The sequence below is a fragment of the Bradyrhizobium sp. BWA-3-5 genome (assembly GCF_032917985.1).
Classification (GTDB): Bacteria; Pseudomonadota; Alphaproteobacteria; order Rhizobiales; family Xanthobacteraceae; genus Bradyrhizobium.
This window is the reverse complement of sequence record NZ_CP136626.1, coordinates 7,297,041-7,354,711: the sequence shown is the minus strand read 5'-3', so window position 1 is coordinate 7,354,711 and position 57,671 is coordinate 7,297,041. Positions and strand designations below refer to the sequence as shown.

Here is a 57,671-nt window from a genome sequence, read left to right as displayed (position 1 = left end):
CTTACGCGCGGGACGATGGTCTAGTGTGTGGAAAGGTACGAGCCATGATCCTGATCGGCCAATACGACTCTCCCTTTGTCCGACGTGTTGCCATCGCCATGCGGCTTTACGGCATCGATTTCGAGCACAAACCGTGGTCGACTTTTGGCGATGCCGACAAGATCGCGGCGTACAATCCGCTGCGCCGGGTGCCGACGCTGGTGCTGGATAGCGGCGAAGCGCTGATCGAGAGCGCGATGATTCTGGATTATCTCGACGATCGCGTCGGCGAGGGCAAGGCGATGATTGCGAGGAGCGGCGAGGCGCGCTGGAAGCATCAGCGGATCTGTGCGCTGGCGATGGGGCTCGGCGACAAGGGCGTCAGCCTGCTCTACGAGCGGGTGCTGCGCAAGGACAAGCAGCTCGATCTCTGGGTCGAGCGCTGCAAGATGCAGATCACGGGCGTGCTCGAGGTGCTGGAGAAGGAGCGCGCCCCGGTGAAGACGCCGTACTGGTCGGGTGACAGAATCGGCCATGCTGATATCGCGGTCGGCTGCGTGCTGCGCTTCGTCGGCGAGGCGCATCCCGCGCTGTTCGACGCGCGTTATCCGGCGCTGAAGGCACATTCCGAACGCTGCGAAGCGCTGCGGCCGTTCCAGGAGATCGTCCAGCCGCTGGCGCCGCCGAAGGGGTAATCAGAGGCCAAATCGGGCCGGGTTCCCAGCCCAAACCTACTGTGCATGGGGTTGTTTTCGCGACTTTTGATGGATCGGGTGCGGGAGCCATGTCTCCGGGCGGCCGCCCCCGCTTCATGCCTTCAACCGCATCGCCTCCGGCGTATCCGGCTGCGCCAGCGGATGCGCGTTTGCAAATTCCGGCAGCGCCATCGCGGTCTCGAAGATGCGCTGCACCGTCGGACAGGTCTTCAAGTCGATCTGCTGCGTGATCGCGACGGTGACGTGGCCAACCATGCAGATGTCGGCGAGCGTCGGCGCATCCCCATGGCAGAAGCGACCGGTAGCCTTGTTGTCGGCGAGATGTCCCTCCAGCGCCGCCAGTGTCTCCACGATCCAGTGCCGCCGCCAGGCCACCTGCTGCGTGTCGCGCAGGTTCAGTTCGTGATCGAGATAACGCCGCACCCGCGGCGTGAGCAGCGGATGGCCCTCGCACGCGACCATCAACGCCAGCGCGCGGACGCGGGCGCGGCCGGCGGGGTCAGCGGGCAGCAAAGGCGGGGAGGGATATTTCTCGTCGAGATATTCGAGGATGGCGAGCGACTGGAACAGCGTGGTGCCGTCATCCTCGACCAGCGCCGGCAGCGCCATCTGCGGATTGATCCTCTTGTATTCGGGGGCGCGATGCGCGCTGGCGTCGATGTCGACGAAGATCACTTCAGTCGGAACGTTTTTCAGGTTGAGCGCGATGCGAACCCGAAAGCTCGCCAGCGACCGCCAGAACGAGAAGAATTTCATAGGGCACTCTCCGGCATCATGCCCGGGCGCGATCCGGGCATCCATCACCTTTCGCGAGAGTCTTGTGAAGATGGATCACCGGGTCAAGCCCGGTGACGACGAGGTTTATTGCGGCGGCGGTGCTTCACCCTCCCCTGGAGGGGGAGGGTCGGCTCACATGGAGCGCAGCGAAATGTGAGACGGGGTGGGGTGATCTCTCCACACGGGCACTGTTCGAAATGAAGAGACCGTCACCCCACCTCGGTTCGCATTACATGCGAACCGATCCTCGCCCTCCAGGTGAGGATAAGGAGGGGTCAGCCCGCCCCCACCGCCTTTTTCCGCCAGGCCAGATGCACGGCGCAGGTGCAGCCGGGCGGGTGCGAGGTGACGTCGTTGGCGGAGGTGACGTCGTTGGCGGGCACGATCTCCGCCGCCACCGGGGCCGGCATCGCCTGCTCCTGCGAGGGAATGTAGTTCAGCACCGGGGCCAGCCAGCGCTCGGTCTCAGTGACGCTCATGCCCTTGCGCGCGGCGTAATCCTCGACCTGGTCGCGCTCGATCTTGCCGACGCCGAAATAGAAGCTTTCGGGATGGCTGAAATAGAGCCCCGAGACCGACGAGCCCGGCCACATCGCAAAGCTCTCGGTCAGTTTCACGCCGGCGGTCCTTTCCGCGTCGAGCAGGCGGAACAGCGTCGCCTTCTCGGTGTGGTCGGGCTGCGCGGGATAGCCGGGCGCGGGGCGGATGCCGGCATATTGCTCCAGGATCAACTGGTCGGAGCTCAGCGCCTCGTTCGGGGCATAGCCCCAGAACTCCTTGCGGACGCGCTGGTGCATCCGCTCGGCGAAGGCTTCTGCGAGGCGGTCGGCCAGCGCCTTGCACAGGATCGAGGAGTAGTCGTCATTGGCGTTCTTGAAGCGATCAGCGACCGCATCCTCGCCGATGCCGGCGGTGACGACGAAGCCGCCGATATAGTCAGCCACGCCGGAGGATTGCGGCGCGATGAAGTCGGACAGCGCGGCGTTGAAGCGGCCTTCGCGCTTTTCCAGCTGCTGGCGCAGCGTGTGGAGCGTCGCGATCTTCCTGGCCCGCGTATCGTCGGCATAGACCGCGATATCGTCGCCCTCGGCATTGGCCGGCCAGAAGCCGATGGTGGCGCGCGCGGTAAACCATTTCTCCTTGATGATGCGGTCCAGCATCTTGCGTGCGTCGTCATAGAGCGAACGCGCGACCTCGCCGATCTTGGGATCGTCGAGAATGGCGGGAAAACGCCCGGTCAGCTCCCAGGTCTGGAAGAACGGCGTCCAGTCGATGTATTCGGCGAGCTCCGCCAGATCATAGGCCTCAAAGCTCTTCAGCCCGAGGAACGAAGGCTTCTTCGGCGGCGTCTTGGTAAAGTCGGCCCTGACTGCATTGGCGCGGGCATCGGCGAGCTTCAGGCGCTTTTTGTCGGCCTGGGCGCGCAGGTGCGCCGCCGAAATCTTGGCGTATTCGGCGCGAATCTCGGCGGCATAGCCTTCGCGTTTGTCGGGCGACAGCAGCGAGGACGCGACGCCGACCGCGCGGCTGGCGTCGTTGACGTGCACCACTGGCCCGCCCGGATAGTTCGGATCGATCTTTACAGCGGTATGCACGCGGCTCGTGGTGGCGCCGCCGATCAGCAGCGGCATCTTCATGCCCTGCCGCTCCATCTCGCCGGCCAGAAAGCTCATCTCGTCGAGCGAGGGCGTGATCAGGCCTGATAGCCCGATGATATCGGCGCCTTCCGCCTTGGCGGTCTCGATGATCTTGGTGGCCGGCACCATGACGCCGAGGTCGATCACCTCGAAATTGTTACACTGCAGGACGATGCCGACGATGTTCTTGCCGATGTCGTGGACGTCGCCTTTCACGGTGGCAAGCACGATCTTGCCGGCGGCGCTGCGGCCGTCGCCGGTCACGCCATTGGCAAGGTTGCGCGCCTTCTCTTCTTCCATGAACGGCATCAGATAGGCGACCGCCTGTTTCATCACGCGGGCGGATTTCACGACCTGCGGCAGGAACATCTTGCCGTCTCCGAAGAGGTCGCCGACGATGTTCATGCCGGCCATCAGCGGGCCTTCGATCACGTTCAGCGGCCGCTCGACCGTTTTGCGCGCGGCCTCGGTGTCCTCCTCGATGAATTCGGTGATGCCGTGCACCAGCGCGTGGCTGAGCCGCTTCTCGACCGGCCATTCGCGCCAGGCCAGATCCTGCTCCTTGCTCTGCTTCTCCTTGCCACGGAATTTTTCCGCCAAAGCGAGCAGCCGCTCCGATGCGCCGGGATCGCGGTTGAGGATGACGTCCTCGCACACCTGCCGCAATTCAGGGTCGATGTCGTCATAGACGATCATCTGCCCGGCATTGACGATGCCCATGTCCATGCCAGCGTGAATGGCATGATACAGGAACACCGAATGCATCGCTTCGCGCACCGGCTCGTTGCCGCGGAACGAGAATGAGAGATTGGAGACGCCGCCGGAAACATGCGCGCCCGGCAGGTTCTGCCGGATCCAGCGCGTCGCCTCGATGAAATCGACGCCGTAATTGTTGTGCTCTTCCAGGCCCGTTGCGATCGCGAAGATGTTCGGGTCGAAGATGATGTCCTCAGGCGGGAAGCCGACCTCGCCAACCAGGATGTCGTAGGCGCGCTTGCAGATTTCCGTCTTACGCGCGAATGTATCGGCTTGGCCGACCTCGTCGAACGCCATCACCACGACCGCCGCGCCATGGCGGCGCGCGATGCGGGCCTCGTGGATGAATTTCTCCACGCCCTCCTTCATCGAGATCGAGTTCACGACCGGCTTGCCTTGCACGCATTTCAGGCCGGCCTCGATCACGTTGAACTTCGAGGAGTCCACCATGACAGGCACGCGGGCGATGTCGGGCTCGGCGGCAACGAGGTTGAGGAAGGTGACCATCGCGGCTTCGGAGTCGAGCAAACCCTCGTCCATGTTGACGTCGATAATCTGGGCGCCGTTCTCGACCTGGTCGCGCGCCACCTGCAGCGCTGCGGTATAGTCGCCCGCGGTGATCAGCTTGCGGAATTTCGCCGAGCCGGTGACGTTGGTGCGCTCGCCGACGTTTACGAACGGAATCGCGGGCGTCAGTTCGAACGGCTCGAGGCCCGACAGCCGCAGCCGCGGCTCGATGGTCGGAACGACGCGCGGCTTGTGCGGAGCGACCGCCGCGGCGATCGCGGCGATATGATCCGGCGTGGTGCCGCAGCAGCCGCCGACGATATTGACGAGACCGGCCTCGGCGAACTCGCCGATCAGCCGCGCCATATATTCCGGCGTCTCGTCATACTGGCCGAACTCGTTGGGCAGACCGGCATTTGGATAAGCGCAGACCAGCGTGTCGGCGACGCGGCCGATATCGGCGATATGGGCGCGCAGATCCTCGGCGCCGAGCGCGCAATTGAAGCCGACGGTAACCGGCTTGGCGTGACGGATCGAATTCCAGAACGCTTCCGGCAACTGGCCCGAGAGCAGGCGGCCGGATTTGTCGGTGATGGTGCCTGAGATCATCACGGGCACGTCGATACCGCGTTCTTCCGTAATCTCCGAAATCGCGTAGAGCGCCGCCTTGGCGTTCAGCGTGTCAAAAATGGTTTCGACCAATAGCAGATCGGCGCCACCGTCCAAGAGGCCGTTGACCTGTTCGCCATAGGCCTTGCGCAGATCGTCGAAAGTGACGGCGCGATAGCCGGGGTTGGCGACATCGGGCGAGATTGAAGCCGTGCGGTTGGTTGGACCAAGCGCGCCGGCAACGAACCGCGGCTTGCCATCCTCGGCGCTGACACGCTCGGCGGCAGCGCGCGCGAGTCGCGCGCCGTCGCGGTTCAGCTCATAGGCAAGGTCCGACATGTCGTAGTCGGCCTGTGCAATCGAGGTCGAGGAGAAGGTGTTGGTGGCGACGATGTCGGCGCCAGCGCGCAAGTACGCGGCGTGGATGTCCTCGATCGCCTTCGGCTGCGTCAGGATCAGCAGGTCGTTGTTGCCGCGGACGTCACGGTGGAAGTCTGCAAAGCGCTCGCCGCGAAACGCTGTTTCGTCGAACTGCAGGCCCTGGATCATGGTGCCCATGGCGCCGTCGAGCACCAGGATGCGCTCGCGCGCGGCGGCGAGCAGGGCGGTTCGCTTCGGTGAAACTGTTACGCTCATCGGATCAGGCGGCTTTCTGTGCGCCATTGGGACGGATCCCCAGCAAATGGCTGATCGCGAACACGAGGTCGGCGCGGTTCATGGTGTAGAAGTGGAAGGTGTCGACGCCGTGCTTGGCGAGCTTTTGCACCTGGCCGGCCGCCACGGTGGCGGCGACGAGCTTGCGGGTCTCGGCATCGTTATCGAGACCTTCGAATTTGTCGGCGAGCCAGTCCGGCACCGTGGTGCCGGCGCGGGTCACGAAGCCGCGTGCCTGCTTGAAATTGTGCATCGGCATGATGCCGGGTACGATCGGAATATCGATGCCACGCGCACGGACGCGATCGAGATATCGGAAGTAGAGGTCGTTATCGAAGAACACCTGCGTGATGGCGCGGGCCGCGCCGGCGTCGACCTTGGCCTTCAGCGTGTCGATATCGGTATCGATGGTCCGGCTTTCTGGATGCTTCTCCGGATAGGCCGACACCGAAATTTCGATATCGGGATAGCGCTTCTTGATGCCCTCGATCAGATCAGGTGAGCTCTGATAGCCGTCGGGATGCGCATGATAGGGCGTGCCGATGCCGGTGGTGGGATCGCCGCGCAGCGCCACGATATGGCGGACGCCGATCTCGTGATAGCGCGCCACCACCTCGTCGATCTCACCCTTTGGCGCGCCGACGCAGGTCAGGTGCGCCGCCGGGACCAGGCTGGTCTCCTTGAGGATGCGGGCAATGGTCGAATGAGTCCGCTCGCGGGTCGATCCGCCGGCGCCATAGGTCACCGAGACGAAATTGGGGGCCAGCGGGGCCAGGCGGTTGATGGTCTCCCACAGGCTGCGCTCCATCTCCTCGGTCTTGGGCGGAAAGAACTCGAAAGAAATTTTCGGCGAATGGAGCGCGCGATGGCCGTCGAAAGCAGGGGACGTAATCTCGGTCATGGCACTCACAAGCTCCAAAAGGATGGGCGGGCGTCTGGCGTAGTGGTGAGGAAGCTAAAATAGGCCAAACAGGTCCGTTCAAACAGCCCATTGGGTATGGGAAGTAGCCCAATAGGTGCGAAATATCTGCTGCACTGGTCTTATCGAGATCTGTAGTGGGCCAAGTTCGTGTATATATTTATGTAGTATATTCAATTATATATAGATGATATCAGCCCGAATGGGTGGTCTCTTATGCGGTGGGCAGGTTCGATTGTTCTGAATTTGTCATATTTCGTCCCAAAGTTTGCCGTCCCTTTCCTCACAGGCGCGGGCCTGATCTGCGCAGGTCGGCCCTTTGTCGCTCTCATCGGCCGCATTAGCTTAGGCCGATGATCCCGCTTTCCGTCCTCGACCTCTCCGTCGTCACCACAGGCACCCGTCCGGCCCACGCGCTGCGCAACAGCATCGACCTGGCGCGCCATGTCGATGAGCTCGGCTATGTCCGCTACTGGCTCGCCGAGCACCACAATCTGGCGTCGGTGGCGAGCCCCGCGCCCGACCTGATGATCGGCCAGATCGCGGCGGTGACCAAAAACATCCGCGTCGGCTCCGGCGGCGTGATGCTGCCCAACCATGCGCCGCTGGTGGTGGCCGAGCGCTTCAAGATGTTGGAGGCGCTGTTTCCCGGCCGTATCGATCTCGGCCTTGGCCGCGCGCCCGGCACTGACGGCGCCACCGCGCACGCGCTGCGCAGCCGGCTCGACCGCCGCGACGGCGACGATTTTCTCGAACGGCTCAGCGAACTGGTGCTGTGGGAAACCCGCGGTTTTCCGGAAGGACACCCCTACAACAACGTAGTGGCGATGCCCGACGACACGCCGCTGCCGCCGATCTGGCTGCTCGGCTCGTCCGATTACAGTTCGGAATTGGCAGCGCAGGTCGGCATGGGCTTCGCCTTTGCGCACCATTTCGCGTCCTATGACGCGGTCGCGGCGATGACCAATTACCGCAGTCACTTCAAGTCATCTGGCTGGCGGGACACCCCACACGGTATCCTCGCCGTCGCAGCGGTTGCCGCCGAAACCGACGCGGAGGCCGAGAAGCTCGCATCCTCAATGGACCTCAACCGCCTGCGCCGCGACCGCGGACAATATCTGCCGCTGCCGAGCGTCGAGGAAGCGCTGGCCTATCATTATTCGGATGCCGAGCGCGCTTCGGTGATGCGCAACCGCTCGCGGCTGTTTGTCGGCAGCCCGGCGACCATCATGACAAAGCTGCAGCCGATGATCGCGGCCAGCCAGCCGGATGAACTGATGATCATCACCGCCGTCTACGATCACGACGCGCGCAAGAAGTCGTATAGTCTGCTGGCGGATGCATTCGGGCTGGCGAAGAAGGTAGCGGCATAGCGGCTCTCGTGCCCCGGACGCAGTGCAGCGCGCCGCTATGCGGCGTGATGCGCTGCAGAGCGGGGGCCCAGCCTGCGGCACGATAGGTCCCGGCTCTGCGGAGCAGCGCGAAGCGCTGCGCCGCGTCCGGGACACGAAATCATTCCTGCTTCTCGGAAAACGTCGCGCGGAACGGATGGGCCGGGTAGACGCCGACGATGCGGAATTCGCGCGAGAAGAATTTCAATTCCTCGAGCGCGAAGGCGAGGCCCTTGTCGTCGGGATGGCCGTCGACGTCGGCATAGAACTGCGTCGCGAAGAAATTACCGTCGACCATGTAGCTTTCGAGCTTGGTCATGTTGACGCCGTTGGTGGCAAAGCCGCCGAGCGCCTTGTAAAGCGCGGCGGGCAAATTGCGCACCCGGAAAACAAAAGTCGTGACCAGCGGCCCGGAGCCCTGCTTGGCCCAGTCAGCCTCGCGCGCCAGCACCACGAAGCGCGTGGTGTTGTGGGCCTCGTCCTCGACGTCCTCGGCCAGGATGTCGAGCCCGTAGATCTGCGCTGCCAGGCGAGACGCAATCGCGGCCACCGTCTTGTCCTTGCGCTCGGCAACGTCGCGGGCGCTGCCGGCGGTATCGGCTGCGACGACCGGCTTGATGCCGAGCTTGCGGATGATGCGGCGGCACTGGCCGAGTGCGTGGACGTGGCTTTCCACCGTCTTGATGTCCGAGAGCTTGCTCCCCTTCGGCGCCATCAATTGGTGGCGGACCGGCAGAAACCATTCGCCGACGATGAACAGGCCGGAGGCGGGCAGCAAATGATGGATGTCGGCTACGCGGCCGGCGACCGAATTCTCGATCGGGATCATGCCGAGATCGGCCTCGCCCGAGGAAATGGCCGACAGCGCGTCCTCGAAGGTCGCGCACGGCATCGGTTCGGCGTCGGGATAGGCCTCGACGATGGCGATATGGGAATTGGCGCCAGGCTCGCCCTGGAATGCGATTTTGAGCTTTTTGGTCATGCGGTCTTTCCTGGCGGGCCTTTTAGCAGCGGCTCAGACTTTGGCCAGTATCTTGCGGGCGGTTTCGAGGTCGTCCGGGGTATCGACGCCGAGGGGGACCGAATTGACGATGGCCCCATCGATTCTCATGCCGGCTTCCAGCGCCCGAAGCTGCTCCAGCTTTTCCCGCTTTTCCAGGACGGACGGGGGCAGCTTGACGAAGCGTTCCAGCGCCTCCCGGCGATAGGCATAGAGCCCAATGTGATGATAACGCGGGCCATCGCCGTAAGGCGCCGTGGCGCGGGTAAAATACAGCGCTCGGAGTCGCTGGCCGCTGGTCGGCGACCCGATCAGCTTCACCACGCTGGGATTGGCGTGCTCTTCCTCCCGCCGGATTTCAGCAGCCAGCGTTCCGATGTCGACCTCGGGATCGTCGAGCAGTGCGACCGCGGCGCGGATATCCGCAGGGGGGATGGTCGGCAGATCGCCCTGGACGTTGACCACGACCTCGATTTTGCCGCCGGCGTCGAGCGCCCTCAGCGCCTCGTAGATGCGGTCCGAGCCCGAGGGGTGTTCCGGGCTGGTCATGACCGCCTCGCCGCCATGCGCCGTCACCGCGTCGGCGATCTCGACCGTATCGGTTGCCACCGCCACACGCCCGATATTGGCCTCCTCGGCCCGCCGCAGCACATGCACGATCATCGGGAGGCCCGCGATATCGAGCAGCGGCTTGCCGGGCAGCCGGGTGGCGGCCATCCGAGCCGGAATCAGCACCAAAATACGGGAATCGGTCATCGTCTGAGGGCCCGGTCGGATGAGCGGATTTGATGGGGATGAGGCGGAATTCGGCGCGTTTATACGGGTTGCCAGAGCCCGGGCAAACCGATATCTCAAGCCCTGCTGAGGGTGCGGCGCAAAAGGCTGATTCCTCACGCCCACCCGCGGCCGCCTCACCGGCCTTCAGTCGATCTTCCCGGCCTGGAGCCTGATCCGTTATGGACTCCTTCGAACTCAACAAGATTCTCGGCGCCATCCTGGCTACCTGCATTCTCGTCCTGGTGACGAGCTTTGCCGCCCATGCGATTTTCACCCCCAAGCCGCTGGAGAAGCCGGGCTTCGAGATCGCCGTGAAGGAAGACACTTCGCACGGTGGCGCCAAGGAAGCCGCCGCTCCCGCCGAGCCGATCGAAAAGCTGTTGCAGACCGCCTCGGTCGAGAAGGGCGCTGCCGCGGCCAAAAAGTGCGGCGCCTGCCACACCTTCGAGAAGGGCGGCCCGAACCGCGTCGGCCCTAACCTCTATGGCGTCGTCAACGAGCCAAAGGGCCAAGGCCATGGCGGATTCAATTTCTCGGCGGCCATGAAGAGCAAGGGCGGCAACTGGACCTTTGACGATCTCAACAAGTTCCTCACCAACCCCAAGGCCTTCGTGCCGGGCACGGCCATGGGTTTCGCCGGCATCCCGAAGGATAGCGAGCGCGCAGACGTCATCGCCTATTTGAATTCGCTGTCCGACCATCCGGCGCCGATACCGACCGCGGCGAAGTAGGATATCCGCCAGTCGGTCATGGACCTTGCGGCGACATCACGGCCAGGCATTGCCTGGCCGTTTCGCTTATCGGGGATCACATCATGGCTAGCGGAGTTGTTACCGGGACTTTTCGCCGCAGCGCCGGTGTTCCCAAGCTGCTATCATGAGGAAAAAGCAACGTAATTGGTCGAACCCTTGCCTTATATTGGGTGCTGGCTAGCTTCCCGTAAGCAACAGGATTTCCGCATTTGGCAATTACCCGACGACACCTTCTCCAAGGCACCGCCGCCACCGCGCTGGCCCCGGCACTGGGGCTCACCCCGACGGTCTCCGCCATCACGCCGGCTTATGCGCAGGACGCCCCAGGCGGGCTGAAATGGCGCCACGCCATCTCGACGTTCGGCGACGTAAAGTATCCCGCCGACTTCAAGCGATACGATTACGTCAATCCCAGCGCCCCCAAGGGCGGCGTGGTCCGGTTGTTCGAGTTCGGCACATTCGACAACTTCAATATGGTGATCCAGGGTGTGAAAGGCTCGCTCGCCGGCGGCGTCGGTCAGATCATCGAGACGTTGACCACGCGCTCAATGGACGAACCTTCGACCGCTTACGGCCTGCTTGCGGATGCGGCCGCCTACCCCGACGATTTTTCCTACGTCATCTATCGCCTGAATCCGGCGGCACGCTGGCATGACGGCAAGCCGGTCACTCCCGAGGACGTGATCTTCTCGTTCGATGCGTTCAAGGCCAACAGCCCGATGTACAACGCGTACTACCGGCATATCGTGAAATGCGAGAAGAGCGGCGACCGCGAGGTCAAGTTCGTGTTCGACATGCCCGGCAATCGTGAACTGCCGAGCATCGCCGGCGAGGTTCCGGTGTTGCCCAAGCATTGGTGGGAAGGCACCGATGCGCAGGGACGCAGGCGCGACGTAACCGCGACGACGCTGGAAATTCCGCTGGGGTCCGGGCCCTATCGTATCAAGGAGTTCGTTGCCGCGCGTTCAGTGGTGCTGGAGCGCGTTGCCGACTATTGGGGCAAGGACATCCCGATCAATGTCGGTCAGAACAATTTCGATGAGATCCGCTACGAATTCTTCCGCGACGACTCGGTCGGGCGCGAGGCCTTCAAGGCGGATCAGCTCGACTGGTTTGCCGAGCGAAGCGGCAAACAGTGGTCGACGGCCTATGATTTTCCCGCGGTCACCGAGAAGCGGGTCATCAAGGAGAAGTTCACCAATTCGGCCTCGGGCCGGATGCAGGGTTTTGGCCTCAACCTGCGCCGTCCGTTGTTCGCCGACGTCAGGGTCCGGCGCGCCTTCAACTATGCCTATGACTGGGAAACCTCGGACCGGCTGCTCTCGAACGGCGAGTATCATCGCTGTGGCAGCTATTTCGACGGCATTCCGGAGTTCATGGCCACCGGCGTTCCGGAAGGTGCGGAGCTGAAAATCCTGGAAACAATCCGCGACAAGGTGCCGGCCGAACTGTTCACGGCGCCGTACAAGAATCCGGTTGGCGGCAATGAAGAGGCGAGCCGGGCCAATCTTCGTGAAGCCGCGCGCCTCCTCAAGGAAGCCGGATTTGAAAATCGCGATCGCAAACTTGTCGATCCCTCGGGCAAGCCCGTCAGCGTCGAATTCCTGTGCGGCGATCCGGGCGACGAACGCGGCGTGCTGTTCTACAAGCCTTACCTGGAACGGCTAGGCATGACCGTTTCGATCCGCACCGTCGACAGCGTGCAGTATCAGAACCGGTTGCGCAGTTTCGACTTCGACGTCACCACGACCGTGTGGGGACAGTCGCTGTCGCCGGGCAACGAGCAGCGTGACTTCTTTGGCTCGGATGCAGCGGATCGGCCCGGTTCGCGCAATCGGCCCGGCATCAAAAATCCGGCGGTCGACGCGCTGATCGAACGCATCATCTTTGCCAAGGATCGCGCAGACCTGGTGGCGGCCTGCAAGGCACTGGACCGGGTCTTGCTCTGGAACTGCTATGTCGTTCCACAGTTTGCCGCCGGCTTCGAGCGTGCCGCGCGCTGGGACCGCTTGAGCCGTCCCGATCCGCTGCCGAAATACGGCGTAACGGGCTTTCCGAACCTGTGGTGGTGGGACGCCGAAAAGGCAGCGAAGATCAGCAAGCGCAGCTAAAAGGAAAAGCGCATGGCGCACATCACACGTCGGCACGCGCTGGGGCTCGGCATCGGCGCGCTTTGCGTCGGTCGATTTGATCCCGCAGCCGCCGACAATGGCGGCACCGAGATGCATGGCATGTCGGTGTTCGGCGACCTGAAATACCCCGCCGACTTCAAGCATTTCGACTATGTGAATCCGCAGGCGCCGAAAGGCGGATTGTTCTCTACGATCCCGTCGGTCCGTGCCTACAACCAGTCCTTCCATACGTTCAATTCATTCAACGCCTTCATCCTCAAGGGCGAAGGCGCCAAGGGCATGGAGCTGACCTTCGACTCGCTGATGGCGCGCGCCAGTGATGAGCCGGATGCGATGTATGGCCTTGCCGCCAAGTCGGTATGGATTTCGCCGGACAAGCTGACCTACAAATTCACCATGCGGCCCGAGGCGCGTTTCAACGACGGCTCGAAACTGACGGCGCATGACGTCGCGTTCTCGCTCAACACGCTGAAGGAAAAGGGACACCCGCTGATCCTGGTGCAGCTCCGTGACTTCGTGAAGGCCGAGGCGCTCGACGACGCAACGGTGGCCGTGACCTTCGCTCCCAACCGCGCGCGCGACGTGCCGCTTTACGTCGCGAGCCTGCCGATCTTCTCCAAGACGTGTTACGCGACGCGCCCGTTCGACGAATCGACCACCGACGTCCCGCTCGGCTCCGGGCCATACAAGGTGGGGCGATACGAGATCAACCGCTATGTCGAATTCGACCGGGTGAAGGATTATTGGGCGGCCGATCTTCCCGTCAATCGCGGCAGCTACAATTTCGACACCGTGCGCTACGAGTTCTATCGCGATCGCGACGTGGCGTTCGAGGGCTTTACCGGCAAGAACTATCTCTACCGCGAGGAATTCACCGCGCGGATCTGGGCGACGCGCTATGACTTCCCGGCGATCAAGGACGGCCGCGTCAAGCGCGAGACCTTGCCGGATGAACTGCCGTCGGGCGGGCAGGGCTGGTTCTTCAACACCCGCCGCGACAAGCTCAGGGATCCCAGGGTACGCGAAGCGGTCATCAACGCGTTCGATTTCGAATGGACCAACAAGACCGTGATGTACGGCGCCTATGCGCGCACCGTTTCGCCGTTCCAGAATTCGGACATGGTGGCGACCGGCAAGCCCTCGCCGGAGGAATTGAGGCTGCTGGAGCCGTTCCGCGGCCAGATTCCGGACGAGGTGTTCGGCGAGCCGTTCGTGCCGCCGGTGTCGGACGGGTCGGGCCAGGACCGAGCCTTGCTGCGCAAGGCGCAGCAACTACTTCAGGAGGCCAAGCTGCCGGTCAAGGATGGCAGGCGGCTATTGCAGAACGGCGAGGTCTTCACCATCGAATTCCTGCTCGACGAACCTTCGTTCCAGCCGCACCACGCGACCTTCATCAAGAATCTCGGCCAGCTCGGCATCGAGGCCAGCATCCGCCTGATCGACGCCGTGCAATACCGCGCGCGGGTCGAGGCGTTCGACTTCGACATGACGACGATGCGGCTTTCCATGTCGCCGACGCCGGGCGACAGCCTGCGGCCCTATTTCACTTCGCACGCGGCCGCCACCAAGGGATCGTACAATCTGGCGGGCGTCGCCAATCCTGCGATCGATGCGCTGGTCGACAAGGCCATCGGCGCCGAGACGCGCGCCGATCTGACGATCGCCTGCCGCGCGCTCGATCGCGTGTTCCGCGCCGGCCGCTACTGGGTGCCGCAATGGTATCGCACCAATCACCCGATCGCCTATTGGGACGTGTTCGCCCATCCGGAGAAGTCGGCGCGCTACGCGCAAGGCACCGGCGCGCCTGACTATTGGTGGTATGACGCCGCCAAGGCCGCCAAGCTCGAGCAGACGAAGTAATTCATGTCGGCCTATATCGCCCGCCGCATTCTGCTGATGATTCCGACGCTGCTCGGGATCCTGTTCGTCTCTTTCGTGGTCGTGCAGTTCGCGCCAGGCGGCCCGGTCGAGCGCGTCATCGCCCAGCTTTCCGGCGCCGACACCGGCGGCACGTCACGGGTGTCGGGGGGCGGCGGCGATTTCGGCGCGCGCGGCGGCCAGGTCGGCGCGGCGGCGGATGCCGTCAGCTCGAAATACCGCGGCGCGCAGGGGCTCGATCCTGATTTCATCAAGAAGCTCGAAGCCCAGTTCGGCTTCGACAAGCCGGCGCCGGAACGCTTTGCGCTGATGCTGTGGAATTTCGCCCGCTTCGATTTCGGCAAGAGCTATTTCCGCGACGTCAGCGTGCTTCAGCTCATCAAGGAGAAGCTGCCGGTTTCGATGTCGCTCGGCATCTGGATGACGCTGCTCACCTATCTGATCTCGATCCCGCTCGGCATCCGCAAGGCCGTCGCGGACGGCTCAAAGTTCGATACCTGGACGTCGGCGGCGATCATCATCGGCTTTGCGATCCCGGGCTTTCTGTTTGCGATCCTCCTGATCATCCTGTTCGCCGGCGGCTCGTTCTTCAACCTGTTCCCGCTGCGCGGATTGACCTCCGACGGCTGGGCGCAATTTCCCTGGTACTGGAAGATCATCGATTATTTCTGGCACATCACGCTGCCGCTGGTGTCGATGGCGCTGGGCGCCTTCGCCACCATGACGCTGCTCACCAAGAACTCCTTCCTCGACGAGATCCGCAAGCAGTATGTCATGACCGCGCGCGCCAAGGGCTGCAGCGAACGGCAGGTGCTGTACGGCCACATCTTCCGCAACGCCATGCTGATCGTGATCGCGGGCTTTCCGAGCACGTTCATCCACGCCTTCTTCTCCGGCTCGCTGTTGATCGAAACCATCTTTTCGCTCGACGGCCTCGGCCTGCTCGGTTTCGAGAGCGTGCTCAATCGCGATTACCCCGTGGTTTTCGGAACGCTGTTCATCTTTTCGCTGGTCGGCCTCGTGGTCAATTTGATCTCGGACCTCACCTATATGTGGGTCGATCCGCGGATCGACTTCGAGGCGCGTGAGGTCTGATGACGATCACCGCGCCCCAGCCGATCGAGACCTCGACGCAAGCGCCGCTCGGCGGAGCCGTTCCCGCCACCCGCCACGCCTTCGCGCCATCGCCGCTCAACCGCCGCCGCTGGCAGAACTTCAAGGCCAACCGCAGGGGGTACTGGTCGTTCTGGATCTTCACGATCCTGTTCGTCGTCTCGCTGTTCGCGGAACTGATCGCCAACGACCGGCCGCTCATGATCAAGTATGACGGCCATCTCTACTGGCCGGTCCTGTTCAAATATTCGGAAACCACCTTCGGCGGCGATTTCGAGACGTCGGCCGATTATCGCGATCCGTACCTGCAGAAGCAGATCGCGGCCAAGGGCGGCACCATCGTCTGGCCGATGATCCGCTTCTCCTACGACACCCACAATCTCGACCTGCCGACGCCGGCGCCGTCGCCGCCGACCTGGCGGCTGACCGAGGCGCAGTGCAAGGATGTCGTGCAGAAGAAGGGCCTCAAGAGTTGCAGCGACCTTGAATATAACTGGCTCGGAACCGACGACCAGGGCCGCGACGTGGTCGCGCGGCTGATCTACGGCTTCCGCATCTCGGTGCTGTTCGGACTGACGCTGACGATCGTCTCCTCGGTCATCGGCATCGCGGCCGGCGGCGTGCAGGGCTATTTCGGCGGCTGGATCGATCTGACCTTTCAGCGGCTGATCGAGGTCTGGACCGCGATTCCTTCGCTATATCTGCTGTTGATCCTGTCGTCGGTGCTGGTGCCGGGCTTCTTTGTCCTGCTCGGAATCCTCTTGCTGTTCTCCTGGGTGGCGCTGGTCGGGCTGGTGCGCGCCGAATTCCTGCGCGGGCGAAACTTCGAATACATCCAGGCGGCGAGGGCGCTCGGCGTCCCCAATCCCGTGATCATGTTCCGTCATTTGCTGCCGAACGCGATGGTCGCAACCATGACGTTCCTGCCCTTCATCGTGTCGTCCTCGGTGATGACGCTGACGGCGCTGGATTTCCTCGGCTTCGGCCTGCCGCCGGGCTCGCCCTCGCTTGGCGAATTGCTGTCGCAGGCAAAGGCCAACGTGCAGGCGCCGTGGCTCGGCTTCACCGGCTTCTTCTCGGTCGCGATCATGCTGTCGCTCCTGATCTTCATCGGCGAAGCCGCGCGCGACGCCTTCGACCCGCGCAAGACGTTCCGGTAAGAGGGCTAGCGCATGGACGCCATCAACCAGCCTCTGCTCGATGTGCGCGATCTCTCGGTCGCGTTCGGCAAGACGCTCGCGGTCGACCGCGTCTCGTTCTCGATCAGGCGCGGCGAATGCGTGGCGCTGGTCGGCGAGTCCGGTTCCGGAAAATCCGTCAGCGCGCTGTCGATCCTCAAGCTGTTGCCCTATCCCAGCGCCTCGCATCCTTCCGGCCACATCCGCTTCCGCGGCAGCGATCTGCTGCGGGCGTCGGAAAACGAGATGCGCGAGATCCGCGGCAACGACATCTCGATCATCTTCCAGGAGCCGATGACCTCGCTCAATCCGCTGCACACGATCGAGGCGCAGATCGGCGAGATTCTTTCGCTGCACAACGGTATCAGCGGACAGATGGCGCGGGCGCGCACGCTGGAGCTGCTCACGCAGGTCGGCATCCCCGATCCCGAAACGAGGCTGAAGAGCTATCCGCATCAATTGTCGGGCGGCCAGCGCCAGCGCGTCATGATCGCGATGGCGCTCGCCAACGAGCCGGACCTCCTCATCGCGGACGAGCCGACCACCGCGCTCGACGTCACCGTGCAGGCGCAGATCCTGGCGCTGCTCGCCGACATCCGTCAGCGGCTCGGCATGAGCATGCTGTTCATCACCCATGACCTCGGCATCGTGCGCCGCATCGCCGACGTCGTTTGCGTGATGAATTCGGGAAAGATCGTCGAGCAGGGCCCGGTCGAACAGGTCTTCACCGCGCCGAAGCACGACTATACGCGCGCGCTGCTCGCGGCCGAGCCGAAGCCCGATCCGGCGCCGCCGCGGCCGAACGAGCCGGTGGTGATGTCTGCCGACAATCTGAAGGTCTGGTTTCCAATCAAGCGCGGGCTGTTGCGCTCGACCGTCGGTCACATCAAGGCGGTCGACGGCGTCAGCATCGCGGTGCGCAAGGGCGAGACGCTCGGCGTCGTCGGCGAGTCCGGCTCGGGCAAGACCACGCTGGGGCTGGCGCTGCTGCGGCTGATTTCCTCCAACGGCCCGATCGTGTTCCTCGGCAACGACATTCAGGGCCTGCGCTTCAAGGACATGCTGCCGTTCCGCCGCGACATGCAGATCGTGTTCCAGGATCCGTTCGGCTCGCTCAGTCCCCGCATGTCGGTCGCCGATATCATCGCCGAAGGCCTGACCGTGCATCAGAAGTCGCTATCGTATGAAGAACGCGAGGCTCGCGTCGTCAAGGCGCTGCGGGACGTCGGCCTCGATCCGGAGATGCGCTTCCGCTATCCGCATGAATTCTCCGGCGGCCAGCGCCAGCGCATCTCGATCGCGCGCGCGGTGGTGCTGGAGCCGAACTTCGTCGTGCTGGACGAGCCGACGAGCGCGCTGGACATGCTGTTCCAGGCGCAGATGGTCGATCTCTTGCGAGAGCTGCAGCGCAAGCGCGACCTCACCTATATGTTCATCTCCCACGATTTGCGCGTCGTCGCCTCGCTGGCGAGCCATCTGATCGTGATGCGTCACGGCAAGGTGGTGGAGGAGGGCCCGGCGGCGGAGCTGTTCAAGAATCCGAAGACCGACTACACCCGTGCGTTGTTCGCGGCCGCATTTCGCATCGAAGCGGTGCCGGAGGCGTAATAAAGGCGTTGGCGGAGCCACAATAAAGATCGTCGTACCCCGCGAAGGCGGGGTATCCAGCACGCCGCGGCTTCTCGACTCAATAACAGATGTTTCGGAGTATTGGATCCTCCGCCTGTGCGGAGGATGACGGCGGAGCTTGCGGCGCTACAACCGCTTGATCGCCGTCACGTCGCTTCCCGCGGCCTTGATCCGCGCGATCGCGTCCCGCGTGTTCTCCACCACCGTCGCCATATGATACGCGTTGGCGTGCACGATGGTGTCGGCGGCGCGAACGATCGCGACATGGCCTTTCCAGAAAATCAGGTCGCCGCGCTGCAGCTTCGTCATCTCGTCGGCGCTCAACGCCCGGCCGAGGCCCGTCTGCTGCATGTCGCTGTCGCGCGGGCAGCCGGTGCCGGCGGCGGTGAGCGAAACCTGGACCAGGCCGGAGCAATCGATGCCAAGCGAGCTCTTGCCGCCCCACAGATAGGGCGTGCCGACGAAGCGCTCGGCGACCGCAACGAAGTCGGGCATCTTGGCGTCGCGCGGCCCAAGGTGCTGCCGCGGCAGGAAATAGCCATCGGCAGTGACCGCGAATGGGCCTTCGTCGCGGACGATCGCGACGACGGCACCCATCGGCAGCGTGGCGGCCGGCGGCAGCTTGATCGACGGTCCGGGAAACGCAAAGGTCGAGAGCGCTGTGACCTTGTGCGTCGCCGGCGCCGCGGGCCGCACCAGCGTGCACTCGGGCAGCCAGCCGACATAGCCGTCGCTGCCGAGCTGGCCCCAGGCCCAGCCTTCCCCATTACGATCATAGATCGTGACGCGATCGCCTTTCAGCGCCTGCGTCATCAGTTCGGCATCGGGCGCGGGCTGCTGGCGCAGCGGCGCGATCGCCCCCGTCACCTCGAACACCTCGCCCTCGACGAAGCGCGTGGCCTTGACCTTGCCTTCGAGGTATTTCGCGGCAACTTCCGGCCGGGCCGGCGTCAGGCGCGGATCATCCATAGCGTTGGCTCAACAATTTGTAGATCGCGCGCGCGGCCTGGCATTCGCCGCCTTCGGGACGCGCAGGCTTTGCCGACGGCGTCCAGCCGTAGATATCGACATGCAGCCAGCTCCTGGCGTCGGTGACGAAGCGCTGCAGGAATAGCGCGCAGGTGATCGAGCCGGCAAAGCCGCCGCTTGGCGCGTTGTTGATGTCAGCCACTTTCGAGTCCAGCCAGGAATCATAAGGCGGCCACAGCGGCATTCGCCATAACGGATCGTTCTCCCGCTTCGCATGGAGGGCGACGCTTTCGGCCAGCGTCTCATCCTGGGTATAAAAGGGTGGTAAATCCGGCCCCAGCGCTACCCGCGCCGCGCCGGTCAAGGTGCCGAGGTCGATCAGAAGGTCCGGCTTCTCCTCATCCGCCAGTGCCAGCGCATCTGCCAGCACCAGCCGTCCCTCGGCATCGGTGTTGCCGATCTCGACGTTAAGTCCCTTGCGCGACTTGAAGATGTCGAGCGGGCGGAAGGCGTTGCCGGCCACCGCGTTCTCCACGGCCGGGATCAGAACGCGCAGCCGCACCTTCAATTTCGCATCCATCACCATCTGTGCCAGCGCCAGCACGTTGGCGGCGCCGCCCATGTCCTTCTTCATGATCAGCATGCCGCTGGATGGTTTCAGGTCGAGGCCGCCGGTATCGAAGCAGACGCCCTTGCCGACCAGCGTCACCTTGGGGTGGGAAGCATCGCCCCAGCTCATGTCGATCAGGCGCGGGGCACGGGTCGAGGCCATGCCGACGGCGTGGATCAGCGGAAAGTTCCGTTGCACGAGTTCGTCGCCGCTGATGCAGCCGAAGTCGGCGCCGAAGCGCTCCGCGAGGGTTTTGGCGGCATCTGCGAGTTGCTCCGGCCCCATGTCGTTGGATGGCGTGTTGATCAGGTCCCGCGCCAGCGCGGCCGCTTCCGCCATCCGCGCAATGTCGGCGACGTCGATGTCGTCAGGCGGCACCAGGCGGACGTCGGGCTTGTCCGCCTTGCGGTAACGGCCAAACCGATAGCTGCCGAGCGCAAAGGCGAGCGTCGCGAGGCGCGCATCATGCGGCGCATTGGCGAAGCGGTAGACGCCGGCCGGCAGCAACCCAGGCAGCACGCCGGGCCGGAACAGGTCGCGCGACTTGCTGCTCTCGTCCTCAAGGCCGAACACGACCTGCGCGATCTGCCCGTCGGGCGCGGGCAGCGTCAGGCATTTGCCGGGCTTGGCGGTAAAATCATTGGCCGAGGCAAATTGCCGGGCGTGCTCGGGGAGCTCCTTGGCGATCGCGTCCCAGGTCGTCTTGGTGGCGAAGGTGATGGGGATGGCTGATGTGGCGGGCGCGGTTTCGAACGGGAAGAGCATGCTTGTCTCGCGAAGGACGCAGGTTGAGGCTTGGCATAGCACGGCCGATTAACCGGCCGTTAGGGTTAACAGTCTATTGCTGGCTTGTTCGGCTGCATCCGTCAGCCCTTTTTCGCGAGTTGAAGTTGCCATGCGTCGACCGTCCAGCCATGTCGGGTCTATTTCCCTTGCCCGGTTCCTCGCTTCCGCGGCCGTAACGGCGATTTTGGCCGCTGGCCTTGGCGGCTGCCAAACCATGTCTGATATCACGGGGTCGCTGACCTCATCGTCGTCAAAGGCACAGGCCGCCACCCCCGAGGATCCGCACCGCGCGGCCGAGGTCTATGGCGAGCGGTATCGGGCCAATCCCAAGGATGCCGAAGCAGCGCTGGGCTATGGCCAGGCGCTCCGTGCCAACGGGCAGCGCGCGCAGGCCGTCGCCGTGCTCGAGCAGGCCACCATCGCCCATCCCGGCAACAAGACATTGCTCGCGGCTTACGGCCGTGCGCTCGCCGACAACGGCAATTCGCAGGCCGCCTTCGATGTGCTGAGCCGCGCCCATTCGCCGGCCAATCCCGACTGGCGGATCCTGTCGGCGCAGGGCACCACGCTCGACAAGATGGGCAAGCACGAGGAGGCCCGCCGCTATTATGCGAGCGCGCTGAAGATCGCGCCGGAAGAGCCCTCGGTGCTGTCCAATCTCGGTTTGTCCTACATGCTGACGCGGGAACTGCCGCAAGCCGAGGAGACGCTGCGGCGGGCGTATTCCAATCCGCGGGCCGATGCCAGGGTGCGGCAGAACTTGGCGCTCGTGGTCGGCCTCGAGGGCCGGTTCGCGGAAGCCGAGACCATCGCCAAGGGCGACCTGCCCGCCGATGAGGCGGCCGCCAACGTGGCCTATCTGCGGGAGATGCTCAACCGCAAGGACAAGGACAATTCGCGTCCGCCGGGCAGCCGGGCCACCGTCCCGGTCGCAGCCCTCAACCGCGACTGAGATCGCCAGCCGCCGTCTTCGGCTGCAGCCATCAGCTTTCACAGATCAGCGGTCCGCCGCAGCGCAATGGCTGACGGCGGATCGGGCAGTGCTGTCCGGGATTCATCCAAAGCCTGATCCTGAAAAGTCGGAAGCGATGTTCCGAGAAGATCATGCTCAAGCCAAGAAACGAAGCGCACGATGATCCTTCGTCCCAATCGCATCGCGCTTTAGCCGTCGCCGGCATTGCGCCGGCAGGCGCGACGCGGAAGGTCGAGTGACGCGGCCTTCGCCGCGCCGTTTCGCCCTTAGTTGATTGCTTGGAGCTTGATGTAGGTCGGCCCGAGAATGACGATGAACAGGCATGGCAGGAAGAACAGGATCATCGGCACGGTCAGCTTCGGCGGCAATGCGGCCGCCTTTTTCTCGGCCTCGGTCATTCGCATGTCACGGTTTTCCTGGGCCATCACGCGCAAGCTCTGGCCGAGCGGGGTGCCATAACGTTCCGACTGCATCAGCGCAAGACAGACCGATTTAACGCCTTCGAGGCCGGTGCGCTTGGAGAGGTTCTCATAGGCGACCTTGCGGTCTTGCAGGTAGGAAAGCTCCGCGGTGGTCAGCGCGAACTCCTCCGACAGCGCGACCGACTGCGAGGCGATTTCGGTAGAGACCTTGCGGAACGCGACTTCGACCGACATGCCTGATTCGATGCAGATCAGCAGCAAATCGAGCGCGTCGGGGAAGGCACGCTTGATCGAGAGCTGGCGCTTGCTGATGGCGTTCTTGAGGAACAGCATCGGCGCCTGCAGGCCGAGATAGGCGGCGCCGATGCAGATGCCGAGCTTGACCGTCAACGGCTTGTCCATCTGCGTGATCACGAACACGTAGAGGACGCTGCCGAGAAACAGTGCGATCGGCGTCACTGCGCGGGCGAACAGGAACGTCACATAGGGCGCGTGGCCGCGATAGCCGGCCATGATGAGCTTGTCGCGCGCGGCTTCCTGCGCCAGCCATTTGGTCAGGTTGAAATCTTCCACCACCTTAGAGACGAGCTGCTTCGGGGTCTGCCGCAGCGACACCTTCTCCGATTTGTTGAGGCGTTCGCGTTCGCGCTGCCGCAGCCGCTCGCGTTCACTGGCCACCGCCTTCATGCGCTTGGCAAGGCCTTCGCCGGCGAACAGCGGCATGATCAGGGTATAGGCGGTCGCGCTCGCAGCAACGGCGGCAAGCAGCATGGTCATGAACCGCGCGTCGTGCATCTTGGCGATTAGAAAATCAATCATGGCCGCACCCGTCAGAAATCGAAGTTGATCATTTTTCTCATCACCAGCACGCCGATCGTCATCCAACCGACGCAGCACAGCAGCATGAACTGGCCGAGGTGCGTGCTCCAGAGCAGCGAGATGTAGTCGGGCGTCGAAAGCCAGACCAGGAACATCACCGCTGGCGGCAGCGAGCCGATGATGCCCGCGGACGCCTTGGCCTCCATTGACATCGCCTGAATCTTATCCTTCATCTTCTTGCGGTCGCGCAGCACCTTGGAAAGGTTGCCGAGGGCTTCCGACAGGTTGCCACCGGATTTCTGCTGAATCGCGACCACAATGCCGAAGAAATTTGCCTCCGGCAGCGGCATCCGCTCGTACAGCCGGGCGCACGCTTCGCCGAGCGGCATGCCGATGGTCTGGGTTTCGATGATGGCACTGAACTCGCTCCTGAGCGGTTCTGGAGAGTCGGTGGCCACCACCTTGATCGATTCGAACAGCGGCAGGCCGGCCTTGATGCCGCGCACGATGACGTCGACGGCGTCGGGCAGCGCTTTCAGGAATGCCGCCTCGCGGCGCTTCTTGAGATAGCTCAGCATCCAGCGCGGCAGGCCGAGGCCGGTGCCGAAGCCCATGACGACGGCGCCGAGCAGCGAACCGCCCGCGAAGTAGGCGAGCACGAATCCGACGGCGGCGAAAATGCCTGACATGATCCAGAACTTCTGGGTGGTCCACGATCCCAGGCCGGCCTGCGCAAGACGGGTTGAGAGCGGAACGGCGTTGTCCTTCTTGCGGCGGGCGTCAAGCTCCTTCAGCGATCCCTCGACCTGCTCGCGGCGGGAACGCTGCGTCTTCTCGGCCTGCCGCGCCGGCGCGTCGTTACGGGCGATCGAGGCGCGGCGGGATTCGGCTTTCCGCTCGCCCGACAGCATCGGATAGATGAATACCCAGGCCATGCCGCCGATGGCGGTGGCGGCAAGAAAGGCCAGTGCGAGTGTCTGCATGCTCTGTCGCCCCCTTTTAGACCTTATCGGTGACTTCGGCGGCGTCGAGCGCAGCCGCAAGCCGCTTCTCTTCGTTGTAATACCGCGCCCGCTCCCAGAACCGCGGGCGTCCGATGCCGGTCGAGCGGTGCCGTCCGATGATCTTGCCGTTCGCGTCCTCGCCGATCATGTCGTACAGGAACACGTCCTGGGTGATGATGGTGTCGCCTTCCATGCCCATCACCTCGGTGATGTGGGTGATGCGGCGCGAGCCGTCGCGCAGGCGCGCCGCCTGCACGATGACGTCGATCGAGGCGCAAATCATCTCGCGAATGGTGCGCGAGGGCAGCGAGAAGCCGCCCATGGTGATCATGGATTCGCAGCGTGACAGCGCTTCGCGGGGATTGTTGGCGTGCAACGTTCCCATCGAGCCGTCGTGGCCGGTGTTCATGGCCTGCAAGAGGTCGAACGCCTCGGGTCCGCGGACTTCGCCGACGATGATGCGCTCAGGCCGCATACGCAGGCAGTTGCGGACCAGTTCGCGCATCGTGACCTGGCCTTCGCCTTCGATGTTGGGCGGACGGGTTTCCAGCCGCACCACGTGGGGTTGCTGCAACTGAAGTTCGGCGGCGTCTTCGCAGGTGATGACGCGCTCGTCATGCTCGATGTAGTTGGTCAGGCAGTTCAGCAGCGTGGTCTTGCCGGAGCCGGTACCGCCCGAGATCAGAACGTTGCAGCGAACGCGACCGATAATCTGCAGGATTGTCGCGCCCTCCGGCGAGATCGCACCGAACTTGACCAGCTGGTCGAGGGTGAGCTTGTCCTTCTTGAACTTACGAATCGTGAGCGCGGGCCCGTCGATCGCCAGCGGCGGCACGATGGCGTTGACGCGGCTGCCGTCGGCGAGGCGGGCGTCGCAGATCGGCGAGGATTCGTCGACGCGCCGGCCGACCTGGCTGACGATGCGTTGACAGATGTTGAGCAGCTGCTGGTTGTCGCGAAAGCGGATGCCGGTTTTCTGGATCTTGCCGCCGACTTCGATGAACACCGTGCCGGCGCCATTGACCATGATGTCGGCGATGTCGTCGCGCGACAACAGCGGCTCCAGCGGGCCGTAGCCGAGCACGTCGTTGCAGATGTCATCGAGCAGCTCTTCCTGCTCGGCGATCGACATCACGATGTTCTTGATCGCGATGATCTCGTTGACGATGTCGCGGATTTCCTCGCGCGCCGACTCGCCGTCGAGCTTGGCGAGCTGGGCGAGGTCGATCGCCTCGATCAGCGCGCCGAAGATGGTGGCCTTGACCTGATAGTAATTATCGGACCGCCCGGCGGCGGCCGCAGGGGCCGGCGGCGGCTTGGCGGGGGCGATCGGCGGCGCGGCGACCGTCGGCGCGGCGATCTCGCGCGCCGGCGCTGCGGCGGGAGCCGGCTCCGGCGCCTGGAAGGTGGGCTTCAGAGCCCGAACATCATCATTTCCGCTACGCTTACCGAACACGATGGCACTCCACGCGCGAGCTACTTCTTGGCCCGCAACTTCTCGATCAAAGGCGACAGCAACGAACCCTTCGGCTTCTTGGTCTCGCCGCGGCCGGTGAGCCGCTGCGCGATCTGCAGGAAGATCTCGGTGGTCTTATGGGTCGCGGAGATTTCCGCGATCATCTGGCCATTGTTGGCGGCCGAACCGAAGATCTGCGGCTCGAACGGGATGGTGGCGATCGGGTGATTTTCGATCGCCTTGGCGAACTCGGCGGCCGGAATCTCCGGACGCTTGGGGATGCCGACCTGATTGAGGCAATAGAGCGGGGCGCGATCGTTCGGCCGCGACGACTTCAGAAGATCGAAGATGTTCTTGGTGTTGCGCAGGTTGGCAAGATCGGGCGCGGCGACGATCAGGATGTCGTCGGCCGCGATCAAGGCGCGCTTGGTCCATCCCGACCATTGATGGGGAACGTCGAGCACGATGCAGGGCATCGTGGTGCGAAGCGTATCGAAGATCGAATCGAACGCTTCGACGCCGAAATCGTAGACGCGGTCGAGCGTCGCCGGCGCCGCCAGCAGGCTGAGATGGTCGGTGCACTTCGACAGCAAGCGGTCGAGGAAGGCGGTATCGATCCGGTCGGGCGAGAACACCGCGTCCGCGATGCCTTGCGGCGGGTCCTGGTTGTAGTCGAGGCCGGCGGTGCCGAACGCAAGGTCGAGATCGGCGACCACGGAGTCCAGCGACAGGTCGCGGGCAATCGCCCAGGCGACGTTATGGGCGACGGTAGACGCACCGACGCCGCCCTTGGCGCCGACGACGGCGATGATGCGGCCGACCGCCTTGGCTTCCGGCGACGAGAACAGGTTGCAGACCGAGCGCACCACGTCGATGGCGCCAACCGGGGCGATGACGTAGTCGCTGACGCCGCGCCGGACCAGCTCGCGATAGAGCATGACGTCGTTGATGCGCCCGATCACGATGACACGGGTGCCGGCGTCGCAGACGGTTGCAAGCTGGTCGAGGCCGGCGAGGATGTCATTACGGCCTTCGGTCTCCAGGATGATGACGTTCGGGGTCGGCGCTGAGCGGTAGGCCTCGATGGCCGCGGCCATGCCGCCCATCTGGATCTTGAGATGAGCCTTGCCCAGGCGGCGGTCTTCGCCCGCCGACTGCACGGCGGCGGCGGTCTCCACCGTCTCGCAGAATGCCTGCACCGACACCCGGGGCGCCGGTGCAATATGGTCCTCGGTGGACGGAGCTCCGATTTCCGGCGGCTGCTGCGGATCTGTGTTCTGGCGGGAGTAAGTGATCATTTGCCGATGTCGCTAAGTTTGGCCTTGTCGCTCTCTGAATACGTCGTCGCGGTTGTCGTACCCTTGCGATATTTCTCGAAGGCGATGGCACGGCGCGGCGCGTAGGCCGCGGTTTCGGAACGCGGCTGCACCAAGTCCGACGGGTTGTCGACCATTGCCGCCAGGTTGCGTTGGTTGGAGCAGCCGAAATTGTAGTACTGCTTGTTTTCGAAGTAGCTCTTGTTGTGGATCGAGAGTCCGATGTCCTCCGGCCACAGCCCGCACGGGCCGGCGACCGCCGAAATCTTCGGATAGCTGAGGCGGATAGCGGCCATGTGCCGGGGGTCTTCCGGGCGATATTCGCGGATATTGACCGCGCGCGGCGGCACGCCGGCGGCGGCGAAGGTTGACCGGATCTCGCGCAACGAATCCTCGGCCGCCCGCGCGTTCGGCGTCTTGACGGGGACGTCGACGCTGATGGCACCGGTGCCTTCGCGAAGCCAGCTCTGGGCCAGCGACATCACGTCGGCGCGCTGTGTGGCGGAAAGGCCGCCGCGTCCCCGGCCGACGAAAACCACGATCGAGCGGTCGGTCTCCGTCACCGCGATCGGATGACGCTGTTTATAGTCATCGGGCACGCTCGCCGTCGTCACGACCTCGGTGACGTGCTTGCAGGCGCCGAGCGCCATCGAAAGGCCGAGCAGCGTTCCTGCCAGGCGGAGGGCGCGCCTGACATCGGCGGGCTTGGTTGGGGTTGTCTTGGGTGTCATGTCCCGCCTCAGTCCGTAATAAAGCCGTAGGTGCCGCGATAATTCCGTGCCTTCTCGACCCGGCCCGGAACGCCGTAGATGCGATTGATATTGCCAAGCAGGTCGGCCTGCGGGTCCGAGGCGGCGGCAAAGCCGTCATCGGGGCGCGACAAGTCTTTCTGCGCCACCGCTCGCACCACATACGGCGTGACCAGAACCATCAGTTCGGTTTGGTTGTTGACGTAGTCGCGGCTGCGGAACAGCGTGCCGAGAATCGGCAGTTGCGCCAGTCCCGGCAGGCCGTTGATGGCCTGCTTGGTCTGGTCCGCAATCAAGCCCGCCATCGCCATGGCGCCGCCCGACGGGATCTCCAGCGTGGTTTCCGCGCGGCGGGTCTTGACCGAGGGAATGGTCAGCGAGTTGCTCGAATTGTTGCTCAGCGCCTGCGTTAGCGTGATCGAGTTTTCGTTCGACAGCTCCGACACTTCCGTCATGACGCGAAGGCTGATCCGGCCTTCGGTCATCACGACCGGCGTGAAGTTGAGCGAGATGCCGAACTTCTTGAACGAGATCTGGGTCGTACAGACACGCGTGATCGGGTCGCAGGAATAGCCTGCGGGAACAGGAAATTCGCCGCCTGCGATGAAGGTCGCGGATTCGCCCGAGATCGCCGTCAGGTTCGGCTCAGCCAGCGTGCGGATGACACCGGAGCCCTCCATGGCGCGGAGGGTGGCCGCCACCGACGGCGTGCTGCCGAACGACGTCTGGAACTGGTTGCCCGCGACCAGCGGACGGCCGAGCGCGGTGAACGGATTGGCATTGGTGAAGTTCACGACGGCCGTGCCGTAGTTCAGGTTCGCGGTGAGATCGATGCCGAGCTGCTTGATGATGTTGCGCGAGACTTCGGCGACCGTCACCTTCAGCATCACCTGGTCGCGGCCGCGGACGGCGATCGAATTGACCACCTTGTCGCTGCCGTTCACCAGGCGGGCGGCGATATCGGCGGCCTGCTGCGCCTCGATCGGGGTCGCCGCGGTGCCGGTCAGGACCACGCCATCGCCGACGCCCTCGATCTGGATGTCCGAATTCGGCAGCGACTGTTTCAACGCCGCGCGCACGCCGTTGAGGTCGCGCTTCACCGCGATGTCATAGGCTGCGATCTGCGCGCCCGTGGAATCGAAGAACACGATGTTGGTCTGGCCGACCGCCGCGCCGATGATATAGGCGCGCTGGCTCGAACGGATCACCGCGTTGGCGATCTTCGGATCGGCGACCAGGACGTCCTTGATCTCGCGCGGCAGGTCGATCACCATCGATTTGCCGATCCCGAGCGAAACGAATCGCGCGCTCATCTGGCCATCGGCGGCGACCGGCGCCATGCGATAGTCGCTCGCCACCACCGGCGTCAGCGCCGGATTGAGCGTGAGAGCAGCCACGGCCGAAAACGACAGGGCGCGGACGATGAACGTTCGCATCATCGGCTGAATTTCCCTGCACTTCATATCGCGCGTCCTTTCGGTCACTTCTGCATCATCTGCTGGCTGGCAACGCCGTAACGGATGACGTTGAGGTTTTCGCCGCGCTTGATCTGGGTATCGTCCGGCTTCTCGGTCGCGTTGACGTCGGCGATGCTGCGCAGCGCCAGCGTCAGCGTGCCGCTCTGGCGCGAGCGCGCCAGCGTTTCGGCCTGCTCAGGCTTCAGTTCGAGGGTCACGGTCTTGCCGACCAGCGAGCTGGAGCCTTCCTTCTCCTTCGGCGCCTGGTCGATCGCGAGAACGCGGACGTTGCTGAGAATGATTTCGGAGTTGGGGCTGTCCGGGCCCTTGCCGTCCGGATTTTTGTCGCGCTTGGTGAGAATGACGTCGACGCGGTCGTTCGGCAGGATGAAGCCGCCGGCGCCGGTTTCCGGGGAAATTTCGGTGGAAATGGCCCGGTAGCCCGCGGGCAGGATCGCGGCCATGAAGCCGGAGCCGTCGGCCTTCACCAGCTTCTGGTCGCGGATCGGCTCGCCCGCGATGAACGGCGAGCGGGCGATCGAGCCGGTGATTTCCTTGATCGCCTCGGCCCTGCTGGCGCGGCTGATCAGGTTGCCGCCGGCGCTCGAGGCCGGCCAGGCCTGCCAGTCGATATCGCTCGGCTTGACCGATTGGCCGAGGCCGATATCCGCCTTTGCGATGAGAATATCGACGGTCTGCATCTGCACGACCTGTTGGGCCGGTGCAGGCTTGTCGTCTGACCCGCTGGCGAGATAGGCGGCAATGCCTCCGGCGCCGACGGCGATGGCCAGGACCACGATGCGTGGCTTATTCATACGCTTCACTTTCCACATTACGCCGCGACGCTTCCGTCGCCGTGATGGGAGTTGACCAGCTATTCGTCAAAGCATGGTTAATGAGGCGTGTGTAAATTGCCTTAACGGAAAGTTAGCGGCGCAAAGATCAGCGCATGGCAATGTGCGCGAGGTCGACCGCCTTGATCCACTGGGTTTCCGGATAGACGATCAGCGCGCCGAAGGCGAGCGCGATGCCGTAGGGGATTCCGCTCTTCTCGTGCAGCCGGTTCAGCCAGGTCTGTCTCAAGAGCACGGCCGGCAGCGGCCATTGCCTGAACAGCACCAACAGGATCGTCAGGGCTCCGCCGAGCAGCGAGACATAGATCAGATAATTCAGCAGATGGTCGAAGCCGAGCCAAAGCGCCGCGCAGGCCGCGACCTTGGCGTCGCCGCCGCCAACCTGGCCAATCGCGAAGCAGGCAAAAGCCACCACCAGCACGGCTGCGCCGGCTGCGATGTGCATGAGGATGTCATGCAGGCCCATGCCGCTCAATAGCGCAAGGATCAGGAAGCCGGCCAGCAGCGTCAGCGACACCCAGTTCGAAATCTTCATGGTGAGCAGATCGCTCGCGGCCGCGAAGGCTACCAGGGCGGGAAACAACAGGAGGCGGGCGGTATCGAGGATCATGGCGTAACGGCCCATTGGATTGGAATGTGTTCTTGCGCGTCGGCGCAGCCTATTGACGACAGGTAAACGATCGGAAAATGGCCCTGGGTCATATCAGGGCTTTGGCCGCACGCGGTAGATTTCGAGCGGCTCGGCGGGCTGCTGCGGCAATTTCTCGAGCCAGTCCGGCGGTTCGCTGCGGACCAGTGCGGCGAGCAGGCCGGTGGGTGCCTGTCCGATCACCAGCGCGGTCTCGGCGTTGCCGCGGCAGAGCGCGACAAGCCCAATTCGGTTTTTCTGGATGATGGCGCGCGCCTGCTCGGCCGTGCCGGTAAAGGCGTCGAGCGCGAGCAGGTTGCCAGCGACGTTGCGGTGATACGGCCCAGCCAGCACGCCATGAGGAGAGCGCGCAAGAATCGGCGCCCCGAGGTTGGAAATGGCAAGTACGGTGGCGGGTGGTTGCGCAGCGAGGAAGGCGTAATCGGCGGACCGCTCGCAAGTGCCGGCCGGCAAAGCTGCCGGCTCCGTCTTTCCGAGGGCCGCCGCCGCATGTGCGGCCGCGCTCCAGGTCACGTTCAGGGAAACCAGCCAGACCACCGCCATCCGCGGCATAGCCATCCGGTCCGAGGTCAACGCCGTGCGGTGTCGCCATTCGCCGACCCAGCCTGCGAGCGCGATGGCCGCGAGCGGCAGCGAAAATGTGGCGCCACGCACCTGCCAAAGGCTGACAGCGAAAGCTGAAGTCAGGAATGCCATCAGGATCCAGCCGGCTGCGTCGCTACTACGGCGCAGCCGCAGCCCGAGCATGGTCAGAGCGAGGATGGGCGTGACGTAAAAGCCCGCGGCCTTGGCCCAATTGTCGGAGAGCACGCGCCAGAACGGCTGGGCCTCGCTCACGTGATCCAGCCAGAGCAATTGCAGCTTCGGATCCAGTCCGGCATAGGGATCGGCGAGGCACTGTGGAAACGCGGTCACCGTTACGGCGGCAACGGCGACACCGAGCGCAAGTAGCGTGGCAAGCTTTCTGTGGAAGCTGCGACCCAGCGCGGGAGAAATCGCGGCTATGGTCAGCCCGATTCCGGATATCGCCGCCACCGCGAATTGCGGGATCGAGTAGGCGTCGCAATGCGGGGAAAGCCAGCTACTGGCCGGCACGGTCGCAATGAACGCGGCAATGCCGCCGCCGGCAAGACCAGTCCCGAACCCGGCCGCCCTGGCGGCCTCGGGGCGATCGCCCAGCAGATAGATTACGGCTGCGATCAGCCCGGCAATGGCGACATAGGGTAGCGTTTCCATGCCGATCGCCAGCATCAGAGCGCAGGCGCCGCCTGCGGCGATCCCGGCCTCGTAACCGCGGCCAACCATCAGGGCGGTGATTGCGGCGAGGCAGAGCGTGAGCTGGACGTTGTGGTGATCGATATTGCCGGGCGCGAAGACGCCGCTGAAGTGGAGCGCAGCGGCGCAGATGATGAATGCCGGCATGATCGTCCCATCATCACGGACCGAGCGTGCGATCCGCAGCATGAAAGTCAGTGCGACCGCCATCATCGGGGTCGTCCAGGCGAGCAGCGCCACCTTTTCGCCTGTCGCCTGGCTTCCGGTCAGGGCGGACACGGCAAGAATAAAACACGCAATCGGCACATCGACGAAGCGCGACCAGTGCATGACAAAGCCGCCGGGCGGGCCCATCCTGTACTGGTGCAGGTCGAACCAGGCCTGTCCGCCGATAAGATCGCGAATCTCGACCAACCGAAGCAGACTGTCGTTGTCACCGTTGGCGGCCAGCGTCGGAAAGCCGGCCAACGCGTGCAGGCCGAATGCCAGCAGAGCCCCCGCCAGTCCCAGCATCGCATCGCCGCCCCATGTACTCGGTCGGGCAGCGCTTTGGGGCACGATCGTCTCGTTGACGTTCATTCGAACCTGGATACTCGAGGAGCGGGTAGGCTAGCGGACCGCCTTCAACAAAGCGTAAAGCATGTTTCGCCGCGCTTCGGTTATTCCGCCAATAAGTCAAGGCCATAACGATAAAGGCCCCGGCGAATGCCAGGGCCTTTAAAGAACCAACGTGAGGCTTCGCTTACTTCAACGAGGTCGAGATCGCGTTGAAGTTGCTCGACAGCTTGGTGCCGACGCCCTGAACGGCGGTGATGATCGCGATCGCGATGCCGGCGGCAATCAGGCCGTATTCGATGGCGGTGGCGCCGGACTCATCCTTCACGAAACGCGAAACGAGATTCTTCATAGATGATAACTCCTGTGTACACGTGGCTGGTCGAACTTAAGTTTGGTCTTGCCGGCGTTCTCAGCACCGTGACCATGGTGTCACCCTAGGGTGCGACAATTTCGACGCAGTTAATTCGACCATGCAAAAATGCCTGGAACTTCCTGTTATCGAGCACAGTAAACGTCGCATTAAAGCGTTCGATAAAATGCATCACGCAACTTGGCAGCACGATTTCTGTTTCGCCCGACTCCTTTAGTTCACGGCTCCTTAAGCGCGAGCGGATACGCCTAAACTCTCCGATCGAGCGAGGCCGTCATGTCCAGTCTGCCAATGGAAGTCATCGAAGTCATAGGCCAAACGATGGCGAAGGTCATTCCGGTCACGATCGTGCTCGCCGTCGTGTTCACGGTTCTCTCGCATTTCTGGGCCTGTAATCTGGGCAAGCCCTGGTGGCGCAAGAGCGAGCTCCTCACCGACATCTGCTACTGGTTCTTCGTGCCAGTGTTCGCGCGCATCTTTCGGATCGGGCTGCTGGTGCTCGGCGCCTCGCTTGTCTTCAACATCAATGAGGTCGACGAGCTGATCGCATTCTACGACAACGGCCACGGGCCGCTGGCGCAGCTTCCGCTTTGGCTGCAGGCGCTGCTGTTCCTCGTTGCGTCCGACTTCATGCTGTATTGGCTGCACCGCATGTTTCATGGCGGCGGGTTCTGGAAGTATCACGCCATCCATCACTCCTCGGAGGATCTCGAGTGGATCTCCGCGGCGCGGTTTCATCCCGTCAATCTGTTCATCGGAACGATTTTGGTTGACGTCGTCCTGCTGATGGCCGGCATTTCGCCCAACATCATGCTGTGGGTTGGGCCGTTCACGACCTTCCACTCCGCGTTCGTTCACGCCAACCTGAGTTGGACGTTGGGACCGTTCAAATACGTGCTAGCGACGCCGGTGTTTCACCGATGGCATCACACCTCGCTCGAAGAGGGCGGCAACACCAACTTCGCCGGCACCTTTCCGATCTGGGATATCCTGTTTGGCACGTTCCGCATGCCAGAGAATCGGCTGCCGGAAGGATATGGCGTTGACGATCAAGAGATACCCAACGAGATCGGCGGGCAATTGGCCTATCCGTTCCGCCAGTAGCTCGGTCGGCAATTCGCATGAGCACTGAGACCGGAGCGATCCAGCGGGAAAAAGTCTTCAGCCTTGGCGACGTCCCGGCATGGCTCTGGCTCGGAATCGGCGTCTACGCGTTGGCGTTGATCAACGGCCGGACGCTTCTGGGCGATTCCGATACCTACTGGCACATCGCAGTGGGACAATGGATCCTGGACCACAACGCGTTTCCCACGGTCGATTTCTATTCCTACACCAAGGCCGGCGAGCCGTGGGTTTCGTCGTCGTGGTTGTCCCAGGTGCTGCTTGCGGCGAGCTATAATCTGGCGGGTTGGACGGGACCGATCGTGCTATCCGGAGCCTGCATCGCCGTGACCTTTGCGATGCTGACGAGGATCCTGGGCCAACGCATTCCGGCATCTCTTGCCGTTATCGTCACTTTGCTGGCGCTCCTGCTTTCGGTACAGCATTTGTGGGCGCGCCCGCATGTGCTCGTTCTGCCGGTGATGCTGGCCTGGACATACGGGGTGTTGTCGGCAAGCGAACGGGGAAGCGCGCCTTCATTCTGCTTACTGCTGCTGATTGTGCTGTGGGCAAACCTGCATGGCGGATTCGTCTTCGGCCTCGTGCTGGTCGGCGGGTGTGCGCTCGATGCACTGTGGAACGCGGATCGGCCCCAACGCAAGAGCCTGGCGCTGCGCTGGGCTGGGTTCAGCGTCGCTGCTCTGGCGGCGTGCTGCGTTACGCCCTATGGCTGGGGATCGATCCTCGCGGCGCGCAAGATTCTCGATCTCGGGGAGTTGCTGCACCTCATCTACGAATGGATGCCGGCGGACTTCAGCAGGTTCGGCCTGTTCGAAACGTCGATCCTGGGCCTGATCGCGGGTGCACTTTACGGCCGCGTCAAGCTCACGCCGCCACGGATCGCGCTGGTGCTTGGTCTGCTGCATATGGCGCTTTCGCATGCCAGGAATATCGAGATATTCGCGCTGCTGCTGCCGATCGTGGTGCTGGCGCCGGTGGCGTCGCAACTCGGGTTGCGGCCGGCTTGGGGAGCCCGTGCCGCCGCGCCGACGGTAGTAATGGCGGTGATTATGATCTTGATTGGTGGCTGGACGTGGCTGCTCGCCGCCAACACCACGGTTGCTCCGCCCGAAAGCCATTCGCCGGCCGCGGCCGTCGAAGCGCTGAAGGCGCATAGTCCCAAGCGCGTTCTCAACGACCTTCCATTTGGCGGCTATCTGATCTGGCGACAGATTCCGGTTTTCGTCGACGGGCGCGCCGAGCTCTACGGCGAAGCCTTCGATATGGCCTACTACCGCGCGATGCAGCTCAAGGACATCAATCAGCTTCTCGACATCCTCAAGAGATGGGACATCGATGCCGTGCTGCTGATGCCGCAGACCCCGGCGGCCGGCCTGTTCAGTCATATCGGCGGCTGGCAGAAGGTCTACGCCGACAAGAACGCCGTGCTGCATATCCGCACGGCCAACTGATTTTTGATTCCGGTAGTTACCGGCTCTGCGGCGATTTCCGCGCGGGCTCCGCGTTTATCCTATGACGCTGCTGCTCGGAAGCATCGCAGTTGAGGGCGTCGGCTCCCGCCGCCACCACGGCCCGCTGCGGCGCAAGACCAGACAGCCGATGATCAGCGTAGCGCCGAGGCCACCCGGAATGCCTGCGAAGATGAAGGTCATGATCAGGGGCCACCGCGCCGTCGAGCGCGGGAAGCTCGTGGTTGCGTAAGCCAGACGTCAGTCCGATACGGACCAGGAACGCGACGGGGATCGCCAACACCATCATGTCGTACATGTAGAGAGAAAGTATGCCAGCGCGAAGTTGCAGGCGTTGATGCCGCACAGCACAAAGCACGTCTTGAATAGCGCACCAGGGACGGCGCTTTTGCCCCGGCGGGTTCATCGCAGCTTGTGCCACAGTGGCCATGCGGAGCTCCCGCGCCTTTCCTGGGTTTCAGAATCTCAAGCATTAGGCCGGAGTGAATTGCAGAAATCTTAGACTTTTGAGGTGTGCCGGCCGGATTTCGGCGGCGCTCGATATCAGCGTCAAACTAGTCGGGGCGCTGGAATTCTGATAGGCGAGTGCGCAATCTGGATTCGCTGTTGGATTTGTCACCACTCCGCGGCCCGACGGGAATAAACGGATATGTCCGGGCTACCCACGGAAATCGTCGAGATGCTGGGCCAGACCCTGGCCAAGGTGGTACCGGTCACGATCGCGCTGGCGCTGGTATTCTCGGTGCTGGCGCACTTCTGGTCCTGCAATCCGGGCCGGCCCTGGTGGCGCAAGCGCGAGCTGGTCACCGACATCTGCTACTGGTTTGTGGTGCCGTTGTTCGCGCGGGTGTTCCGCATCGGCCTTCTGGTGCTCGGCGCCGCCCTGCTGTTCGGAATCCGCGACGCCGATGCGCTGATCGCGTTCTACGACAACGGCCACGGCCCGTTGTCGCGGCTGCCTCTGTGGCTGCAGGCAATCCTGTTTCTGGTCGCCGCCGATTTCATGATGTACTGGCTGCACCGCATGTTCCATGGCGGCGGCTTCTGGAAGTACCACGCCATTCACCACTCGTCGGAAGACGTCGACTGGATCTCGGCGGCGCGCTTTCATCCCGTTAACCTGTTGTTAGGCACCATCGGGGTCGACGTCGCGTTGCTCGTCGCTGGCATTTCGCCTGAAGTGATGCTCTGGCTCGGGCCCCTCAACATTTTCCATTCGGCGTTCGTTCACGCCAACCTGAACTGGACCCTCGGGCCGCTGAAATACGTCCTGGCGACGCCGGTATTCCATCGCTGGCACCACACCTCGCCCGCGGAGGGCGGCGACACCAATTTCGCGGGCACCTTTCCGCTCTGGGATATCCTGTTCGGAACCTTCCGGATGCCGCTGGACCGCCTGCCGGAGCAGTACGGCGTGGTCGATCAGGCCTCGTTCCCCGGCGAGATCATCGGCCAGCTGGCCTATCCGTTCCGCAGATCGGACACGGTCCGGCCGCCCGAAGGCCGGTGGTGGCGCAGGGCGCGGACCGACTTGCCTGCAAGATAGAAGCCGCGCACGGCGGATTTCTTGCCGCAATCGCGGACCTATTTGCCCTTTGTTCACGAATTGTCGTCAGATTCACCATTGTCGGGCGCCGGTTCCGCTGCGTATCGCCACTGCCGGCCTGTTGATGCCCCGGGGTAAAGTATGTCGTTCAAGTTCCAGCGTATTCGCGCCCATGCGCGTTTTGGATTGCGTTCTCTCGTGGCAGGTGCCCTGCTGTGGCCAGCCCTCAGCTTGGCTGCGCCCGATCCAGACCGCATCGCGGTCTATGTCGACCAGGCAAAGCTGGTGAAGCTTCCAGCCAAGGTCTCCACCATCGTGGTCGGAAATCCGCTGATCGCGGACGTGACCTTGCAGAGCGGCGGCATCATTGTCGTTACCGGCAAGGGCTATGGTGCGACTAATTTCATCGCCATGGATCGCAACGGCGAGGTGCTGGTCGACCGCCAGATCCAGGTCGAGGGCCCGACCGATCAGATGGTCACAGTGTATCGCGGCGTCGAACGGGAATCCTATAGCTGCATGCCGATCTGCCAGCGCCGCGTCACGCTCGGCGACGGCGACGGCTACTTCAAGACCGCGATCGATCAGGCCGGCTCGCTGAGTGGTCAGGCTGCCAGCGCAGGCGCCAACAAATAAGTACGGTGCACTTCGGTTCTGACCGGATCAGAACCGAAACTGCAGTCGGCCGGCACGCACATCATCGCGTCTGCAAATCGGACCCGCCCGCGAGGCCGATCTGAAGTTGGTTAACGTCGCGTTAGCGGGGCGAGCCGATCTGCTTGGATTCGCCGAAACACTTCCACAATGACTTTCAGTTAGATGTTGCGCGCGGACAAATCGCCGCTGTCTGGGGATTTTCGATGTCGTCACCCGCTGCAACCGTCTCTGTCAAGAACGCATTGCGCCGATTCCGCCGCAACCGGCGAGGCTCGGTCGCCGTTGAATTCGCGCTGGTCGCACCGCTGTTCTTTGCCGTGCTTTTTGCGATTCTCGAAACGGCGATCGTTTTTCTTGCAGGCCAGCTTCTGGAACTGGGAACGGCGGAAAGCGCGCGGCTGATGATGACACATCAGGCCCAGGATAGCGGCATGACCCAGACCGCATTCAAGACGGATCTCTGCAATCGCATCAAGATGATGTTCAATTGCGAGGGCAATCTGGCCAACCTTACCGTGGATGTGAAGGTCTTTACCCCCGGCACCGCGATCACGATTACCGACCCGATCGCCAGTGGAGCCCTGACAGGGCCCTTCTCATATTCTCTGCCGCCAGCGGGCACACCCAATACCATCGTCGTTCGCGCCTTCTATCAATGGCCGCTGTTCGTGACGCGATTCGGCTACAACATTGCAAACCTCAATGGCGGCCAACGGCTGCTCGCGGCGACCGCCGCCTTCCATGTCGAGCCATGATACGATGATGACCCCGATGCAGAAGATGTCGCTTCGTGTGCGCGCTCTGGTGCAGGATTGCCGCGGTCTCGCGGCGGTCGAGTTTGCAATGATCTTTCCGATGATGCTGGTGATGTTCTTCGGAGTGGTGGAGATTTCCTCGGCCATTTCCGTGGATCGCAAGGCCACCTTGGTAGCGCGGACGCTTTCCGATCTGACGTCTCAGATGGCGAGCGTCACGGATGCCGACATCCTCAGTTTTGGTGAGGCGGCAAAGGCGATCATGACGCCTTACCCGGTCTCGCCCTTGATATCCTCGGTTACGGAGGTTTACGTCGATAGCTCGACCGGGGTCGCGAAGGTCCAGTGGAGCAAGGGGCTGACGATCGCTACGACAGGCACTGTCTCGATCGCGGCGACGGCACCGCATAATCCGGGTGACATTGTGGTGTTGCCGCCGGCTCTGGTCGTGGCCAAGGGGACACACGTGGTCTGGAGCGAGGTCAGCTACAAATACGTCCCAGCCGTCGGCTATTTGTTGGCGAAGACCGGCCTCACCTTCAACGATACCGCTTACACGCGTCCGCGCTCGGTGCTGTGCGTTCTATATCCGTCGGCTGGATTCACCGCCTGTCCGTAACGGCTGGAGAGGGCTGGGGTGGGGGTGTCTCCACGGGCGACACTGCCCGAGTGGAGAGAGCCTCCACCCGGCGCTTCGCGCCGACCTAAGAGCGAGCTTCGCTCGTCTCGACCCCGCAAGCGGGAGCGCGCGCTCGCGGCCAACGCGATCTAATCAAAATTCATCGCGCGTTAGTTTCAAGCGCATGATCCGGAGAAGCGGCAACTTTCCCCGGGGACCATCGGCAAGGGTTTGCCGAGATCATGCTCAAACCAAAGACAGCAAATACACCGACCAGATTCAATTCGACCGGCCGGGATCTGACGGGCCCGCCAGCAATCCGCAATCCATCTACTGCCTGTCTGGACGCCACGAACGGACTGCCGCGGTCTCATCGTGGCCGTTCAGGAGCGCGTTGCTGTCTGGAATGGAGCGCTACGTTTGGCTCCGTGCGCCAAGGCTATCGGCAATCGCTTGGCGTAAGAGACGATGGCCGCCGGCCGGATAGCTTCGTTGGAAGGCTGTCGGCCGGCGCTTCTGCCTGTTCAGTACGTAAGATGTGCGGTCTGCAGCGCGTGGTTGAACATGGCGTTCAGCGCCGCTGTGATATCAGCGGGCGTGTTCGCGGTGTAGAAGAAGCCAGGGGACGCGCATTTCTGCAGGCTGGCCGGAATATACTGAATGTTGTTGTTGGCATAGGTGTCTTCATTGCCCGCAAAGCTCGTAACAACGGGTGAGACCGGTTGATAGGGAATATAGAGCACGGAAACGATGACGCCGCGGCTCTTGAGAGTTTCGCATTGGGGAACGGTCGCTAGGGTGTTCTGTTTATCAATCGTGGTGGCCTGGTTGCTACCGTGCCAGCTGCCGTTGGGAACGTCTTTGTATTGGTTGTCTTGTGCGCCGTCGGTGACGAGGAAGACGTAAGGCTGCGGGGTGGTCGGCGTGCTGCCGTCGCCGACGGCGCCGCTGCCGCCGGAGATGAGGTTATTGACCGAACTAAGCGCGGTATCGATATGCGTGCCGCCGGAGCCAAGGTTAGAATCCAAATTTGTGTCAAGCAGCGTGGCAAGGTTTGCCGCGGCGTAGTTGATGGTCGAGGAATTGGTCGGAGAGCCGTTGATGCTGCTAGTCAGAGGAAAATAGGCATAGAGTTTCTGAATGAACGGGTAGAGGCCGATCCTAAACTGGTTGGAAACCTTCATGGAGGCGTTTGCGGTAACGAACAACTGGTTCACGGCGTAGCCGACCGCGTCGAGGCGCAACTGGATGCAGTCGTTGGTGCCATCGGTCGGGCAGGATGAAACCGCCGTCAGGCTGTACGGCAGGCTTTTAGAGTTACCCTTAATCAGCGAATTCGGCGAGCCGGGAGTAACCGTATTATTCAGGTCGGGAAGCATCGCCACCGGCAAGCCGGGGACCTGCTTCTTTACGGCACTGGTCGACGGCTGGTTGATGAGGCTATTGAGCGCGGCCTGTTCGAGGCGCGAATAGATATAGCCCATGCAATAACCATTCGTATTGTATTGCTGGGAATACGAACTGGTAACAGGGGGATTGGCAGCTGGAGCAGCGGGAGGAACGACAGGCGGATCTGTGCACGCGCTGCCTTTCGGCGCAAAATGGCAGGCTAGGGTACAGCTGACGCCGGTGCTGTTGCGGTATTGGACCCAGTTATCCGGGTTGATCTTGCCCAACCGTGCCTGCTCGGCGGGCGTCGACGGCAGGCCCATCGATCCCGAGACGTCCAGTGTCAGATAGAAATCGAGATACGGCGGCAGCGTAGCGGCCGAACTTGAAACGCCCGTTACCGTCAGTTTCTGAAACCCGATCACTTTCAGGAAGCTTACCGGTACGTCGGCAGTGAACGTGACGCTGGCAGCCAGCTTGATTCCGGTCTTCGTAACGGTGCTGCTGCGAACCAGATTTTGGTAGCCTGTAATCCCGTTCATGTTGGCGTCAAAGACGTTGTTGGCATCGGTAACGCCAGCGGAGACTGAGCCGTTGCCTGTCATGACCGAAGCGGCGAGAAAGCCTGGTGACTTCTGCGAAAGCGCGGCAATGCTCGCAGCGTCTGCCGCGGTTTGCAGCTTTGCCTTCATTCGGGTGGCCTGGGAGTAATCCACCGCGCAACCAATGGCCGATATCAGGGGGATGGCCGTGATCGCGAAGATTACCGCGACATTGCCGCGTCGATCGCGACGGAAACGGGAAAGGCTCTGCAGAAGACTGAATGGCACGAGAACGCCCCCTTGGCTGTCCAAAAGCGCGCGATCCTAACTGCAGCCTCCCTAAGTGCGCCTTAATTCGATTGTTGAAAACCAGGCTGATCTCGGATGTGATCGATCTTCAAGACGTCCGTTACGATCTTCTTAACTACATGGGCTGCGTGAAGGCGCAGTGCCTGCGCCCCTCGTCGATAGCCAGATAGCTCGCACTGGCCAAACAAGAAGGGCCGCGCATCAGCACGGCCCTTCTATATTTCGAACTGGATTTCCCGGCCGAGGCCGGAGGAAATCGCTTATCCGGCGGCGCGTAGATTGTCGGCCGAAGATTTGCCAGAGCGGCGATCTGCCACGATTTCGTAGGAGATCTTCTGGCCTTCACGCAACGTTCCGAGGCCGGCACGCTCGACAGCGCTGATGTGCACGAACACGTCATTGCCACCGTCGTCCGGCTGGATGAAGCCATAGCCCTTGGTTGCGTTAAACCACTTCACGGTTCCCATGCTCACTGGGGTAGTCCCTTCTCAGATATACAAGTCGTAGCCCACCCTTCGATGGGCTGGTGAGATCGAATTTTTGGAAGGGTCGTCAGCGTCTAAACCGGCTGTACCGGTGGATAGCTAATGTCGTCCGGCCGAAAATCGATGCTTAATATTATTCGATTGCACAGTCCAAAACAATCCTGACGTGCACAAAAAGTGATTCGGCAGGCCAATGGACCGCGTTCGCGCGCGATAGGGGCCTATCGGGCGCGTTTTCGCAGACGTTAAGGGTTCGTTTACCGACGGCGGAACTGCCCGCCGCGGGGCGGCCCGCCACGTGGCGCGCCGGCAGATGGTGGACGCTCGTCCTTGTGACGGAAGATCAGGCGTCCTTTCTCCAGATCGTAGGGTGACATTTCGACCGTGACCCGATCGCCTGCGAGCGTCTTGATGCGGTTCTTCTTCATCTTGCCCGCGGTATAGGCAACAATCTCGTGTCCGGCATCGAGCTGCACGCGATAGCGCGCATCGGGGAGAATTTCGGTCACCAGTCCTTCGAACTGGATCAGCTCTTCTTTAGCCATGGTGGTCTCCAGGTCGATCGAGGCTAGCGCTGCGGTCGGTGGCTGCGGTTCGGTTGATTATTCGGACGGCTCTCGCGATGCAAGAAGGCGACGCCTTGAATGCCTTCGCTGTGGCCGCCCTGGCCCTTGCCGCCGTGCTGCGCCGGACGCGGCCCTTCATGCCGGTTCGCCTGCGGCGGCGCATTATTACCACCACCGCGGCGCCGTCGGCGAGGGCCTTTTGCGGCCTGCGCCTGTTCGTTGGAGCGGCCGCCATGGGCACGTGCCCCAGGCCGTCCGTTACGGTGCTGGACCGGGTGCGGCGCGGCCGGAGCGGCATCGCGCGCTCCCGGCGTGCGGCGGTCTTCCCGCGGCAGCGTGATGCGGATCAGCCGCTCGATGTCGCGCAGATAGCCCATCTCCTCGGCGCCCGCGATCAGCGAGATCGCAACGCCCTCGGCGCCGGCGCGGGCGGTGCGGCCGATGCGGTGGACATAGGTTTCGGGCACGTTGGGCAGGTCGAAATTCACCACATGGCTGACGCCGTCGACGTCGATGCCGCGGGCGGCAATGTCGGTGGCGACGAGCGTGCGGACCTCGCCGGAGCGGAACGCCGCCAGCACGCGCTCGCGGTGGTTCTGCGACTTGTTGCCGTGGATGGCATTTGCTTCGATGCCGGCCTTGGCCAGCACCTTCACCACCTTGTCGGCGCCATGCTTGGTGCGGGTGAACACCAGCGCGCGGTCGATCGGTTCCTGCTTGAGAAGCTGGGCCAGTACGGCAGGTTTGGCCGCGAAATCGACCTGGATGATGCGCTGGGCGATGCGGTCGGCCGTCGAGGCCACCGGCGTCACCGCCACGCGAGCGGGATCGCGCAGCATCGATTCGGCGAGTTCCGCGATGTCCTGCGGCATGGTGGCCGAGAAGAACAGCGTCTGGCGCTTGATCGGGAGCTTGGCGACGACTTTACGGATGTCATTGATGAAGCCCATGTCGAGCATGCGGTCGGCCTCGTCGAGCACGAGGAACTCGACCTGGTTCAGCTTCAGCCCGTTGCTCTGCACGAGATCGAGCAGGCGGCCGGGGGTCGCCACCATCACCTCGACGCCCTGCATCACCGAGCGGACCTGGCGGCCCATTGGCACGCCGCCGATCGCCAGCGCCGCGGAGAGGCGGATATGGCGGCCATAGGCGTTGAAGCTGTCGAGGATCTGGCCCGACAATTCGCGGGTCGGCGACAGCACCAGCACGCGGCAGCTCTTCGGCTGCGGGCGGATGCGGTTCTCCAGCAGGCGGTGCAGGATCGGCAGCGCGAAGGCCGCGGTCTTGCCGGTTCCGGTCTGGGCGATGCCGACGACGTCGCGGCCGGCCAAGGCAAGGGGGATGGTCTGGGCCTGGATTGGTGTGGGAGTGTGGTAATTTTCTTCCTTGAGTGCACGCGAGATGGGATCGGCGAGGCCGAAATCCTGAAAGGAGGTCAAAAGAGGGGTTCTTTCCATTAAAAAAGGCAGGCGCCCGGCGGTGTCAGCCAGGAGCGCGCGGGTGTGTCTTGAGACACCCGCGTGTTTGGGGCGTCGGTTTTGCTAGCTGAAGGGGGCAAGCCAGAAACCGCTAAAACGGGATCAGAACACGCGGCTCGCAGGGACCTGATGATTCTCTAGGTCACGGCGAACATATGGCGCACGCGGGCGGCGCTTTCAAGACGAATTCCGCCAATCGAGGCAGTGCGGTTAAGGAATCCAATCAACCGGAGGGCGCTGGCTGCCCATCAGAAAACCGAAAGATCAAAATTCGTGCAAGAAATTTAGCCAAATTTCGGCTTTTGCACAAAAAATAGATAGTTTGCCGTCAAAGCATACATTTGCGCCGGCTAAGAAATAGGCAATTTTGCCGCGACGGGTTTCCGCGGACTCCAGATTCTCAAATGATTAGATGGGCTTATGTCATCTTCCGCCGGTGGCATGGTTCTTGCGATTCCCTTAACGCAGGCGGCCGCGGGGGCCGTTTCGCAGCGCATAAACGTCTGCGTCAGGGAGATGACATCTCATGCTTACTCAATTGACTCACGATATAGCGACGATGAGCCGCCGTCGCTGGCTGGCGGCCACCGCCGGCCTGGTTATGGGCCTCGCCGCCTTCTCGCCCGCCAAGGCGCAGGAGACCATCAAGGTCGGCGTGCTGCATTCGCTTTCCGGCACCATGGCCATCAGTGAAACCACGCTGAAGGACACCATCCTCTTTCTGATCGACGAGCAGAACAAGAAGGGCGGCGTTCTCGGCAAGAAGCTCGAAGCCGTCGTGGTCGACCCCGCCTCGAACTGGCCGCTGTTTGCCGAAAAGGCCCGCGAGCTGATCACCAAGGACAAGGTTTCCGTCGTGTTCGGCTGCTGGACCTCAGTGTCGCGCAAGTCCGTGCTCCCCGTGTTCAAGGAGCTGAACTCGATCCTGTTCTACCCCGTGCAGTACGAGGGTGAGGAGTCAGAGCGCAACGTGTTCTACACCGGTGCTGCGCCGAACCAGCAGGCGATTCCGGCGGTCGACTATTTGATGAAGGACGAGAAGGTGAAGCGCTGGGTGCTGGCCGGCACCGACTACGTCTATCCGCGCACCACCAACAAGATCCTCGAAGCCTACTTGAAATCGAAGGGCGTCAAGCAGGAAGACATCATGATCAACTACACGCCGTTCGGTCACTCGGACTGGCAGACGATCGTCGCCGACATCAAGAAGTTCGGCTCGGCCGGCAAGAAGACCGCCGTTGTCTCCACCATCAACGGCGACGCCAACGTTCCCTTCTACAAGGAACTCGGCAACCAGGGCATCAAGGCGACCGACATTCCCGTCGTCGCGTTCTCGGTCGGTGAGGAAGAGCTCGCCGGCATCGACACCAAGCCGCTGCTCGGCCATCTCGCCGCCTGGAACTACTTCCAGTCGATCAAGTCGCCCGAGAACGACAAGTTCATCAAGGCCTGGCAGGCCTACACCAAGAACCCGAAGCGCGTGACCAACGATCCGATGGAAGCGCACGTCATCGGTTTCGAAATGTGGGTCAAGGCGGTCGAGAAGGTGAAGTCGACCGATCCGGACAAGGTGATCGATGCGCTCCCGGGCATCGAAGCCAAGAACCTGACCGGCGGCACCTCCAAGATGCTTCCGAACCATCACATCACCAAGCCGGTGTTCATTGGCGAGATCAAAGCCAACGGCCAGTTCGACGTGGTGTGGAAGACCCCCTCGCTGGTCGCCGGCGATGCCTGGTCGAAGGAGCTGGAGGGCTCCAAGGACCTGATCGGCGACTGGGTCGGCAAAAAGTGCGGCAACTACAACACCAAGACCAACAAATGCGGCGGCCAGGGATCCTAAACGGCTCCTAAGCCCTGCCTGACCTCCAACGAATAACTTCCAAGAGAATGACCAAGAACGGAGAAGGCGGCGATGTCGCCGCCTTCTCCTCACCACTCCTGCCGGGGTCGTATTGTGTCTGCCAATTTCCTCGATCGCCTGCGGGCGTTCCTGCTCGCACTCCTTTTGGCTGTTTCCTTCACGGCGCCGGCGCTGGCGGGTCCGTTCGAGGATGCGGTTGCCAAATTCGCCAACGACGATTTTTCCGACACCGATGAATCGATCGGCGTGGTCGCGGCATCGGGCAATCCGCTGGCCTTCCCGATCATCAGCGCGCTGCAGGACGGCAGGCTCTCCGCCGACCTTGATACCAAGAAGGTTTTCGTCACCGGCAGCGACGGCAAGATCGTCGATGCCTCAACCGGCGCGGCCGTCGACAAGCTGCCCGACAATGCCGCCGTCGTCCGCCTCAACAACCGTCTGCGCCGTGCCGTGGAGGCTGCGCTCGGCAGCCTGACGCTGCTGTCGCCGGATCCCAACAAGCGCATCGCCGCCGCGCAGTCCGTCTTCAAGAGCCACGAGGAGAGCGCGCTCGCAGTGATCGACGACGCGCTTTCCAAGGAAAGCAACAAGGCCGTCAAGGCTGCGTTTGCGGAAGCCCGCGCCGCGATCCTCCTCTACAAGTCCGATGCCAGCGAGGTGGAAAAGCTCGAGGCCGTCGCCGTCGTCAAGGCGCGCGGTGACCAGGAGGCGATGGCGCTCCTGACCGGTCTGCCTGCCGATCAACCCGCCAGCGTCGCCCGCGCGGCGACCAGCGCAATTGCGTCGATCCAGAGCAATCTGGCGATGTGGTCGATGGTGCAGAACGCCTGGTATGGCCTGTCGCTCGGCTCGGTGCTGCTGCTCGCCGCGATCGGGCTGGCGATCACTTTCGGCGTCATGGGCGTCATCAACATGGCCCATGGCGAGATGGTGATGATCGGCGCCTACACCACCTTCGTGGTGCAGGAAGTCATTCGCACTCGCTATCCCGGCCTGTTCGACTATTCGCTGCTGATCGCGGTGCCGCTTGCGTTCCTCGTTGCCGGCGCCATCGGCGTCTTGATCGAGCGCGGCATCATCCGCTTTCTCTACGGCCGCCCGCTGGAGACGCTGCTCGCGACGTGGGGCCTCTCACTGGTATTGCAGCAGGCGGTGCGCACCGCGTTCGGCCCGACCAACCGCGAGGTTGGCAATCCCTCCTGGATGAGCGGGGCGTTCGAGCTCGGCCAGATCACCATCACCTATAACCGGCTCTGGATCCTCTGCTTCACGCTCGCGGTCTTCGTCATCCTGCTGGCCATGCTGCGCTACACCGCGCTCGGGCTGGAGATGCGCGCGGTCACGCAAAATCGACGCATGGCAGCGTCGATGGGCATCGCCACTTCGCGCGTCGATGCGCTGACCTTCGGCCTCGGCTCGGGCATTGCCGGCATTGCCGGCGTCGCGCTGTCGCAGATCGACAATGTCAGCCCCAACCTCGGCCAGAGCTACATCATCGACAGTTTTATGGTGGTGGTGTTCGGCGGCGTCGGTAATCTCTGGGGCACCTTGGTCGGCGCGTTCACGCTCGGCATCGCCAACAAGTTTTTGGAGCCGGTGGCCGGCGCCGTGCTCGGCAAGATCGCCATTCTCGTGCTGATCATCCTGTTCATCCAGAAGCGTCCGCGCGGCCTGTTCGCGCTCAAGGGCCGGGCGGTGGAAGCATGACGCCGCACGTGCTCACCCGCTCGCTCGACCGTTCTGCTGCGATCTTCATCCTGGTCGTCGCCGGGCTCGGCATCCTCATTCCGCTATCGAACCTCTTGCTGCCGGCGGGCTCGATGTTCCAGGTGCCGACCTACCTCGTGGCGCTGTGGGGCAAATATGTCTGCTACGCCATCCTGGCGCTCTCGATCGACCTGATCTGGGGCTATTGCGGCATCCTCTCGCTCGGCCACGGCGCATTCTTCGCGCTCGGCGGCTACGCCATGGGCATGTACCTGATGCGGCAGATCGGCAGCCGCGGCGTCTACGGCAATCCGATCCTGCCCGACTTCATGGTGTTCCTGAACTGGCCGAGCCTACCGTGGTACTGGTACGGCTTCGACATGTTCTGGTTCGCGGCGCTGATGGTGGTGGTCGTGCCGGGCCTGCTGGCGTTTGCCTTCGGCTGGTTCGCCTTCCGCTCCCGCGTTACCGGCGTGTATCTGTCGATCATCACGCAGGCAATGACCTATGCGCTGCTGCTCGGCTTCTTCCGCAACGATTTCGGCTTCGGCGGCAATAACGGCCTGACCGATTTCAAGGACATCCTCGGCTTCAACGTGCAGGCCGAAGGCACGCGCTGTGCGCTGTTCTTCCTGAGCTGCGCCGCGCTGATCGCCGTCTTCCTGATCTGCCGCGCGGTCGTCACCTCCAAGCTCGGCAAGGTGCTGGTCGCGATCCGCGACGCGGAATCGCGCACCCGCTTTCTCGGCTACCGCGTCGAATCCTACAAGCTGTTCGTGTTCACGCTGTCGGCCTGCATGGCGGGCGTAGCCGGCGCGCTCTATGTGCCGCAGGTCGGCATCATCAACCCCTCAGAATTCTCGCCGGGCAACTCGATCGAGGCGGTGATCTGGGTCGCGGTCGGTGGCCGCGGCACGCTGGTCGGCGCAGCGCTCGGCGCCGTCGTCGTCAACTACGCCAAGACGTTCTTCACGTCAGGGCCGCTGGCGCCGTACTGGCTGTTCATGCTGGGCGCGTTGTTCATCCTGGTGACGCTGCTGCTGCCCAAGGGCATCATCGGCACCTTCAATGCGTGGTGGGAGCAGCGCAAGCCCGCCCTTGGCAACGGCGCGGCCGCAAGCGCGGCGCGCGAAGACGGCGTCGCGCCGAAACCGGCGGAGTGAAGCATATGAACGTCATGGACACCCGCCAGACCTCGGCCATCCTCTATCTCGACGGTGTGCACGTCTCGTTCGACGGCTTCCACGCCATCAACAATTTGTCGCTGACGCTCGAGCCCGGCGAGATGCGCGCCATCATCGGCCCGAACGGCGCCGGCAAGACCACGATGATGGACATCATCACCGGCAAGACCAAGCCGGACGAGGGCGTGGTGCTGTTCGACGGCGTCACCGACCTGACGCGCCTCGACGAGACCCGGATCGCCGAACTAGGCATCGGCCGCAAATTCCAGAAGCCGACCGTGTTCGAAAGCCAGACCGTGCAGGACAACCTGCTGCTCGCGCTCAACGTCGATCACAGCGTCAAGGGCACGCTGTTCTGGCGCGGCAACAAGGCCGAGGCCGAGCGCATCGACAAGGTGCTGGAGACCATCCGCCTCACCGATGCACGCCATCGCCTCGCCGGCAGCCTGTCGCATGGCCAGAAGCAATGGCTCGAGATCGGCATGCTGCTGGCGCAGGATCCGAAGGTCTTGCTGGTCGACGAGCCCGTCGCAGGGATGACCGACGTCGAGACGCATCTGACCGCCGAGCTGCTCAAGCAGATCAACCGCAACCACACCGTCATGGTGGTCGAGCACGACATGACCTTCGTGCGCGAGCTTGGCGTCAAGGTGACGTGCCTGCACGAAGGAACGGTGCTGGCCGAAGGGACCATCGATCAGGTCTCGTCGAATGAGCGGGTCATTGAAGTGTATCTGGGGCGCTGATCCATGCTAAAGGTCGACAACATCAGCCTCTACTACGGCGCGGCGCAGGCGCTGCGCGGCGTCTCGCTGACCGCGGAGCCCGGCAAGGTGACCTGTGTGCTTGGCCGCAACGGCGTCGGCAAGACCTCGCTGCTACGCGCGCTGGTCGGGCAGTATCCGATCTCGTCGGGAAGCATCACCTTTGATGGCGAAGACATCAATTCCCTGAAATCCTACGAGCGCGCCCGGCGCGGCATCGGCTTCGTGCCGCAGGGCCGCGAGATCTTTCCGCTGCTCACGGTGGAAGAGAATCTGAAAACCGGTTTCGGGCCCCTGAAGCGCGACCAGCGCAACATTCCCGACGACGTGTTCTCGCTGTTCCCGGTCCTCAACACCATGCTGGGCCGGCGCGGCGGCGACCTCTCCGGCGGCCAGCAACAGCAACTGGCGATCGGCCGCGCTCTGGTGATGCGGCCGAAACTGTTGCTGCTGGACGAGCCGACGGAGGGCATCCAGCCCTCGATCATCAAGGACATCGGCCGCGCCATTTCGTACCTGCGCAACCTCGGCAACATCGCGATCGTGCTGGTCGAACAATATCTCGACTTTGCCTGCGAGCTCGGCGACAATTTCGCGGTCATGGATCGCGGCGCGGTGAAATATGCCTGCGACCGCGCCAGCCTCGATCCCGCGGAGATCAGCCGCCAGATGGCCTTGTAGGCTCGCGGACAGGGTTGATCGTAACGCCGCTTGGGGGGACGGATGCGGACCGAAATTGCGCGCGCGGCGTCAGCCACCTTCGCGGCCAACCGCGCCCAGGGCGCGGTGCGGTTCGGCGTGCATCTGCAGGATGGCGTCACCCGCCGTGGCGATTTGCATGAATCTGGCTCGCTGCGCGTCCGCTTTCCCTCGCCCGAGCAAGAGGGGCTCTCCGGCGTATTCGTCAACACCGCGGGCGGCATTGCCGGCGGGGACCGTTTCGACATTGGCATCACGGCAGGCGAGGGCGCGCGGCTGACGCTGACGACGGCGGCGGCGGAAAAGGTCTATCGCGCGCCCGGTCCCGCCGCGCAGCTCACGATCGCGCTGAGGGCGGAGAGGGGCGCGCATCTTTCCTGGCTGCCGCAGGAGACCATCCTGTTCGACAGGGCGCGGATTATCAGGCGTATCGACATCGGCCTCGCCGAGGACGCCTCGCTTCTGCTCTGCGAAATTGTGGTGTTCGGCCGCGCGGCGATGGGCGAGACAATGCAGCACGGGGAATTCGTAGATCGCTGGCGCTTGCGCCGTGGTGGTCGCCTCGTATTTGCGGAAACGATCCGGCTCGACGGCGACATCGGCGCAAAAATGGCGCGGCTGGCGATCGCAGGTGGCGGCTGCGCCATCGGCACGGCGCTGATCGTGCCCGGCAGCGAGGAGGTCGTGGAAAGGATTCGCGCGGCGTCCGACACCTTCGGCGGAGAGGTCGGCATTTCCTCTTGGAATGGATTTGCAATGGCACGCTTCTGTGCCCAAGATGCGGCCCGGCTGCGCGCCGACATGATGACGGTGCTCGGCAGCGCGTCTCCCACGCCTCTGCCGCGTCTGTGGCTGAACTAGTTCTTCTCAACACCAGAGTGCTCGCATGAATCTTTCTCCCCGCGAAAAAGACAAGCTTCTGATCTCGATGGCCGCGATGGTGGCGCGCCGCCGGCTGGAGCGCGGCGTCAAGCTCAACCATCCCGAGGCGGTCGCCATCATCTCCGATTTCATCGTCGAGGGCGCGCGCGACGGCCGCACGGTGGCCGAGCTGATGCAGGCGGGCGCGCAGGTCATCACCCGCGCGCAATGCATGGACGGCATTCCCGAGATGATCCACGACATCCAGGTCGAAGCGACGTTCCCGGACGGGACGAAGCTCGTCACCGTGCACGAGCCGATCCGGTGAAGTCCAACACAAGCCATCAACACCGTCATGCCCGGGCTTGTCCCGGGCATCCACGTCTTTCTTTTCTGAGGCCGCAAAGACGCGGATGGCCGGGACGAGCCCGGCCACGACAGAGCAGAGCAATACGAGGTACCAGACATGATCCCCGGCGAACTCTTCATCAAGGACGGCGAGATCGAGCTCAATGCCGGCCGCAAGACCGTGACGCTCACGGTCGCCAACACCGGCGACCGCCCGATCCAGGTCGGCTCGCACTACCACTTCTTCGAGACCAACCCGGCGCTTAAATTCGATCGCAAGAAGGCGCGCGGCATGCGCCTCGACATCGCCGCCGGCACCGCCGTCCGCTTCGAGCCCGGCCAGACCCGCGATGTGCAACTCGTCGCGCTGGCGGGCAAGCGCACCATCTACGGCTTCCGCGGCGAGGTGCAGGGGAAGCTGTAGATTCCAGAAACGCGCCGTGACGACTTCCAGTGAGGTGAGCACGCTGGCAGGGCTACCTCCCCCCATGCGGGGGAGGGTTGGGGAGAGGGGTAAGCCGCGAGTCACAATGCCCGTAATGAAGCACCGATCACATCTGAAGGCTGGAGCCTGACATGTCCGTGAAAATCAAACGTAGCGTCTATGCCGACATGTTCGGTCCCACCACCGGCGACAAGGTTCGGCTGGCGGACACCGATCTCATCATCGAGGTGGAAAAGGATTTCACCACTTACGGCGAGGAGGTGAAGTTCGGCGGCGGCAAGGTGATCCGCGACGGCATGGGGCAGTCGCAGGCGACCAACAAGCAGGGCGCGGCCGATACCGTCATCACCAATGCGCTGATCGTCGATCACTGGGGCATCGTCAAGGCCGACGTTGCGATCAAGGAAGGCATGATCGCGGCGATCGGCAAGGCCGGCAATCCGGACATTCAGCCCGGCGTCACCATCGTGATCGGCCCCGGCACCGACGTGATCGCGGGCGAGGGCAAGATCCTTACCGCAGGCGGATTCGACAGCCACATCCATTTCATCTGCCCGCAGCAGATCGAGCATGCGCTGATGTCTGGCGTCACCTCGATGCTCGGCGGCGGCACCGGTCCATCGCACGGCACCTTCGCGACCACCTGCACGCCCGGGCCGTGGCACATGGGACGTATGATCCAGTCGTTCGATGCCTTCCCGGTCAATCTCGGCATTTCCGGGAAGGGCAACGCCGCGCGCCCGACCGCGCTTGTCGAGATGATCAAGGCCGGCGCCTGTGCGCTGAAGCTGCATGAGGACTGGGGCACCACGCCGGCCGCGATCGACAATTGCCTCGATGTCGCCGACGATTACGACGTCCAGGTGATGCTGCATTCGGACACGCTGAACGAGTCGGGCTTCGTCGAGGACACCGTGAAGGCGTTCAAGGGCCGCACCATCCATGCCTTCCACACCGAAGGTGCCGGCGGCGGCCATGCGCCTGACATCATCAAGATTGCCGGATTGAAGAACGTGCTGCCGTCCTCCACCAACCCGACGCGACCGTTCACGCGCAATACCATCGACGAGCATCTGGACATGCTGATGGTATGCCATCATCTCGATCCGTCGATCGCCGAAGACCTCGCCTTTGCCGAAAGCCGCATCCGCAAGGAGACCATCGCGGCTGAGGATATCCTGCACGATCTCGGTGCGCTCTCGATGATGTCCTCGGACTCGCAGGCGATGGGCCGGTTAGGGGAAGTCATCATTCGCACCTGGCAGACCGCCGACAAGATGAAGAAGCAGCGCGGCGCACTGCCGGAGGACAAGGGCAACGACAACGACAATTTCCGCGTCAAGCGCTACATCGCCAAATACACCATCAACCCCGCGATCGCGCACGGTGTGTCAAAGCTGATCGGCTCGGTGGAGAAGGGCAAACTTGCCGACCTCGTGCTGTGGTCGCCGGCGTTCTTCGGCGTCAAGCCGGATTGCATCATCAAAGGCGGCTCGATCGTGGCGGCGCCGATGGGCGATCCGAACGCCTCCATCCCGACGCCGCAGCCGGTGCATTACCAGCCGATGTTCGCCGCCTTCGGAAAATCGCTGACGGCGTCCTCGGTGGTGTTCACGTCGAAGGCCGCCATCACGGGCGGGCTGGCGCGCAAGCTCGGCATCAGCAAAACGCTCTATCCGGTGAAAAACACCCGCGGCGGCATCTCCAAGAAGAGCATGATCCACAACGGCGCCACCCCTGATATCGAGGTCGATGCCGAGACCTATGAGGTGCGCGCAGACGGCGAGCTTCTGACATGCGCGCCGGCGGAGGTGCTGCCGCTGGCACAGCGCTATTTCATGTTCTAAGGTCCCACCCGGAATTGTATCAAGAACAAGAGTCCGGGAGGATTGAGTGATTTACGTTGTCGCAACGCTGACCATCAAGCCGGAGACGCGCGCCGATTTCATCGCCGCCGCTACCGCCTGCATCAAGGAAACCCGCAAAGAGCCGGGCAACATCGCCTACGACCTGCACGAAAGCGTCACCGATCCCGCCAAGATGGTGTTCGTCGAGCAGTGGGAGAACATGGAAGCGCTGGGCCCGCACCGGACCGCGGAGCACATGAAGGCGTTCGGCCGCGTAGCCGTCAAATGCATGACGGCGCCGCCGAGGATCGAGTACATCACGCCCGCCAAGGTCGAAACCCGCTAACAAGAAAAGCCAACGGGAGAGAGTCTCATGATCTACGTGATCGCCACCACGCCGATGAAGCCGGAAAACAAGGACGACTTCATCAAAGGTCATAAGGCCTGCACCACTGAGACGCTGAAGGAGAAGGGCTGCATCTCCTATGACGGCCATGTCAGCGTGAGCAACCCCAATCTCTATGTGGTGGTGGAACGCTGGGAGACCCGCGAGGACCTTAACGCGCATGGCCGCGCGCCCCATATGAAGGTGTGGCGGGAATATTCCTCGCAGATGAAGACGGCGCCGACGGTGATCGAGATCATCAGCGACGGCAAGGTGGAGAAATTCTAGCATAGCCTTTTCAAGCGAAGTGGAAACCGGTTCGCGTGAAGAAAACGCGTCAAAATATAAGGCTCTCATGATCCGCGCGACCAACGTTCTGGGCCAGCATCGCTGGACGCAATCAGCCGCCGATACCGTCGTGCTCGATTTCGACGACCGGCACCGGCGGCGGATGGCGATGACCGGCACGCGCGGGCTTGAATTCCTGCTTGACCTCGAAAATGCCGTCGCGCTGCGCGGCGGCGACGCGCTGGTGCTGGAAGATGGGAGGCTGATCGAGGTGGTGGCGGCGGCCGAGCCGCTGATCGAAATCCGCGGCGCTGATCCCTTGCATCTGGTACGTATCGCCTGGCACCTCGGCAACCGCCATTTGCCGACCCAGATCATGCCGAAGGGCCTGCGCATCCGCCGGGATCACGTTATCGAGGCGATGGTGAAGGGGCTGGGCGCACGCATCATCGAGATCGAGGCGCCGTTCGATCCCGAGGGCGGCGCCTATGCGCAGGCGTCGCATGACCACGCCGCGCATCATCACGGCCATGATCGTGAGCACGATCATCATCACCACCACCACGGTGATCACGGTCACGCGGACCACGACCATCATCACCACGACGAGCATTGCGACCACGATCACCATCACCACGATCACTCCCATGCTCATGGCCGCAAATGAGCCCGTGCCGGTCGATGGCGACCGGCGCGACATGCCGGATGCCGAGGCGGCGGCGCTGTACCGGCTGATGACCTGGCTGTCGCCGTCCTTTCCGGTCGGCGCGTTCTCCTATTCCAGCGGCATCGAATGGGCGGTGGAGGCGGGCGACATCGCCGATGCCGCCGCGCTGCGGGACTGGCTGGGCGCCATGCTCGGCGATGGCCCCGGCTTCTGCGATGCCGTGTTCCTGGCGCAGGCGCATCGCGCCGCATCCGCACAGGACATCAGCGCCTTGCGCGAGATTGCCGAACTCGCCGCCGCCTTCGTGCCCTCGCGTGAGCGCCAGCTCGAGACCTCGACCCAGGGCCGCGCCTTCATCGACATCGCGCGCGCGGCCTGGCCCTGCGATGGGCTCGACGGCCTGATCGCGGCTTGCGGCGGCGATACGGTCTATCCCGTGGCGGTCGGCATCGTCAGCGCCGCCCATGGCCTGCCGCTGGCGCCTGCGCTGCATGCCTTCCTGCACGCGGTGGTATCGAACTGGATTTCCGCCGGCGCGCGCCTCGTGCCGCTCGGGCAGACCGACAGCCAGCGCATCCTCGCAAGCTTGGAGGCCGACGTCGCCGCCACCGCCGGGCGCGCACTGACAGCTTCGCTCGACGATCTCGGCAGCGCCACCTTCCGCGCCGACCTCGCCAGCCTGCGCCATGAGACGCAATATACGCGGCTGTTCCGGTCATGAGGATGCATATTCATTCGTCGTCCCCGCGCATGCGGGGACCCATAGCCACAAATGTTTGTGGCTATTCCAGGCTGGAGCTCCAGCCAGTCGCAACAACTGAATTCGGTGGTTATGGGTCCCTGCTTTCGCAGGGACGACAACGCGGAAAGAGCACCTGCCATGTCTAAATCTCACGGCCCGCTTCGCATCGGCGTCGGCGGCCCCGTCGGCTCCGGCAAGACTGCGCTGATGGATCTGCTCTGCAAGTCGATGCGCGAGCGCTACGACATCGCCGCGATCACCAACGACATTTACACCAAATGGGACGCGGAATTTCTGGTGCGGTCGGGCTCGCTGACGCCGGACCGCATCGCCGGCGTCGAGACCGGCGGCTGCCCGCACACCGCGATCCGCGAGGACGCCTCGATGAACCTCGCCGCGGTGGCCGACATGCGCGCGAAATTTCCGGGTCTCGACCTGGTGCTGATCGAATCCGGCGGCGACAATCTTGCTGCGACGTTTTCGCCCGAACTTGCCGATCTCACGATCTACGTCATCGACGTCGCTGCCGGCGACAAGATCCCCTCCAAGGGTGGGCCCGGCATCACGCGCTCGGACCTGCTCGTGATCAACAAGATCGACCTCGCACCTTACGTCGGCGCCTCCCTGGAGAAGATGGATACCGACGCCAGGCGGATGCGGGGAGAGCGCCCCTTCGTGATGACCAACCTGAAAAAGAGCGAGGGCCTCGACCGCATCATCGGCTTCATCGAGGCCAAGGGCGGCCTGCGCCCGGCAGCGAAGGCCAAATAAGGCATATCCGGCAAGCCGCCGCGCAGGCGAGGCGGACAAGGCGGTCAGACCAACGGCCGGGAGGCCCGGGCATTAACATTAATGGCCGATCTGTCGCCGCGGGCTGCCGAATTGTCCGTTTGCGCCGGAACCAAATCGGCGTTGTCAGCTTATCAACTCTGGCCCCGCGAGATCAGCGTTAACGGTGGCCTTATTGTTGTTGCCCCGCTGCCAACCTCTCAGTTGCGTGCTGATGATCGCTCCGTCATATTTGCCGTGGTTGGCTGTCGCGTCATTGCCGATGTATCTCTGCCAATGTGTTTCTGCTCCGGCAGACCAAAAGATGCTTTCAATACGTCTTCGCCAACACGTCATTCCTGAGTAAGCGAGTGGTTCGGCTGGGCTTCATTATCGGCTTCATCGCGCTGATCGGAGTTCTGCTCTCCGGTCTCGCAGCTTATCGTGTCCACGAACAGGAATTGGCGCTCGACGGCATCGCGCTGGCCCGCGCCATCGACGTCCATGCCAGCCTGGTGCAGGACCGCCTGACCGAACGCGAATTGCTCGCGCGCGTTGCGTCCGGATTGTTTCGTTCACCCTCAGTGGTGAAGGCCAACATGCTGCAGCCACTGCGCTCGGCGATCTACGCTTTCAAGAGCGATTTCGTGATCGCGTCCTGGATCGCGCGGCTCAAGCCCAGCGATCTGGCCGCGGCGCAGGCGGAGCTGAAAAGCGCCGGTTTCACCAATCCGACGATCCGCGATTTCGACGACAAGCCGATCGACATCAAGACGATCGACAAGCCGCTCGACGTCATGATGGACGTCGAGCCGCGCAGCGCGGATATGCTTGGCATTCCGGGCCGCGCCTTTGATCGTCATTCGGCGATCGGGCCGATGCTGGCGCGGGCAGCGGCGACCGGCAAGCCGGTGGCGTCCGACCCGATCCCGATGTTGCGGCAGAACGGGCCGATCGGTCTCGTGCTGGCGTCCGCCATTTTCAAGGAAGGCACCACGGAGCCGGTCGGCTTCGTCGCCTTCTCCTACGAACTGGCGCCGTTGATGCTGACCAATGACGATCGTTCGCTGTTCTCGGTGGTGCTGAAGGACCCTGACGATGCCAGCGACGAATATGTCGCCAACGATCAGGGCGTCGTTTCTCTGCGGGCGGTGAAGCAGGGCGATCCGTTGCCCTCGGTGGTGCGGACGGTGACGTTCGGCGGCCGCGACTGGTCGCTCGGCTATTATTCCAAGAACAACGCCATGCAGCGCGCGCAGCAGACCGCGATCGTCGTCGCGGCCATCGGGCTCGCGCTCACCGGCATCATTTGCGGCCTGTTCGGCTATGTCGCCTACAACAATCTGCGGCTCAGCCGCGAGATCCAGGTCCGCATCGGGTTCGAGCGGCGGCTGACCGCGGTGATCGATGAGCTGAATCACCGGGTCAAGAACATCCTGGCCGTGATCCAGTCGATCGTGACGCGCACGCTGCGCCACGGCTCCGACATGGACG

Annotated in this window: 51 protein-coding genes and 1 pseudogene (1 of these 52 only partly in view); 30 read left to right on the top strand and 22 right to left on the bottom strand. The window is 63.1% G+C overall.

The window, feature by feature from the left end; all coding sequences use genetic code 11:
• Positions 1–44 precede the first annotated feature (44 nt).
• On the top strand, positions 45–674 hold the full coding sequence (locus RX331_RS35365; RefSeq protein WP_317254189.1) for a glutathione S-transferase family protein: 630 nt from the start codon (positions 45–47) through the stop codon (positions 672–674).
• A 114-nt stretch (positions 675–788) separates the two neighbouring features.
• Here RX331_RS35365 and maiA read toward each other — a convergent pair whose 3' ends face one another.
• The 3 genes from maiA to metF all read right to left on the bottom strand — a co-directional run bounded on the left by maiA (position 789) and on the right by metF (position 6,536).
• Positions 789–1,451 carry a maleylacetoacetate isomerase gene (maiA, locus tag RX331_RS35360; RefSeq protein ID WP_317254188.1) on the bottom strand — a complete coding sequence of 221 codons (663 nt, stop codon included), beginning with the start codon at positions 1,449–1,451 and terminating at the stop codon, positions 789–791.
• 296 nt (positions 1,452–1,747) lie between these two features.
• A complete protein-coding gene (gene metH, locus RX331_RS35355) occupies positions 1,748–5,617 on the bottom strand; it encodes a methionine synthase (RefSeq protein ID WP_317258317.1) in 3,870 nt (1,289 codons plus the stop codon).
• A gap of 4 nt (positions 5,618–5,621) precedes the next feature.
• Entirely contained in the window at positions 5,622–6,536 is a 915-nt protein-coding gene (gene metF, locus RX331_RS35350; RefSeq protein WP_317254187.1) for a methylenetetrahydrofolate reductase [NAD(P)H], read from the bottom strand.
• A gap of 371 nt (positions 6,537–6,907) precedes the next feature.
• On the opposite strand from metF, the gene RX331_RS35345 reads away from it, so the two are divergent.
• Entirely contained in the window at positions 6,908–7,927 is a 1,020-nt protein-coding gene (locus RX331_RS35345) for an LLM class flavin-dependent oxidoreductase (protein ID WP_317254186.1), read from the top strand.
• A 139-nt stretch (positions 7,928–8,066) separates the two neighbouring features.
• Here RX331_RS35345 and RX331_RS35340 read toward each other — a convergent pair whose 3' ends face one another.
• Together RX331_RS35340 and RX331_RS35335 are read right to left on the bottom strand one after the other, a co-directional pair.
• Positions 8,067–8,927: a prephenate dehydratase gene (locus RX331_RS35340; RefSeq protein WP_317254185.1), complete on the bottom strand. Its 861-nt coding sequence runs from the start codon at positions 8,925–8,927 to the stop codon at positions 8,067–8,069.
• 33 nt (positions 8,928–8,960) lie between these two features.
• Positions 8,961–9,701, bottom strand: a complete 741-nt coding sequence (locus RX331_RS35335; protein ID WP_317254184.1) for a 3-deoxy-manno-octulosonate cytidylyltransferase — start codon at positions 9,699–9,701, stop codon at positions 8,961–8,963.
• A 200-nt stretch (positions 9,702–9,901) separates the two neighbouring features.
• On the opposite strand from RX331_RS35335, the gene RX331_RS35330 reads away from it, so the two are divergent.
• From RX331_RS35330 to RX331_RS35305, 6 genes are all read left to right on the top strand, one after another.
• Positions 9,902–10,453 carry a cytochrome c family protein gene (locus RX331_RS35330; RefSeq protein ID WP_317254183.1) on the top strand — a complete coding sequence of 184 codons (552 nt, stop codon included), beginning with the start codon at positions 9,902–9,904 and terminating at the stop codon, positions 10,451–10,453.
• A gap of 230 nt (positions 10,454–10,683) precedes the next feature.
• Complete coding sequence (locus RX331_RS35325; RefSeq protein ID WP_317254182.1) at positions 10,684–12,585, top strand: extracellular solute-binding protein; 1,902 nt, start codon at positions 10,684–10,686, stop codon at positions 12,583–12,585.
• A gap of 12 nt (positions 12,586–12,597) precedes the next feature.
• Positions 12,598–14,466, top strand: coding sequence for an extracellular solute-binding protein (locus RX331_RS35320; RefSeq protein ID WP_317254181.1), 1,869 nt, complete (start codon positions 12,598–12,600; stop codon positions 14,464–14,466).
• Between the two features lie 3 nt (positions 14,467–14,469).
• Positions 14,470–15,579 (top strand): microcin C ABC transporter permease YejB, encoded by a 1,110-nt coding sequence (locus RX331_RS35315; protein WP_317254180.1) that lies wholly within the window; start codon positions 14,470–14,472, stop codon positions 15,577–15,579.
• Positions 15,579–16,757, top strand: coding sequence for an ABC transporter permease (locus tag RX331_RS35310; protein WP_317254179.1), 1,179 nt, complete (start codon positions 15,579–15,581; stop codon positions 16,755–16,757). Before RX331_RS35315 ends, RX331_RS35310 begins: the two co-directional genes overlap by 1 nt.
• Positions 16,758–16,769: 12 nt before the next feature.
• Positions 16,770–18,383 (top strand): ABC transporter ATP-binding protein, encoded by a 1,614-nt coding sequence (locus tag RX331_RS35305; RefSeq protein WP_317254178.1) that lies wholly within the window; start codon positions 16,770–16,772, stop codon positions 18,381–18,383.
• A gap of 147 nt (positions 18,384–18,530) precedes the next feature.
• Here the strand turns inward: RX331_RS35305 and RX331_RS35300 are convergent, their stop codons facing one another.
• Positions 18,531–19,373 carry an NlpC/P60 family protein gene (locus RX331_RS35300; protein ID WP_317254177.1) on the bottom strand — a complete coding sequence of 281 codons (843 nt, stop codon included), beginning with the start codon at positions 19,371–19,373 and terminating at the stop codon, positions 18,531–18,533.
• Positions 19,366–20,748 (bottom strand): leucyl aminopeptidase family protein, encoded by a 1,383-nt coding sequence (locus RX331_RS35295; protein WP_317254176.1) that lies wholly within the window; start codon positions 20,746–20,748, stop codon positions 19,366–19,368. The genes RX331_RS35300 and RX331_RS35295 overlap by 8 nt, the downstream gene beginning before the upstream one ends.
• Before the next feature lie 130 nt (positions 20,749–20,878).
• Here RX331_RS35295 and RX331_RS35290 point away from each other — a divergent pair, with 130 nt between their 5' ends.
• On the top strand, positions 20,879–21,721 hold the full coding sequence (locus RX331_RS35290; protein ID WP_317254175.1) for a tetratricopeptide repeat protein: 843 nt from the start codon (positions 20,879–20,881) through the stop codon (positions 21,719–21,721).
• 287 nt (positions 21,722–22,008) lie between these two features.
• Here RX331_RS35290 and RX331_RS35285 read toward each other — a convergent pair whose 3' ends face one another.
• The 10 genes from RX331_RS35285 to RX331_RS35240 all read right to left on the bottom strand — a co-directional run bounded on the left by RX331_RS35285 (position 22,009) and on the right by RX331_RS35240 (position 32,650).
• Positions 22,009–22,983, bottom strand: coding sequence for a type II secretion system F family protein (locus tag RX331_RS35285; protein ID WP_317254174.1), 975 nt, complete (start codon positions 22,981–22,983; stop codon positions 22,009–22,011).
• A gap of 11 nt (positions 22,984–22,994) precedes the next feature.
• On the bottom strand, positions 22,995–23,966 hold the full coding sequence (locus RX331_RS35280) for a type II secretion system F family protein (RefSeq protein ID WP_317254173.1): 972 nt from the start codon (positions 23,964–23,966) through the stop codon (positions 22,995–22,997).
• Positions 23,967–23,982: 16 nt separating this feature from the next.
• Positions 23,983–25,443 carry a CpaF family protein gene (locus RX331_RS35275; protein ID WP_317254172.1) on the bottom strand — a complete coding sequence of 487 codons (1,461 nt, stop codon included), beginning with the start codon at positions 25,441–25,443 and terminating at the stop codon, positions 23,983–23,985.
• 20 nt (positions 25,444–25,463) lie between these two features.
• Positions 25,464–26,741: a CpaE family protein gene (locus RX331_RS35270; RefSeq protein ID WP_317254171.1), complete on the bottom strand. Its 1,278-nt coding sequence runs from the start codon at positions 26,739–26,741 to the stop codon at positions 25,464–25,466.
• Positions 26,738–27,490, bottom strand: coding sequence for a CpaD family pilus assembly protein (locus tag RX331_RS35265; RefSeq protein ID WP_317254170.1), 753 nt, complete (start codon positions 27,488–27,490; stop codon positions 26,738–26,740). Before RX331_RS35265 ends, RX331_RS35270 begins: the two co-directional genes overlap by 4 nt.
• 8 nt (positions 27,491–27,498) lie before the next feature.
• Positions 27,499–28,971, bottom strand: a complete 1,473-nt coding sequence (locus RX331_RS35260) for a type II and III secretion system protein family protein (protein WP_317254169.1) — start codon at positions 28,969–28,971, stop codon at positions 27,499–27,501.
• Between the two features lie 17 nt (positions 28,972–28,988).
• A complete protein-coding gene (gene cpaB / locus RX331_RS35255) occupies positions 28,989–29,780 on the bottom strand; it encodes a Flp pilus assembly protein CpaB (protein ID WP_317254168.1) in 792 nt (263 codons plus the stop codon).
• Between the two features lie 127 nt (positions 29,781–29,907).
• Positions 29,908–30,429, bottom strand: coding sequence for a prepilin peptidase (locus RX331_RS35250; RefSeq protein WP_317254167.1), 522 nt, complete (start codon positions 30,427–30,429; stop codon positions 29,908–29,910).
• A 93-nt stretch (positions 30,430–30,522) separates the two neighbouring features.
• Positions 30,523–32,301, bottom strand: a complete 1,779-nt coding sequence (locus tag RX331_RS35245) for a GtrA family protein (protein WP_317254166.1) — start codon at positions 32,299–32,301, stop codon at positions 30,523–30,525.
• Between the two features lie 184 nt (positions 32,302–32,485).
• On the bottom strand, positions 32,486–32,650 hold the full coding sequence (locus tag RX331_RS35240; RefSeq protein ID WP_317254165.1) for a Flp family type IVb pilin: 165 nt from the start codon (positions 32,648–32,650) through the stop codon (positions 32,486–32,488).
• Positions 32,651–32,947: 297 nt separating this feature from the next.
• Between RX331_RS35240 and RX331_RS35235 the strand changes: the two genes are divergently transcribed.
• Both RX331_RS35235 and RX331_RS35230 read left to right on the top strand, forming a co-directional pair.
• On the top strand, positions 32,948–33,775 hold the full coding sequence (locus RX331_RS35235; protein WP_317254164.1) for a sterol desaturase family protein: 828 nt from the start codon (positions 32,948–32,950) through the stop codon (positions 33,773–33,775).
• Positions 33,776–33,792: 17 nt separating this feature from the next.
• Positions 33,793–35,244: a hypothetical protein gene (locus RX331_RS35230; protein WP_317254163.1), complete on the top strand. Its 1,452-nt coding sequence runs from the start codon at positions 33,793–33,795 to the stop codon at positions 35,242–35,244.
• Positions 35,245–35,260: 16 nt separating this feature from the next.
• Here RX331_RS35230 and RX331_RS35225 read toward each other — a convergent pair whose 3' ends face one another.
• A complete protein-coding gene (locus tag RX331_RS35225; RefSeq protein WP_317254162.1) occupies positions 35,261–35,692 on the bottom strand; it encodes a hypothetical protein in 432 nt (143 codons plus the stop codon).
• Between the two features lie 219 nt (positions 35,693–35,911).
• Between RX331_RS35225 and RX331_RS35220 the strand changes: the two are divergent.
• From RX331_RS35220 to RX331_RS35205, 4 genes and pseudogenes are all read left to right on the top strand, one after another.
• A pseudogene (locus RX331_RS35220) lies at positions 35,912–36,739 on the top strand (sterol desaturase family protein); the annotation flags it as partial.
• Between the two features lie 210 nt (positions 36,740–36,949).
• Complete coding sequence (locus RX331_RS35215) at positions 36,950–37,444, top strand: pilus assembly protein N-terminal domain-containing protein (RefSeq protein WP_317254161.1); 495 nt, start codon at positions 36,950–36,952, stop codon at positions 37,442–37,444.
• 224 nt (positions 37,445–37,668) lie between these two features.
• Positions 37,669–38,220: a TadE/TadG family type IV pilus assembly protein gene (locus RX331_RS35210; protein WP_317258316.1), complete on the top strand. Its 552-nt coding sequence runs from the start codon at positions 37,669–37,671 to the stop codon at positions 38,218–38,220.
• A 7-nt stretch (positions 38,221–38,227) separates the two neighbouring features.
• Entirely contained in the window at positions 38,228–38,839 is a 612-nt protein-coding gene (locus RX331_RS35205) for a TadE/TadG family type IV pilus assembly protein (protein ID WP_317254160.1), read from the top strand.
• Positions 38,840–39,363: 524 nt separating this feature from the next.
• On the opposite strand, the gene RX331_RS35200 is transcribed toward RX331_RS35205, so the two are convergent.
• From RX331_RS35200 to RX331_RS35185, 4 genes are all read right to left on the bottom strand, one after another.
• Positions 39,364–41,082: a TadE/TadG family type IV pilus assembly protein gene (locus tag RX331_RS35200; protein ID WP_317254159.1), complete on the bottom strand. Its 1,719-nt coding sequence runs from the start codon at positions 41,080–41,082 to the stop codon at positions 39,364–39,366.
• A gap of 257 nt (positions 41,083–41,339) precedes the next feature.
• Positions 41,340–41,552, bottom strand: coding sequence for a cold-shock protein (locus RX331_RS35195; protein ID WP_002714433.1), 213 nt, complete (start codon positions 41,550–41,552; stop codon positions 41,340–41,342).
• Between the two features lie 269 nt (positions 41,553–41,821).
• Positions 41,822–42,109, bottom strand: coding sequence for a translation initiation factor IF-1 (infA, locus tag RX331_RS35190; RefSeq protein WP_283030351.1), 288 nt, complete (start codon positions 42,107–42,109; stop codon positions 41,822–41,824).
• Between the two features lie 23 nt (positions 42,110–42,132).
• A complete protein-coding gene (locus RX331_RS35185; RefSeq protein WP_410708045.1) occupies positions 42,133–43,569 on the bottom strand; it encodes a DEAD/DEAH box helicase in 1,437 nt (478 codons plus the stop codon).
• Between the two features lie 598 nt (positions 43,570–44,167).
• Between RX331_RS35185 and urtA the strand changes: the two genes are divergently transcribed.
• The 15 genes from urtA to RX331_RS35110 all read left to right on the top strand — a co-directional run.
• The gene (gene urtA, locus RX331_RS35180) at positions 44,168–45,451 is read left to right on the top strand and encodes an urea ABC transporter substrate-binding protein (protein WP_317254157.1); all 1,284 of its coding nucleotides are present in this window, start codon (positions 44,168–44,170) and stop codon (positions 45,449–45,451) included.
• 114 nt (positions 45,452–45,565) lie between these two features.
• Positions 45,566–47,179 carry an urea ABC transporter permease subunit UrtB gene (gene urtB, locus RX331_RS35175; protein WP_317254156.1) on the top strand — a complete coding sequence of 538 codons (1,614 nt, stop codon included), beginning with the start codon at positions 45,566–45,568 and terminating at the stop codon, positions 47,177–47,179.
• Positions 47,176–48,342, top strand: a complete 1,167-nt coding sequence (gene urtC / locus RX331_RS35170; protein ID WP_317254154.1) for an urea ABC transporter permease subunit UrtC — start codon at positions 47,176–47,178, stop codon at positions 48,340–48,342. Before urtB ends, urtC begins: the two co-directional genes overlap by 4 nt.
• 5 nt (positions 48,343–48,347) lie before the next feature.
• A complete protein-coding gene (urtD, locus tag RX331_RS35165) occupies positions 48,348–49,109 on the top strand; it encodes an urea ABC transporter ATP-binding protein UrtD (protein WP_317254152.1) in 762 nt (253 codons plus the stop codon).
• Between the two features lie 3 nt (positions 49,110–49,112).
• Positions 49,113–49,808, top strand: a complete 696-nt coding sequence (urtE, locus tag RX331_RS35160) for an urea ABC transporter ATP-binding subunit UrtE (protein ID WP_317254151.1) — start codon at positions 49,113–49,115, stop codon at positions 49,806–49,808.
• A gap of 42 nt (positions 49,809–49,850) precedes the next feature.
• Complete coding sequence (locus RX331_RS35155; RefSeq protein ID WP_317254150.1) at positions 49,851–50,687, top strand: urease accessory protein UreD; 837 nt, start codon at positions 49,851–49,853, stop codon at positions 50,685–50,687.
• A 25-nt stretch (positions 50,688–50,712) separates the two neighbouring features.
• Positions 50,713–51,015 (top strand): urease subunit gamma, encoded by a 303-nt coding sequence (locus tag RX331_RS35150; RefSeq protein ID WP_057838531.1) that lies wholly within the window; start codon positions 50,713–50,715, stop codon positions 51,013–51,015.
• Between the two features lie 138 nt (positions 51,016–51,153).
• Positions 51,154–51,459: an urease subunit beta gene (locus RX331_RS35145; RefSeq protein ID WP_317254146.1), complete on the top strand. Its 306-nt coding sequence runs from the start codon at positions 51,154–51,156 to the stop codon at positions 51,457–51,459.
• Between the two features lie 152 nt (positions 51,460–51,611).
• Positions 51,612–53,327: an urease subunit alpha gene (ureC, locus tag RX331_RS35140; RefSeq protein WP_317254145.1), complete on the top strand. Its 1,716-nt coding sequence runs from the start codon at positions 51,612–51,614 to the stop codon at positions 53,325–53,327.
• A 46-nt stretch (positions 53,328–53,373) separates the two neighbouring features.
• Complete coding sequence (locus RX331_RS35135; protein WP_317254144.1) at positions 53,374–53,673, top strand: putative quinol monooxygenase; 300 nt, start codon at positions 53,374–53,376, stop codon at positions 53,671–53,673.
• Positions 53,674–53,700: 27 nt separating this feature from the next.
• Positions 53,701–54,000 carry a putative quinol monooxygenase gene (locus RX331_RS35130; RefSeq protein WP_317254142.1) on the top strand — a complete coding sequence of 100 codons (300 nt, stop codon included), beginning with the start codon at positions 53,701–53,703 and terminating at the stop codon, positions 53,998–54,000.
• A 67-nt stretch (positions 54,001–54,067) separates the two neighbouring features.
• Positions 54,068–54,667 (top strand): urease accessory protein UreE, encoded by a 600-nt coding sequence (ureE, locus tag RX331_RS35125; RefSeq protein WP_317254141.1) that lies wholly within the window; start codon positions 54,068–54,070, stop codon positions 54,665–54,667.
• Positions 54,648–55,388 (top strand): urease accessory protein UreF, encoded by a 741-nt coding sequence (locus tag RX331_RS35120; RefSeq protein ID WP_317258315.1) that lies wholly within the window; start codon positions 54,648–54,650, stop codon positions 55,386–55,388. The genes ureE and RX331_RS35120 overlap by 20 nt, the downstream gene beginning before the upstream one ends.
• A 159-nt stretch (positions 55,389–55,547) precedes the next feature.
• On the top strand, positions 55,548–56,180 hold the full coding sequence (gene ureG / locus RX331_RS35115) for an urease accessory protein UreG (RefSeq protein WP_317254140.1): 633 nt from the start codon (positions 55,548–55,550) through the stop codon (positions 56,178–56,180).
• A gap of 368 nt (positions 56,181–56,548) precedes the next feature.
• On the top strand, positions 56,549–57,671 hold the 5' portion of the coding sequence (locus RX331_RS35110; RefSeq protein ID WP_317254139.1) for an HWE histidine kinase domain-containing protein. 536 nt of this gene lie beyond the right edge of the window; 1,123 of the gene's 1,659 nt are visible here — the first part of the coding sequence; the start codon lies at positions 56,549–56,551; its stop codon lies off the right edge, out of view.

What these genes read in the sequence shown, in the direction of transcription:
- RX331_RS35365 (WP_317254189.1), top strand. Translation starts at nt 45, where the DNA reads ATGATCCTGATCGGCCAATACGACTCTCCCTTTGTCCGACGTGTTGCC.
- maiA (WP_317254188.1), bottom strand. Translation starts at nt 1,451, where the DNA reads ATGAAATTCTTCTCGTTCTGGCGGTCGCTGGCGAGCTTTCGGGTTCGC.
- metH (WP_317258317.1), bottom strand. Translation starts at nt 5,617, where the DNA reads ATGAGCGTAACAGTTTCACCGAAGCGAACCGCCCTGCTCGCCGCCGCG.
- metF (WP_317254187.1), bottom strand. Translation starts at nt 6,536, where the DNA reads ATGACCGAGATTACGTCCCCTGCTTTCGACGGCCATCGCGCGCTCCAT.
- RX331_RS35345 (WP_317254186.1), top strand. Translation starts at nt 6,908, where the DNA reads ATGATCCCGCTTTCCGTCCTCGACCTCTCCGTCGTCACCACAGGCACC.
- RX331_RS35340 (WP_317254185.1), bottom strand. Translation starts at nt 8,927, where the DNA reads ATGACCAAAAAGCTCAAAATCGCATTCCAGGGCGAGCCTGGCGCCAAT.
- RX331_RS35335 (WP_317254184.1), bottom strand. Translation starts at nt 9,701, where the DNA reads ATGACCGATTCCCGTATTTTGGTGCTGATTCCGGCTCGGATGGCCGCC.
- RX331_RS35330 (WP_317254183.1), top strand. Translation starts at nt 9,902, where the DNA reads ATGGACTCCTTCGAACTCAACAAGATTCTCGGCGCCATCCTGGCTACC.
- RX331_RS35320 (WP_317254181.1), top strand. Translation starts at nt 12,598, where the DNA reads ATGGCGCACATCACACGTCGGCACGCGCTGGGGCTCGGCATCGGCGCG.
- RX331_RS35315 (WP_317254180.1), top strand. Translation starts at nt 14,470, where the DNA reads ATGTCGGCCTATATCGCCCGCCGCATTCTGCTGATGATTCCGACGCTG.
- RX331_RS35310 (WP_317254179.1), top strand. Translation starts at nt 15,579, where the DNA reads ATGACGATCACCGCGCCCCAGCCGATCGAGACCTCGACGCAAGCGCCG.
- RX331_RS35305 (WP_317254178.1), top strand. Translation starts at nt 16,770, where the DNA reads ATGGACGCCATCAACCAGCCTCTGCTCGATGTGCGCGATCTCTCGGTC.
- RX331_RS35300 (WP_317254177.1), bottom strand. Translation starts at nt 19,373, where the DNA reads ATGGATGATCCGCGCCTGACGCCGGCCCGGCCGGAAGTTGCCGCGAAA.
- RX331_RS35295 (WP_317254176.1), bottom strand. Translation starts at nt 20,748, where the DNA reads ATGCTCTTCCCGTTCGAAACCGCGCCCGCCACATCAGCCATCCCCATC.
- RX331_RS35290 (WP_317254175.1), top strand. Translation starts at nt 20,879, where the DNA reads ATGCGTCGACCGTCCAGCCATGTCGGGTCTATTTCCCTTGCCCGGTTC.
- RX331_RS35285 (WP_317254174.1), bottom strand. Translation starts at nt 22,983, where the DNA reads ATGATTGATTTTCTAATCGCCAAGATGCACGACGCGCGGTTCATGACC.
- RX331_RS35280 (WP_317254173.1), bottom strand. Translation starts at nt 23,966, where the DNA reads ATGCAGACACTCGCACTGGCCTTTCTTGCCGCCACCGCCATCGGCGGC.
- RX331_RS35270 (WP_317254171.1), bottom strand. Translation starts at nt 26,741, where the DNA reads ATGATCACTTACTCCCGCCAGAACACAGATCCGCAGCAGCCGCCGGAA.
- RX331_RS35265 (WP_317254170.1), bottom strand. Translation starts at nt 27,490, where the DNA reads ATGACACCCAAGACAACCCCAACCAAGCCCGCCGATGTCAGGCGCGCC.
- RX331_RS35260 (WP_317254169.1), bottom strand. Translation starts at nt 28,971, where the DNA reads ATGAAGTGCAGGGAAATTCAGCCGATGATGCGAACGTTCATCGTCCGC.
- cpaB (WP_317254168.1), bottom strand. Translation starts at nt 29,780, where the DNA reads ATGAATAAGCCACGCATCGTGGTCCTGGCCATCGCCGTCGGCGCCGGA.
- RX331_RS35250 (WP_317254167.1), bottom strand. Translation starts at nt 30,429, where the DNA reads ATGATCCTCGATACCGCCCGCCTCCTGTTGTTTCCCGCCCTGGTAGCC.
- RX331_RS35240 (WP_317254165.1), bottom strand. Translation starts at nt 32,650, where the DNA reads ATGAAGAATCTCGTTTCGCGTTTCGTGAAGGATGAGTCCGGCGCCACC.
- RX331_RS35235 (WP_317254164.1), top strand. Translation starts at nt 32,948, where the DNA reads ATGTCCAGTCTGCCAATGGAAGTCATCGAAGTCATAGGCCAAACGATG.
- RX331_RS35230 (WP_317254163.1), top strand. Translation starts at nt 33,793, where the DNA reads ATGAGCACTGAGACCGGAGCGATCCAGCGGGAAAAAGTCTTCAGCCTT.
- RX331_RS35225 (WP_317254162.1), bottom strand. Translation starts at nt 35,692, where the DNA reads ATGGCCACTGTGGCACAAGCTGCGATGAACCCGCCGGGGCAAAAGCGC.
- RX331_RS35215 (WP_317254161.1), top strand. Translation starts at nt 36,950, where the DNA reads ATGTCGTTCAAGTTCCAGCGTATTCGCGCCCATGCGCGTTTTGGATTG.
- RX331_RS35210 (WP_317258316.1), top strand. Translation starts at nt 37,669, where the DNA reads ATGTCGTCACCCGCTGCAACCGTCTCTGTCAAGAACGCATTGCGCCGA.
- RX331_RS35205 (WP_317254160.1), top strand. Translation starts at nt 38,228, where the DNA reads ATGACCCCGATGCAGAAGATGTCGCTTCGTGTGCGCGCTCTGGTGCAG.
- infA (WP_283030351.1), bottom strand. Translation starts at nt 42,109, where the DNA reads ATGGCTAAAGAAGAGCTGATCCAGTTCGAAGGACTGGTGACCGAAATT.
- urtA (WP_317254157.1), top strand. Translation starts at nt 44,168, where the DNA reads ATGAGCCGCCGTCGCTGGCTGGCGGCCACCGCCGGCCTGGTTATGGGC.
- urtC (WP_317254154.1), top strand. Translation starts at nt 47,176, where the DNA reads ATGACGCCGCACGTGCTCACCCGCTCGCTCGACCGTTCTGCTGCGATC.
- urtD (WP_317254152.1), top strand. Translation starts at nt 48,348, where the DNA reads ATGAACGTCATGGACACCCGCCAGACCTCGGCCATCCTCTATCTCGAC.
- urtE (WP_317254151.1), top strand. Translation starts at nt 49,113, where the DNA reads ATGCTAAAGGTCGACAACATCAGCCTCTACTACGGCGCGGCGCAGGCG.
- RX331_RS35155 (WP_317254150.1), top strand. Translation starts at nt 49,851, where the DNA reads ATGCGGACCGAAATTGCGCGCGCGGCGTCAGCCACCTTCGCGGCCAAC.
- RX331_RS35150 (WP_057838531.1), top strand. Translation starts at nt 50,713, where the DNA reads ATGAATCTTTCTCCCCGCGAAAAAGACAAGCTTCTGATCTCGATGGCC.
- RX331_RS35145 (WP_317254146.1), top strand. Translation starts at nt 51,154, where the DNA reads ATGATCCCCGGCGAACTCTTCATCAAGGACGGCGAGATCGAGCTCAAT.
- ureC (WP_317254145.1), top strand. Translation starts at nt 51,612, where the DNA reads ATGTCCGTGAAAATCAAACGTAGCGTCTATGCCGACATGTTCGGTCCC.
- RX331_RS35130 (WP_317254142.1), top strand. Translation starts at nt 53,701, where the DNA reads ATGATCTACGTGATCGCCACCACGCCGATGAAGCCGGAAAACAAGGAC.
- ureE (WP_317254141.1), top strand. Translation starts at nt 54,068, where the DNA reads ATGATCCGCGCGACCAACGTTCTGGGCCAGCATCGCTGGACGCAATCA.
- RX331_RS35120 (WP_317258315.1), top strand. Translation starts at nt 54,648, where the DNA reads ATGCTCATGGCCGCAAATGAGCCCGTGCCGGTCGATGGCGACCGGCGC.
- ureG (WP_317254140.1), top strand. Translation starts at nt 55,548, where the DNA reads ATGTCTAAATCTCACGGCCCGCTTCGCATCGGCGTCGGCGGCCCCGTC.